Genomic DNA, 57671 nt, shown 5'->3' on the forward strand with positions numbered 1-57671 from the left:
GCCAGCTCCTTGATGTCGTCCCCGTGGTAGCCGTCCTCGGGGAAGGGATAGTTCTCCTCACCCAGCACGATCTGGAGGTACCGGGCGTCGATGGACATGGCGAACTTGTGGATCTGGTTGCCGGCGTCGTTGACGTAGAACTCACGCCACACGTCGTATCCGGCCCGGGTGAGAACGCTGGCCAGGGCGTCGCCCAGCACACCGCCGCGGGCGTTGCCGATGTGCATGGGGCCGGTGGGGTTGGCGGAGACGAACTCCACCATTACCTTCTCGCCGTGGCCCTCATCCACCGCGCCGTAGGTGCTGCCTTCGGCCTGGATGTCGGTGAGTACCTCGCCGTACCACTTGCTGCCCAGGGTGAAGTTGAGGAAGCCGGGGCCGGCGATCTCCACCTTATCAAAGAAGGTGCCCTCCAGCTCCAGGTTGTCCACGATGGTCTGGGCGATCTGGCGGGGGGCCTTGTGGAGGGCCTTGGCGCCCGCCATAGCAAAGGAGGAGGCGTAGTCGCCGTGGGTGGGGTCCTTGGGGATCTCGATGGTAGCCTTGACCTCCGCCCCGGCGGGCAGCAGGCCCTGGGCCGCGGCCTTCTCATAGGCCGCCTGGGTCAGCTGGGCGACCTGCTCCCGGGCCGCCTGGATCATATTGGACATATCTATCACCTTTTCTTCTGAATTACAATATTAAAATAGGAAGGGCTCTTACTGGCGGATGCCGTTGCCCTTCTGCCGCACCTGGATGTGGAAGAGGTTCTCCCCCGCCACCGCGTGGTCGATCTCCAGCGCGTAATTGATCTCAATACTGCCGCCGTCGGGGCTGAGCTGGGTGCGCATCTTCTTGGTGCTGATCCCCACCGCCAGGGCGCCGTAGGGGGTGTTGTACATGGACAGGTGTCGTCGCCCCTCCTCAAAGACCATCTGGGAGTTGACCTCTCCCATCCGCAGCAGAGTCACCCGCTCCGGCTCGATCTGGAAGGTGGTCAGGGTGCCCTCCAGTCCGGTGAGCTCACTCTCCTGATAGCTGAGGGTGTAACCGTCCTCCCCGTCCCGGGACAGCCGGCCCTCGGTCACCAGCTCGATGACCTCCGGCTCCTGGTCCTCAAAGGACTGCTTGCCCTGAATGGATATGATAACATTGTTCTCCATGGTTCTATGTTCCCTCTTTATCGGCCCTTCCGGCCGCAAATTGCACCATATTATATCCAATTCCCGCCCCAATGTAAAGAGGGCAGGGCCTTAATAACAGCTGATATCCACCTGTCCCACGGTACCGGTGACGTCCCAGCCCAGGAAAACGGAGGCCAGGCGGGAAAAGTCCTCCTGCCGGTCGCTGACAAAGTAGCGGCAGCTTCCGCCCTCTGTCTTTCCGGACAGGGCATCGTCCGCTGCCAGCCGGGCGGCTGCCGCCCGGGCGCCCTCCGCCCCGGCGTTGATCAGCCGGACGTCCGGTCCCATCTGGGCGGAAATGACATCTTCCAGCAGAGGATAGTGGGTACAGCCCATCACCAGGGTATCCACCCCCGCCTCCTTCAGCGGGGCCAGATACTCCCCCGCCACCGTCTCAATGACGATGTCCCCGGGCTTGAACCGTCCGTTCTCCACCAGGGGCACAAAGAGGGGGCAGGGCTGGGCGGTCACCTGGGCCGCCGGGTCGGCCTTGCGGATCAGGTTCTCATAGGCCCCGCTGCGGATGGAGGCCTGGGTGCCGATGAGGCCGATCTTGCCGTTGCGGGTGGCCTGAGCTGCGGCAGCGGCGGCGGGGGCCACCACACCCAGCACTGGAATGGGGTTCTCATTGGCCAGAATCTCCAGCGCCGTGGTGGACACGGTGCCGCAGGCAATGACAATCAGTTTCAAATCAAAGGTACGCAGAAAGGCCACGTCCTGGCGGGCGTACCGGATGATGGTCTCCTTGGAGCGGCTGCCGTAGGGCACCCGTCCGGTATCGCCGAAGTATACGATATCCTCCCCCGGCAGCAGGCGGCACAGCTCCCGCACCGTGGTCAGCCCTCCCAGGCCGGAATCAAAAACGCCGATGGGTCGTCTGTCCAAGACGCTCCCTCCTTGTAATACTGTGGTTCTTTTAATGATAGGGGAAACGGGTCAGGAAAACAAGGGGTTATTTTCACATTTTTCCCTCCCCGGTTTGACATTTCTTCGGGGGTGACTATAATATGAGAGTGGGGGATGGTCCTCCGTGCCCCAACGTCACGACAGCAAGGAGGTCTCATTGGTATGAAGCTGGAACTGACGACCAAGCAGTTTCGCCGTCTGCTGGATATGGCCTATATCGGCAACTGGATCCTGAACTCCACCCGTGGGGACGACCGATTCCGGGACTATGACGAAGTGGAGAGCCTGCTCTTTGCCAAGGCCCGTGCCGAGGGCATGCCTACCCTGGCGGAGGACTGGCAGGGCGAAGTGGTCCCCTCCCGTGCTTTTGCCGAGGGCGGCATCCACGAGGCCATCATGGAATACGAAAATAACGTCTTCTTTGATATTCTGGCGGAGGACCTGGCCCGCCGGGATATGGACGACGCTCCCATTGACGAGAGCAACTACGATGAGCTGGCCAGCCGGATCGATGCCTATATCGCCGAGTTTGAGGAACACGGCACCGACAACATCCTGGTGGACAGCGACCACCTGTAAGACGGCTCAAAGCCCCTGCCCAATGCGGCAGGGGCTCTTTTTATGCCTGGGTCTCCTTCCGCAGGTCCTCCACGGTGAGGGCCATCAGCTCCTCCTTACTGGGAGCCTCCAGGGCGGCCACCCGGTCGGACTGGCGGGCCACTGCCCGCTCGAACAAGTTGCGCACGTCCCGGGCGTTGCCGAAGTTCTCATCCCGGTTCTCATACAGTTCTTTCAAATACTGCTCGGCATATGCTCTGCTGTCATCACTGAGCGTATACCCATTTTTCTCACACATGGAGCAGAAGATCTCCATCAGCTGGGCTCCGTTGTAGTCCTCAAAATAGAAATACTTGTTGAAGCGGCTCTCCAGGCCGGGGTTGGCGTGGAGAAACCGGCCCATCAGCTCGGTGTATCCCGCCACAATGACCACCAGGTCCGCCCGGTGGTCCTCCATCCCCTTCAGCAAGGTCTCAATGGCCTCCTTGCCGAAGTCGTTGGGGTTATCCTGCCCCGCCAGGGCGTAGGCCTCGTCGATGAAGAGCACGCCCCCCAGGGCCTTCTGAATGACCTCGCCGGTCTTGAGGGCGGTCTGCCCCACAAACCCGGCCACCAGACCGGAGCGGTCCACCTCCACCAACTGCCCCTTGGACAGTACGCCGATGGCCTTGTACAGCTGGGCCAGCAGCCGGGCCACCGTGGTCTTGCCGGTGCCCGGATTGCCCATGAACACCAGATGAAGAGACAGGGGCGGCACCGGCAGATCGTGCTCCTGCCGCAGCTTGCGCACCTTCACCAGGTTGACCAGGCTCTTCACATCGGCCTTTACCTTCTCCAGGCCGCACAGCCCGTCCAGCTGGGCCATCAGTTCCTCCAGGGTGGGCTCCGGTTCCTCCGGCTTGCTTGCCTCCTGAGGCTCCGCCGCCGGGGCGGCGGCGGGGCACTGCGGTTCCGGACGGCGGGTCACAAAGTCCCCCACATCCAGAGGCGACTTCTCCCCCTTCAGTCCGTCCTGGTCGCACAGGGCGGAGAGGGTATCGGCGCACTGGTTGACAAACCCGGCCTCCTCCTCGCTGACCTGGTCGTCCACCGCCGCGAAGAGCAGCAGCATCAGAGTGGTCAGATCCACAAACCGCCGGGCCAGATCGGTGCCCGCCACCTTGTCGCAGGCCCGCATTCGGTTGAAAAACTCCGGCGGCCGAAACCCGGGATATCGGGCCACCCCGGAGGACAGCTCCCAGAACAGCACTGAGGGCACCGGATTGCCCTTGGTGTAGATGGCGTTATAAAATTCCACATGTCTCGGGCTGAGGGAGGCCCCGTCCCGCTGCCACAGGCCCAGGGCGCAGCCCCGGAAGAAGATATCAGCCTCCCGGGCAAAACGGTCCCGCAGGGCCTGGTCGGCGATCTGCCGCCGAAAGGCGGTCATCCCCTCGCTGTATTGTCGGTGGGCCTCGGCGGCACTGATGGATCCCTTCATAACTGGGCTGCCTCCCCTGCACTTTTTTCGTAAATTTTCGCAAATTTTATTATAGCCAATTCCCGGTACCCGTGCAAGCCCTCCCCATAGTTGACATAATTGTTAAAAAACTTTTACATTTCCCGAAGTACCGTTGACGGCCTGCCGTCTGCCGTTGTAAAATATCATTAAGAATGTCGATTGGAGGGATTTCCCATGGCATCCAGGCGAAACCGGGACGACCGTCCCACCATGATCCACTGCGAATACTGCGGCGAAGACTACGCCTCTACTTATAAGCACTGCCCCTTCTGTGATGAAATGCCGTTGGACGACGAGGACTACGACGGGGATGAGGACGCCCCCCGCCGTCCCCGTGGCGGCAAGCGGCTGGTGACCAATACCCGGGGCGGCGGCTACGGCCGGGGCCCCTCGCCCCTGCGGCTCATCGGTATCATCATCTCTCTGGCCGTTATTATTGCGGCCATCATCATCGTGATCTCGGTTATCATTCCCCTGGTCACCAAGGGCAACTCAGCCAACGATCCGGGCACAGTCGAAAGCGTCATGCCCACCGACTCCGCCCAGCCCAGCGCCGATCCCGATCCCACCGAATCTCCCGATCCGGTGGAGACCATCCCTGCTGACCAGACGGCCACCGACTTCAGCCTGAGCCTGACGGAGTTCTCCCTGAGCGACCGCTATCCTGACCCCGTCACCCTGAAGGTGACCTTTATCCCCGAGGGCTCCACCGGCACCATCACCTGGACCAGCAGCGACCCCGACATCGTGTCCGTGGATGAGACCGGCAAGGTGAGCCCCGGTTCCAAGACCGGCAACGCCACCATCACCGCCACCATGCCCGGCGGCGTGACCCACACCTGCCTGGTCCACAACTCCGTGACCACCGGCGGCTCCACCGGCAGCACCACCTCCGGCGGATCCACCACCACGACCACCTCTCTGTCCCTCAACCGGACAGACTTCACCCTGAGCAAGACCTACCCCTCCTTCCAGGTGAAGGTAAGCGGCACCTCCTCCACCCCCGTGTGGAGCATCGGCAACAGCGGTGTGGCCACCGTCTCCAGCAACGGCACCGTGACCTATGTGAGCAAGGGCCAGACCACCCTGACCTGTTCGGTGGATGGCAAGACCTTGACCTGCACCGTGCGCTGCACCTGATCATTCAAAAAGGCCCCGGACCAAAAGTCCGGGGCCTTTTCCTGTCTGCTGCAAAGAGCGGCGCCCCGGACCAACGTCCGGGGCGCCTTTTCTGCTTTTTTAAGGGAGGGATTCCTATCTTTATCTCATCACGCGGCAGGGCCGGTGTTGCTTTTGGTCTGCCCCCACAGCCGGGGGGCAGTCACAAGGGCGGGCCGGTTTGTTGAACGCGCTCCGGATGGCATTTGTCCTCCGCACGCTCCCGGCGCGGCGCCCTTGCCTTTTCTCTTGGCTGTGCTTATAAGATACCACAGCCGCCCTGTCGAGTGTTGGATAAATTTTGGACCTTATGTAAACGATTTATGAAGTTCCCTTCTGGCCGAAATCCATACCGCCGGACAGGCCGTCCTTCTCCAGCATCCGCTCCAGCACCTCCACATCGGCGGTGATGTCCATAGTGTCCACCTCGAAGAGGCGATCCAACTGCTTCTCGAAGCCGTCCACCACCTTATCCATCATGCCCTCAATACGGGCCTTGGCCGTGCGGATGTTCTCTCCCTCCACGCCCTGGTCCTCCATGCGGGCATAGGCCTTGAGGATCTTCAGGGTGGTGGGCAGATAGTAGTTGAGGAAGGAGCGCAGCTGGTCCTCCTTGCCCGGGTTCTGCTTGACGTAACCGTAGATCTTGCTGGTGATCTCCCCGATGCGGTCGATCTTGCGGCTCATGGCCGGGTCGTCAATATCGTCGTTGAGGCGGCGGATCTCCCGCAACACCGCGTCGTCATCCCGGATGTCCAGAGGTTCTTCCTCCTCCTGACCGGGCTCCTCCGCCGGCTCCGGCTCATCCTTCAGGCCCTCGTCACTGAGGATCAGCTCATGGGTGGACATATCCAGATATCCGGTGGGCAGAATGCCCTCATCCAGCATCTCCTGCAAATCTCTGCACGCCTTGCGCACCGACACCGGCATAGCGTGGGCCAGCTGCACCACCGACACGCTCTCCCGCCGCCCGATGAGGGCCAGATACTTCCGGAAGCGCTTCATCTTGCGGGTGCTCATGCTGCCCGCCGCCATCAGGGCCAATCCGCCGGCAAACAGGCCGATCACCGGCGACATCATGGCCAGAGACAGGGGAAAGCCCCAGATGCTGCTCACCACCGGCAGTCCGGACACCGTGGCGATGCCGAAGAGGACGGCCATAATGGCGCCGCCGATGGTCATGGCCTTGCCCTTGTTGAGGCTGGGCTTCTTCCCCGCCGCGTTGGGGGGCGGGGTACGGAAGCCCTGGGTTCCGGGGCTGGGCCCCAGGTAGGGGAACTGGGGTCTGCGTCCCAGGCCGATCAGCTTACGTACCAGCAGGAAGAGTCCTACAGGCCACACGGTAACCAGCAGAATCAGGATCATGATCCAGGAAAACAGTTCGTTGCTGTTATCTGGACGCCGGTTGCGATAATAGGACATGGAATACCGCTCCTTTGGATAAAAGGCTAAAAAACGCTGCCATTCAATCACAAAAGTGACAAAGTTTCGATGGATACGATTGACCTCGCGGGCTCATGCTGAATAGGCGGCGGGCATCGTTCCATTCCGATTCATACAGCTTTTTCTATCATCATACACTGATTCTCTGTGACTGTAAAGCGATTTCCGCCTGCCGTTCATGTAACCATTCTGTAATTGCATTTTCCCTAGGCAACACCTATAATATGGGTTACTGAATCAATTTTGTTGCGGCTCCCGCAAATGAGCAGATCTTGCTTCTGCCGGGACCGTGGGATTCTCTGCCCGGCCTTCGGCCGAGGCCACAATAGAAGTTGGAGTGATCAATATGGCACAAGCAGCGGGTAAACGTACCGCGCAGGCCAAAAAGCCCCAGGGCGGCAAGGTTGCCCTGGTGATAGCGCTCATCGTGATAGCGGCGCTGATCGCCGGCTATCTGATTCTGTGCGCCGTGGCTGGCAGCGGCACCTTCCTGCCCAATACCACCATCGGCGGCGTCAACGTGGGCGGCCGCACCCAGGAGGAGGCGCTCTCCCTGCTGGAGGAGCAGCTGCCCCAGCGTCTGTCTAAACTTTCCGCCACCTTTACCTGCGAGGATAAGGAATATACCGTTACCGGCGAGGGCGCCTCTGTGGACGCCCAGGCCGCCGTGCAGTCCGCTATGGACAGCCAGTCCGGTTCCTTTTTCACCCGGGGCGGCCAGTATCTGACCGCTCTGACCGGGGGCAGCCAGTACCCGGTCCAGGTCTCGCTGGACGGTACCCCCGATGTGATCGACCAGGCCATTGAGGAGTGCGCCGACCCTGAGTCCCAGACCACCTGGGAGGTCAAGGACGACCAGCTGGTCTTCCATAAGGGCGTCACCGGCCGCACCATCGACACCGCCGCCCTCACCACCGCCCTGGAGACCCGGCTCAGCGAGCTGCTTTCCAATGACGCCGGAGCGGAATCCGAGCCCATTACCGCCCAGGTCACCACTGCGCCCCCCGCCGATCCCGATTTCGACGCCATCCAGAAGGAAGTGTGCGTGGAAGCCACCGACGCCTACTTAGACAAGGAGACCAAGAAGATCGTCCCCTCGGTCACCGGCGTTGATCTGGATGTGGAGGCCGCCAAGTCCGCTCTGGACAGTGCGGAGGAGGGGGAGCAGGTCACCGTTCCCCTGACCAAAACCGAACCCAAAATGACCACCGCCAATCTGGAGGCCAACCTCTTCAAGGACGTGCTGGGCACCGGCACCACCAGCTGCGCCGGTCCCTCCAATCGCTGGTACAACATTGATCTGGCCGCCAGCCGCATCAACGGCACCATCCTGCTGCCCGGCGAGGTGTTCTCCTACAACGCCCTGGCCGGTCCCTACACCAAGGCCAGCGGCTACCGGGATGCCGGCACCTATCAGAACGGACAGAGCATCGACGCCACCGCCGGCGGCATCTGCCAGCTGTCCTCCACCCTGTACTGGGTGACCCTGAAGGCTAATCTGGAAACCGTGGAGCGCTCCAAGCACGCCTTCAACGGCGGCTATATGCCCGTCATCGGCACCGACGCCACTGTGTGGAGCAACCAGATCGACTTCAAGTTCAAGAACGATACCGAATACCCCATCAAGATCTCTGCCTATCAGGACAGCAGCCACAAGCTGCACGTCACCATCTACGGTACCGATACCACCGGCATCCACGGTGAGCCCTACAGCGTCACCGTCTCCACCACGCCCTATAAGAACATCTACAAGCCTGATTCCTCCATTCCCCAGGGCACTCAGCCTCAGCGGGACCCCAACTACTCCCGCTACAACGGCGTTACGGTGGACGTGTATCAGAAGCTGGTGGACAAGAACGGCAACACCGTGAAAACCATCTTCCTGTACCGCAACAGCTACAAGTCCTCCGACGCGGTATACTATTACAACCCCGCCGACGCGGCCCGTTGGGGCATTGATCCCTCCACCGGTCTGAAGACTCTGACTCCGGTGGAGCCCACCCCCACGCCCACGGCTACACCGTCGGCTACCCCCAGCGCCACCCCGTCGGCCACTCCTTCCACGGAGCCTACACCGACGCCCACCCCTGAGGCAACTCCCACCCCGGCCGCCACGCCGTCCTCTTCTGTGGGGCCCGGCATGGAACCCACTGACAACACTCCGGTGCCGGAAGCGGAGTCTCCGGCTGTCTGAGCACAACGCTACTGCAAGGCCCCCCGCCCGGCGGGGGGCCTTGCTTGCCCAAATACCAAACTGGAAAGGAACCCGTTATGTTTGAAGGATTTTCCGGCGCCACCGTGGACTTCATGTGGGGCATCCGCTTCAACAATGAAAAGTCCTGGTTTGAGGCCCATAAGGAGGAATACCTCACCCACTTCCAGCGCCCCATGAAGGCGCTGGCCAATGAGGTCTATGACCGTTTTCTGGACAAGCACCCCGACCTGGATCTGGTGTGCAAGGTCTCCCGCATCTACCGGGACGCCCGTCGGCTCTTTGGCCGGGGCCCGTACAAGGACCACCTGTGGATGAGTCTGGTCCGCCCCCACGTGGAGCCCGGCTCCGAGCCGGTGTTCTGGTTTGAGCTGGAGCCGGAGGGCTGGTCCTGCGGCATGGGCTTCTGGATGGCCCCCGCCGTGACCATGGCCAAGCTCCGTGCCCGGATGGACCGGGATCCCAAGCCCATGGAGCAGCTGGCCCGCCGCCTGAACAAGCAGGATCAGTTCATTCTGGAGGGTGAGGACTATAAGCGGCCCAAGACCGCCCCCTCTCCCCTGCTGCAGCCCTGGTACAGCAAAAAAAGCTTTGCCCTCTCCCACAGCGCCCCCCATCAGGATCTGCTCTGGAGCCACGATCTTGCCGACACGCTGGTGGATTCCTTTGAGTTTTTGCTCCCCTACTATCAGTATATCCTCTCCCTCAGCGGCGATCCCGATCCCCGCCAGGCCTGAATTAACAGATTTTGCGTGGTAAGTCTGCCGCCCCGCCGCACATACTAAGCCAGGCAACTGGTGAAATGGGGGGCGAGGAATATGAAGCGGCATACCGGGCGGCGCTGGGCCGTCCTTCTGCTGGCATTGCTGCTGGCCGTTCTTCCGCCCTCGGCCCTGCTGGGGTATGAGGCGCTGCAGGCGGACGCTCCCGTGGACCTTCCGGAGCAAAAGCTCATCGCCCTCACCTTTGACGACGGTCCCCGCCGCTCCACCACCACCCGCCTGCTGGATGGTTTGGCGGAGCGGGGTGTGAAGGCCACCTTTTTCCTCATCGGCTGCCAGATCGCCGACAACGAGGATGTGGTGCGCCGGATGGACCGGGAGGGCCACCAGATCGGCATCCACACCTTTGACCATGTGCAGCTCACCGAGCTGAACCAGGCCGACTTTGACGCCCAGGTGGGTACCACCCGCACCCTGCTGAAGGACCTGCTGGGCCACAACGACTTTCTGCTCCGCCCGCCCTTCGGTAAATGGGACGAGGGGGTGCGCACCCGGGCAGGCTGTCCCATCATCCTCTGGTCCATCGATCCAGAGGACTGGGACGATAAGAACACCGCCCGGGTGGTGGAAGAGGTGGTGTCCCAGGCTAAGGACGGCAGTATTATTCTGCTCCACGACATCTACGCCCAGTCGGTAGACGCGGCCCTCCAGATCGTAGACCGCCTCCATGCCGAGGGCTACTACTTCTGTACCATAGACCAGCTCTTTGCCGCCCGGGGGCTCTCCCTGAAGGCTGGCCAGGTCTACTGGAACGCCTATCCTTAAATGAAAAAAGGACCTGCCGTTTGGCAGGTCCTTTTTGTTGGTCTCTTATGCGAATTTCTCGATGTAGCCCATGATAAAGATGATGAGGACGATGATGGGCACCACCACGGTGAAATACATCCGCAGCTTGGCGGGGAAGCGCACGCCCTTGCCCTGATCGGCCTCAGCCAGGAAGCCGTCGAAGCCCCAGGCGATCTTCTTGGACAGGCAGCAGAAGAGCAGGTAGATCACGGAGCCGATGGGCAGCAGGTTGTTGCTCACCAGGAAGTCCTCGAAGTCCATGATACCCATGCCCAGGATCTTGATGCCGCTCCAGAGGTTGTTGCCCAGCAGGCAGGGCAGGCTCAGCAGGAAGATGAGCACCAGGTTGACCGCCACCGCCTTGCGGCGGGACACCCCCCACTTGTCCATCCAGCAGGCCAGAATGTTCTCAAACACGGCGGTGATGGTGGACAGGGCGGCAAAGAAGAGGAACACGAAGAAGAGCGCGCCCCACAGCCGGCCGCCGGGCATGGCATTGAACACGTTAGGCAGGGTGATAAAGATCAGGTTGGAACCGGAGTCGGGATTGACGCCGAATGCAAAGGCAGAGGGGAAGATGATCAGGCCGGACACAAAGGCCACGCAGGTATCCAGGATACCCACGCTGATAGTCTCGCCGAACAGGCGGCGGTCCTTGCCGATGTAGCTGCCGAAGATGGCCATGGCGCCGATGCCCAGGCTCAGGGTAAAGAAGGCCTGGCCCATGGCGGCGTAGATGGCCTCGCCCAGACGGAAGTTGCCGTTGGCGTCGTACATCAGGTTGTCGAAGTTGGGCACCAGATAGAACTCCAGGCCCTTGATGGCGCCGGGCAGGGTGATGGCACGGATAGCCAGCACCACCAGCAGGAACAGCAGGCACAGCATCATGAACTTGTTGGCCTTCTCCACGCCGTTGCGCAGGCCGCGGCTGCAGATCACCATGCCCAGCACGATGACGATGGCCATAAAGAGCAGCTGCATCCCGGGCTGGGACACCATGGTGCCGAAGGACTGCTCCACACCGGCCTTATCCAGGCCGTCAAACTGACCGGCAGCGATCTTGAAGAAGTACATCAGCAGCCAGCCGGCGATGGTGGTATAGAACATCATGAGCAGGTAGTTGCCCGCCATACCGAACCAGCCGTACCAGTGCCACTTGGTGCCCTTGGGCTCCAGCTCCTGGAAGGACACGATGATGCTCTTGCGGCTGGCCCGGCCCACGGCGAACTCCATCGCCATGATGGGCAGACCCATGGCCACCAGAAACACCAGATAGATCAGCACAAAGGCGGCGCCGCCGTACTGCCCCACGATGTAGGGGAAACGCCAGACGTTGCCCAGGCCGATGGCGCACCCGGCAGAGATGAGCACGAAGCCCAGCCGGGACGCAAAGGTCTCTCTCTCTTTCACGATCTTTCCTCCTTGGCTTGGCCGCCTGCGGCGGCCTTTTGGGCGGGGTCTCTGTCCCCTGCCCTGCCCCAAATTCCTCCCGACAGACACACCGCCGCCTAAGAGAATTCCCGCGGCTTTAACCGCGGGAACGATCGGCATACGGAACGGCACCAACAAACACCCTCTGGCCGGCCCCACTCCGTTGCGTGGTCGATTCAGCAGACATTATCATAGCCGATTTTATCTGCGCTGTCAATCGTCAGCCGTACATAATAGTGTATTTTTATCCACTTTTCTTATAACCAGTCCTCGATTACATCCCGCAGGGTCACCGGGGACACCTGATTGCGGCGGATCAGATCCACCAGCTCGTCAATGCGCCCGGTGCTCACCGTGATATTGGGCACCGCCTCGCAGTCTCCATCCGGCCCGGTCACCTTGACACCATAGCTCTCACAACTCAGACCGCCCACCGCCATCTCATCCACCAGAATGGCATAGCGGTAGGCGCACCCCTGCGGGCTCTCCAGCAGCAGCTCTCGCATGGATTTCTCCCCCTTTGTACGTTCTATGACTCAATTATACATCTTTACCACAAATTGTAAAGTTTTACCGTTCGTATTTTTTCGTCACAAAACGCCAGCAGGGAATCCATCCCCAGGTCATTTACGCTCCGCCCAGGTATAGAGCAGCACCGCTCCCAGGATGATAACCGCCCCCAGCAGCTGCACCGGAGTAGGGATCTCTCCAAACAAAGGGACCGCCAGTGCGCCCGAGAACACCGGCTCGCACAGCTTGACCGCTGACACATAGGCAGGCGAGAGAAATTTCAGGCACCAGCTGAACAGACTATGCCCCATCAGGGTACACAGCACCGCCAGACCCAGACCGATGAGCCACTCCCGGGCCCCGTAACCCACCAGGGGCGTACCGCTGGCCAGGGCCATGATGAGCAGGGTAAGGAAGCAGGCCAGGTAGGTCAAAAAGGTATAAATGGTGGTAGAAAGGTATCCTCTCTGTATTCTTCCAATCAAAGTATACAGAGCGACAAAGAATGCGGCAGCCAGCGCCAGGAGATTTCCATACAAAACGCTGTCCTGTCCGCCTCCCGCCAAAGCCAGTACCGCACTGCCGCCAAAGGCCATGACAATGGCCACCACCCCCAGCGGCGGGATCTTGCCCTTCAGGAAGAGAGCAAAACCCAGGGCGGTAAAGATGACCTCGGTGCTCACCAGCACGGTGGACACTGCCACGCCAGTCCACTTCAGCGACTCAAACCAGGTGAGAAAATGGAGGGCCAGGCAGATGCCGCTGAGGGTACACATCAGCACATCCCTGCCCCGCACCTGGAGCAGTTCCTTGCGGAACTTAAACAGCACCACCGGCAGCAGCAGGACCACCGTCCAGCCCAGGCGATACACCGCCGTGATCACCGATGGGGCCTGGGAGTAGCGCACCAGGATGGCGGATATGGAAATGCCCAGTACGCCCAGCAGCAGTACGCCGTTGGGATGACGCTCCAGCATGGTGTTTCCCTCCTCTCTACGGTCTTTCAGTATACCCTATTTCCCCCAGCCGTGCAATCAATCTCTGCATAAAAAAACACCGGCCAGATGATCTGGCCGGTGTTTTATGCGGTAAGGATTCCTTACTTCTCAGCCTTAGCGGCGCGGATAGCCTCGATGAGCATGGGAGTGACCTTGTACAGGTCGCCCACGATGCCGTAGGAGGCCACGTCGAAGATGGGAGCGGAATCGTTCTTGTTCACAGCGATGATGCACTCGGAGTCCTGCATGCCAGCCAGGTGCTGGATGGCGCCGGAGATGCCCAGAGCAACATAGATGCGGGGGTGAACGGTCTTGCCGGTCTGGCCAACCTGATGGTCGGCAGTGATCCAGCCAGCGTCCACGCAGGCACGGGAGGAGCCCACAACGCCGCCCAGGACGCCAGCCAGCTCCTCAGCCAGCTTCAGGCCGCCCTCGACGTCCTTGCTGATGCCGCGGCCCACGGAGACCACCACGTCAGCGCCGATCAGGTCAACCAGCTTCTTAGCAGCCTTCTTGACCTCCAGCACCTCAACATGGATGTCGGACTTGTCCAGCTTGACGTCCACATTCTCGATGACGGTCTTGGCAGCGCCGGCCTCGTCGTAGGGCTGGGTCTGCATAACGCCGGGACGAACGGTGGACATCTGGGGACGGAAGCGGGGGCAGATGATGGTAGCCATCAGGTGACCGCCGAAAGCAGGACGGGTCATCTTCAGGTTGGTGTTCTCCTCGAACACGGTGTTGTCCACGTCAATGGTAGAGGTGGTCTTCAGGAACTCCTTGTACTTGGCCACGTCCACGTCGAGGTGGGTACAGTCGGCGGTCAGGCCGGTGTGCAGCCGGGCAGCGCAGCGGGGGCCCAGGTCACGACCGATGTTGGTGGCGCCGATGAGGAAGATCTCGGGCTTCTTGTCCTCCACCAGGTCGCAGATGACCTTGGTGTAGGCGTCGGTGGTGTAAACGTCCAGCAGCTCATGGTTGCAGTAGTACACCTTGTCGGCGCCGTAGCCGCCCAGAGCCTTCAGGTACTCTTCCTTGATGTCCTTGCCCAGGACCACGCCGCAGAGCTCAACGCCCAGGTCGTTGGCCAGCTTACGGCCCTCGGAGAGGAGCTGGTAGCTGGTGGACATGATAACGCCCTCGCGCTGCTCACAGAAAACCCATACGCCCTTGAAGGCGGCGGTATCGCTACTATTGAAAGCCATTCTATTGCTCTCCTTTCAATCAGATAATGTGCTTGTCGTTGAGGATGGAGACCAGCTTCTCGACAGTCGCCTTGTCGGCGCCCTCCATCATCATACCGGCGCCCTTCACCGGGGGAGAGAAGGACTTGTACACATTCGTGGGAGAGCCCTTCAGGCCGATGGTAGTAACATCAATCAGGGGATCGTCCTTCAGAGTCTCATAGTTGTAGACTTCCAGAGGCTTCTGGTAGCACTCCATGATGCCGCCCACGCTCATGTAGCGGGCGTCGTTGAGCTCCTTCACGCAGGTCAGCAGGCAGGGGGTCTGGACCTTGATGGTCATGTAGCCGTCCTCCAGCAGACGCTTGACGGTGACGTCCTTGCCCTCCACGTTGATCTCGGCAACGTAGGAGACCTGGGGCAGGTTCAGCTTCTCAGCGATCTGGGGACCGACCTGGGCGGTATCGCCGTCGATGGCCTGACGGCCGCAGAACACGATGTCGCCGTCCTCAACGCCGATCTTCTTGATGGCAGCAGCCAGGATCTGAGAAGTGGCGTAAGTATCGGAACCACCGAACTCACGGGCGGAAACCAGAACGGCCTCGTCGCAGCCCATGGCCAGCAGCTCACGCAGCATGCCCTCGGCGGGCGGGGGGCCCATGGAGACCACAACCACCTTGCAGCCGGTGGCGTCCTTGATCCGCAGGGCGGCCTCAACAGCAGCCAGGTCGTCGTGGTTGGTGATGGTAGCCATGGCGGCACGGTCCATGGTGCCGTCTTCCTTCACCGCCACCACACCGGAGGTATCCGGGACCTGCTTAACACAAACGATGCATTTCATATCGTAACTTCCCTCCAGTTCCTTTAGTTGACGCCCAGGTTGGCAGAAATGACCATCCGCTGGACCTCGCTGGTGCCCTCGTAGATCTCAGTGATCTTGGCGTCGCGCATCATGCGCTCCACGGGGTACTCACGGGTGTAGCCGTAGCCGCCGAACAGCTGCACGCAGCGGCGGGTCACGTCGCTGGCGGTCTCAGCAGCAACCAGCTTAGCCATGGCAGCGTCCATGGTGTAGGGCTCATGGTTCTGCTTCTTCATGGCAGCGGAGTAGACCAGCCACTTGGCAGCCTCAGTCTTGGCGTGCATGTCAGCCAGCTGGAACTGGGTGTTCTGGAACTGGGAAATGCGCTTACCGAACTGGACGCGCTCCTTGGTGTACTTGATGGTCTCCTCGATGGCGCCCTCAGCCAGGCCCAGAGCCTGAGAGGCGATGCCGATACGGCCGCCGTCCAGGGTCTTCATGGCGATGCCGAAGCCCTTGCCCTGCTTGCCCAGCAGACGGTCAGCGGGGATGACGCAGTCCTCCATGATCAGCTCACAGGTGGAGGAGCCCTTGATGCCCATCTTCTTCTCGTGCTTGCCCACGGAGAAGCCGGGATCGGTGCGCTCCACGATGAAGGCGGAGATCTCCTTCTTCTTGCGGCCGCGCTTGTCGGTGGACACGCCGGTGATGGCGAAGATCACGAACACATTGGCGTAGCCAGCGTTGGTGATGAAGATCTTGGAGCCGTTGAGCACCCAGTTGCCGTTCTCGTCCTTCACGGCGGTGGTCTGCTGACCCTGGGCGTCGGTGCCGGCGCCGGGCTCGGTCAGACCGAAAGCGCCGATCCACTCGCCGGAGCACAGCTTGGGCAGATACTTCATCTTCTGCTCCTCGGTGCCGTTCTCATAGATGGGAGCGCAGCACAGGGAGGTGTGAGCGGAGATGATAACGCCGGTGGTACCACAGACCTTGCTCATCTCCTCGACGGCCATGACGTAGGACAGAACGTCCGCGCCGGCGCCGCCGTACTCCTTGGGGAAATAGATGCCCATCATGCCCAGCTTGGCCATCTTCTTGACGGTCTCCTCAGGGAACGCCTCGTTCTCGTCCACCCACTCAGCCAGGGGCTTGACTTCGTTTTCGGCAAAGTCACGGTACATCTTGCGGAGCATTTCCTGCTCTTTGGAAAGGTGCAGATCCATTTGTTGCCTTCCTCCTAGATATGTATTTCACAACGGCGGGCGGGAGTTTTTGGGCTCCCGCCCGTCGTTTTGCGCAGTATGAATGAGGCTCTTACTTCTTGGTGTAGTCGTAGAAGCCGATACCGGTCTTGCGGCCCAGCTTGCCGGCGCGGACCATCTTCCGCAGCAGCAGGGAGGCACGGTACTTGGGATCGTGAGTCTCGTTGTACAGGGTGTCCATGATGGCCAGGCACACGTCCAGGCCCACCAGATCGCCCAGAGCCAGGGGGCCCATGGGGTGGTTGGCGCCCAGCTTCATAGCGGTGTCAACGCCCTCAACGGTGGCCACGCCGGTGTACACCAGGTCGATGCCCTCGTTGATCATGGGGATCAGGATCTTGTTGACCACGAAGCCGGGGGCCTCATTGACCTCGACGGGCTCCTTGCCGATCTCCACGGACAGATCGCGGATGGTGTTGAAGGTCTCGTCGGAAGTGTGAGCGCCGCGGATAACCTCCACCAGCTTCATGACGGTGGCGGGGTTGAAGAAGTGCATGCCGATGAACTTGTCGGCGCGCTTGGTAGCGGCGGCGATGGCGGTGATGGAGATAGAAGAGGTGTTGGAGGCCAGGATGGTCTCGGGCTTGCAGATGCTGTCCAGCTCGGCAAAGATGCTCTTCTTGATGTCCAGGTTCTCGATGGCGGCCTCGACGACCAGGTCGGCGTCGGCAGCAGCAGCCAGATCGGTGGTGAAGCTCATGTGAGACAGGATGGCAGCCTTCTTATCCTCGTCCATCTTGCCCTTGGCAACCAGCTTATCCAGGCTCTTGTTCAGGCGGGCCTCGGAAGCCTTGATGATGTCGTCGTTGATGTCGCGGACAACAACGTCAAAGTCCTTCTTGGCAAAGACCTGAGCAATGTCCAGGCCCATGGTGCCGCCACCGATGACAACAATCTTCTTCATAGCAGAAAACCTCTTTTCAATCTTTTTGATGAAAACGTTCCAAATCTGGTCAGACGGATTTGCTATTACAGGTGTCATAAGGAATGTACACCGGAAAATCTCCGGTCAGCTTACTTGTTCTGGAAGTGCTTCTCAGCGCGCTTCTCCAGGAAGGCGCCCATGCCCTCGTCCTTGTCGGCAGTGCCGCAGCAGACGCCGAAGGCCTCAGCCTCGAAGGCGGAGCCGGTGGCGATGTCGGTCTGCATGCCCATGCGGATGCAGCGCTTGGACTCCTGCACGGCGATCTGAGCGTTGGCGCAGATGGCGTTGGCCAGCTCCATGGCCTTATCCATCAGCTCCTCGGCGGGATAGACCTCGCTGACCAGGCCGATGGCCTTGGCCTCGTCGGCCTTGATGACCTTGGCGGTGAGGATCAGCTCCATAGCCTTGGAGACGCCCACGATACGGGGCAGCCGCTGAGTGCCGGCGAAGCCGGGGGTGATGCCCAGGCCCACCTCGGGCTGACCAAACTTGGCCTTCTCGCTGGCCAGACGGATATCACAAGCCATGCTCAGCTCGCAGCCGCCGCCCAGGGCAAAGCCGTTGATGGCAGCGATGACAGGCTTGGCCATATTCTCCAGCTTCAGGAACACACCGCCGCCGTGCACGCCGAACTTCTTGCCGTCGATGGAAGAGAAGTTCTTCATCTCGCCGATATCAGCGCCCGCCACAAAAGAGCGGCCCGCGCCGGTAAGGATCATAACATAGATCTCGTCGTCCGCGGCCACCTGATCGATGACAGCGTCCAGATCGCTCAGAACCTGGCTGTTCAGCGCGTTCAGCGCCTCCTGCCGGTCAATGGTGACCACGCCGACGTGGCCCTGCTTTTCCAGCTTCACAAAACCCATTTGTTCTGCCTCCTTGTCCTGTTACCTATCTAGAATTGTTATAATTTTAACAAGTTCTCACCTAATAAGTATACCGCACCCCCGCCAAACAGGCAAGTAAAATGCAAGAGAATTTCGTTATTTTTTTATCAATGATTATAGACAATGTGCACAATTCGCTTTCGGAATGCCGCCGCAACTATGGGGCGAATCGGCAAACCATCCGGTTTTCCGCCCTTTTCGTCCCATTTTCCCCACGTGCCGAAGAGTGGCTGTTTGGTTAATATGTACAACCGGGGTCTGGAACCCCGGCCGCCGGTCAGCCGTCCACGCGGATTTGCTGGGTGGTGATCAGAGGGCGGCAGATCAGCTCTCTGCCCGCTCGCTTCTCCTCGTCCATGGGGACCGCCGTGATCTGGCTGTTCCCGTAGGTCTTATAATAATAGGTGCCCGTTCTGCCGTTGATGCAGCAGCTGTAATCGGTGATGTCCCATTTGCCCTCCGGGGTACGCACCGCTCCCCGGGGCATGGCCACCGCGTCCAGGATGTGAAAGACCTGCCCCACACTGGAGGCCTCGTCGGGCTCACAGGCGCTGTTGCACTTCAAAAAGGCCGCCCGGATATAGCGGGAGGCGGGAGACCAGTCCCCCGGCAGGCCCAGGCTTCCCATTCCCTGTCCAAAGGGGTGCAGCTCCGGCCCACCGAAGCGATTCTCCGGCTGGGCGGCCGAGAGGCCCAGGTACTGATTGAGATTGGTCAGGTGGAAATCAAAGGTGGGGTTGTTGGTGAGCACCCCCACCGGGTCCTCAAACAGGCGAAGCCCGTCCGCCATGGGCTCGATCACCATAGACCGCTTGCCATCGGACAGGTGCCAGTGGAGGGGGGCCGAGGGCATGCTGGGCAGGAAGGGCTCCGCCAGCAGCCGAGTGCGGCGCAGCTGCTCCGCCGCCTGCTCCACGCTCTCGCAGGTACCCAGCAGCCAGGGGATCAGCTCATAGGGGCCCGCAGGGGTACCGTCCTCCGGGCCACAGGGATAGCAGGCGTTGCCCGGAAAGTTGAGCCCTGCCAGATAGAGCCCCTTCTCGTTGACCGCCTCGGCGTAAAGAGGATAGCCCTCCGCCACGGTAGCCATGCCGATGATGGCATAATGCCCCTCCAGCGTAGGCATTTGTTTAAAGGTAAGGGGAAAATTCCGGGGAGTAATGACCACCTGCTGGCCGAAGTGATACTCCAGATCCAGGTTCCGGCCAAAATAGGGATCACCGGTGGTCAAGGTAAGACTGGTACACATGGTTGACGCCTCCTGTTTCCATGGCTGCGCCCTGGGGCGCGCTCCTTAGTTTGGCGGCTCCCGACGGACGCTATCCTGCTTCTGTAGAAAAAGGGCCTGCCGCGGGGAAACGCGACAGGCCCTTAGACCTTTTTAGCCGCACTTGGAGTAGCCGCAGTCACGACAAGTGACGCAGCCGCCCTCGTGCTCCAATTTGGCCCCGCACTCGGGGCAGAACTTGGCCAGCTTGGCCTCGGCGGGGGTCATGCCCGGCCGGGGGATGGAATCTGCCTTGACAGCGGCGCTGATGGGCGCGGGAGCCGGCTCGTGGGTGTTCTTGGACACCTTGAGCACCTTCTCCAGCGCCTTGGCAATGGCGTCGGGGCAGGAGGTCACCGGCACGCCGGACTGCCGCAGGCAGGAGGGGCAGCGGATGCCCTTGAGCTGCTGGATGATCTCCTTGGGGTCCATGCCGGAGCGGATGCCCACGCTGACCAGCCGGGCGGTCGCCTCGCTCTGGCTGGGGCAGCCGCCGGCCCGTCCGGTGTTGGTGAACACCTCGCAGATGCCGTTCTCGTCATAGTTGACGGTGATATACAGGTTGCCGCAGCCGATGCGCACCTTCTCGGTGAAGCCGGTGGTCACCGCAGGACGGGGCCGGGGCTGGATGTGGCCGTAGGCCTCCTGAGGCACCTGGCACTCCTCGCACACCCGGCCGGTAGAGGCGGGAGCGCTCTCCTTGCCATCGTTGACCTTGCCGATGTTGAGCACCTGCTCGTTGCGGCTGCCGTCCCGGTAGATGGTGGTGCCCTTGCAACCCAGGGTGTAGGCCAGGCGGTAGACCTCGGCCACCTCGGCCTTGGTGGCGGAGTTGGGGAAGTTCACCGTCTTGCTGACAGCGTTGTCGGTGTACTGCTGGAAGGCGGCCTGCATCTTCACGTGCCAGATGGGGGACACGTCGTGGGCGCACACAAAGACCCGCTTGATCTCCTCGGGAATGCCGTCCACGTGGGCCAGGGAGCCCTGCTCCACGATCTGCTTCATCAGCTCCTCGGAGTAGATCCCCGCCTCCACCAGCTTGTCCTTCAGGATCTGGTTGGTCTCAATGAGGTGGGTATTGTCCATGACGTTGCGGATGTAGGCGTAGGCAAACACCGGCTCCACACCGGAGGACACACCGGCAATGATGGACAGGGTGCCGGTGGGGGCGATGGTGGTTACGGTGGCGTTGCGGATGGGCTTGCCGTCCTTATAGATGCTCTGGTCAAAGAGGGGGAAGGCACCCCGGCTCTCCGCCAGCTTCTCGCTCTCCTGGTGGCCGATGGTGTTGATGGTGTCCATAATCTCGGCGGCCAGAGCCACGCCCTCTTCACTGTTGTAGGGCACGCCCATGTAGAGGAGCATGTCCGCAAAGCCCATGACGCCCAGGCCGATCTTGCGGGTGGAACGGGTCATCTTGTCGATCTCGGGCAGGGGGTACTGGTTGACCTCGATGACGTTGTCCAGGAAGTGGACAGCGGTGCGGATGGTCTTCTCCAGCTTGGCCCGGTCCAGCACCCAGCCCGCCACGGTCTTGGTGATGTGGTTAACCAGATTGATGGAGCCCAGGTTGCAGCTCTCGTAGGGCAGCAGGGGCTGCTCGCCGCAGGGGTTGGTGGACTCGATCTCGCCCTGGCTGGGCACGGCGTTGTCCCGGTTGAGCCGGTCCAGGAAGATGATGCCGGGCTCGCCGGTCTGCCAGGCGGAGGTAACGATGGTATCAAAGACCTCCCGGGCCTTCAGCTGGCCCGCCACCCGGCCGGTGGCCGGGTCCACCAGATCGTACATCCCGTCGGCGCTCACCGCCTCCATAAAGGCCTCGGTGATGCCCACAGAGATGTTGAAGTTGGTGATCTCGGAGGTGTCGTTCTTGCAGGTGATAAAGTCCATGATGTCGGGGTGATCCACCCGGAGGATGCCCATGTTGGCGCCCCGGCGGGTACCGCCCTGCTTCACCGCCTCGGTGGCGGCGTTGAACACCTTCATAAAGGAGATGGGGCCGCTGGCCACACCGCCGGTGGAGTTGACGGTGGAACCCTTGGGACGCAGCCGGGAGAAGGAGAATCCGGTGCCGCCGCCGCTCTTGTGGATGAGGGCAGCGTTCTTGATGGCGTCAAAGATGTCCTCCATGGAGTCGGCCACCGGCAGCACAAAGCAGGCAGACAGCTGCCCCAGGGGGCGGCCGGCGTTCATCAGGGTGGGGGAATTGGGCAGGAAGTCCAGATTGGTCATCATCTCATAGAACTCCGCCGCCGTGGCCACCACGTCAGCCTTGGGATCAAAGTGGCGGTCGCCCTCGGCCACTGCGTTGGCTACCCGGCGGAAGAGCCCGTCCACCGTCTCGGTGGGATTCCCCTGCTCGTCCCGGGCCAGGTAGCGCCGCTCCAGCACTGCCTTGGCGTTTTCAGAAATGGGCATATCTTATCTCTCCTCTGAGTCAGTCTTATGTTTAAGCACAAGATATTGTATCATAGAAAACCAACCTGTCAATATGTCCGATTTCTTGCCCTTCTCACCCATTCTTGTTATAATGAATCCCTGGAACCCTTGCGCCCGAAGCGGGCGCGAATTCCCGGCCCCCTCCCGGCGGCCGGAAAGTGGAAATTTTCGATTTATTTTTGTGCGAGGTGACGGAATGTACCACCATCCCGATCAGGGCGCCCTGCTGCGCCCCCACTGCCAATGGTTCTCCCGGCTGGGCTGGGCCCTGTTCGCCCAGATGGCCGCTACGCTGGTGCTCCAGCTGCTGGTCAGCCTTGTGGTCCGTATCCTGCGCCCGGAGCTGCTGACCCAGCCGGTCTTTCTCTGGCTGCTGTCGGTGGGCTCGGCCTATGCCGTGGGCGTCCCCGCCGCCTGTCTGGTGCTGCGGGGTACCGCCGCCCCCCAGCGCCCCGCCCCCCGTTCTATGGGCCCCATCTCCTTCTGTAAGGCTCTGATCACCACCCTGGGCCTGATCTACCTGGCCAACCTCCTCACCCTCATGCTCACCCAGCTCATCGGCGCACTGCGGGGGGAGGCGGTGACCAATCCGGTGGACAGCCTGGCCACCTATCCCATGGCCCTGCAGCTGCTGTTGGGCTGTGTCATCGCCCCCCTCTCGGAGGAATACCTCTTCCGCCGCCTGCTGCTGGAGCGGCTGCGGCCCTACGGCGACCGGTTTGCCATTCTGACCTCCGCCCTGTGCTTCGGCCTGTTCCACGGCAATCTGAACCAGTATTTCTATGCCTTCGCCGTGGGCGCACTTTTCTCCTACATCGTCCTGCGCACCGGCCGTCTGCGGTACACCATTTTGATCCACGCCCTGACCAACGGCACCTCGGTGGCCCTGGTACCCCTGCTGGAGAAGCTGGGCACCTTTGGGGAACAGCTCACCTCCCTGCTGGTACTGGGCGCCATCGTGGTGGGCCTCACCTTCCTCATTACCAGCTGGCGGGATATTCAGCTGGAGCCCGGCACGGTGTCCCTGTCCGAGGGATGGAAATGGCGGCTCTTCTTTGAAAATCCCGGCGTCCTCTTCTTCTGTCTGCTGTCCCTCCTGCTGACGGCCAGCTATTTTCTCTGAGCTCAGCCCAGCCGGAACAGGCGGGTCAGCCGTACCCCCTGGGCCTGGAGAGCAGCGAGGTAGAGCACGCAGCCAAACAGGGCGCAGCCGCCCATGGCGGTCACCTCTCCCACCCCTGCGTCCAGCAGCACGTGGAAGAGCAAATTGCAGGTCAGCCCCATCAGCAGGGCGGCCAGCCCCGGCGCCACCACCCAGTCAAAGAGTTTGAGCCGTAACCCTGCCGCCCAGCGCACCTGAATCCAGTTGAGCAAGGCCCCCAGAGCGGAGGAGAGCACCACCCCCACTGGATAGCCGCCGATGCCCACCCCGGGCAGGCCCAGCAGTACATAGGTGCACACCAGCTGCACCGCCCCCGCCAGAATGGAGCTGCGGGCGGCCCCCTGCTGCTTTCCCAGGCCGTTGAGGGCGCAGCCCAGCACCGCCTGCCAGCAGGAGAGGAGCACCCCCACCGACAGGGGGAGCAGGTGCCGCCCCACCGTGTCCTCCTGGAAGAGCAGCTTCCCCAGGGTGGGCCCCAGCACCACCAGCAGGGCCAGGGCCGGGAACATGAGCACCGAGGTGGCCAGCAGGGAGCGGTCAATGCGCCGGCGCACCAGGGCTCCATTGCCCAGGGCCATGCCCTGGGCCAGCTTGGGCATGAGCACCAGCCCCAGCGCCCCGATAAAGGCGGTGGGCAGGCAGAGCATGGGCATGGTCATGCCGCACAGCACGCCGAACTCCTCCATGGCCCGGCTCACCTCCGCCCCGGCGGCCACCAGCCGCTGGGGGATGAGCACCGCGTTGGCCGAGCCCATCAGGTTGCCCAGCAGGCTGGTGAGCCCCACGGGCAGGGCAATGGCCAGAATCTGCCGGTTCATCCGCCGGGAGGCCCCCGGCTCGTGGAGCACCTCCCCCGCCAGACGGCGGCGGGCCAGCAGCATCAGGGTCACCGAGGAGAAGAGCTCGCAGATGATCATGCCCACCACGATGAGGGCCACCGTGCGCTCCGGATTCTGGGGCAGGAAGAGCACCAGCAGTCCCAGCACCGCCGCCGCCCGGATCACCTGTTCACACAGCTCCACCACCGCCGGGGGCCGGACGGCCCCGGTGCCGTAGAAGAAGTGCTTGTGGAGGTTCTCCACCCCGGTGAGGAGGATGCAGGGCAGCAGCAGGAGCAGCCCGGTCTGAGTGCGGGCGTCCCCCAGCAGGTAGACCGAGATGGGGTCATACAGCAGGACGGTCAGCACCGCCAGCACGGTGAAGAGGGCAAAAAAGCACAGCAGACACCGGCGGAGCACCTGCCGCACCGCCCCCCGCTGTCCCCGGGCAAAGTACCCGGCGGACAGGTTGGAGACCGCCGCGGTCAGCCCCACCGCCGTCAGCGACAGCAGCACCGAATATACCGGCATAATCAGCTGGTACAGCCCCATGATCTCCGCCCCGATGAGACGGGAGAGCAGGATGCGGTATACAAAGCCCAAAAACTGTCCCGCGATGCCGGTGCCCGTAAGCACCAGCGTCCCGTAGAGCATGGATGTCCGGTCGAGCTTCAACAGGCTCTCCCCCTTTCTGTGGTCCACTTCCACTCTATTCCCCAGGGGTTGTCCGGCATACGTCCAGAAACTCTTTGACAAATTTCCCGAATTGTCCTATCATAGAACTACGTGTTTAGCGAATTGCAGTATAAAAGCGAGGAATCCCTATGATTGCCACCATCATCAATGTGGTCCTGATCCTGCTGGGCAGTTTTCTGGGCCTTGTGTTCAAAAACCGGATCAGCGCCCGCTTTGCCTCGGGCATCACCTTCGCCCTGGGTCTGTGTACCATGGGCATCGGCATCACCGGCATGATCAGCACGGCGGATACCCTGTGCGTGATCGTATGCATGGTTATCGGTACCCTGATCGGCGAGGCCATCAACATCGAGGGCCGGATGGACGGCGTGGGGGAGCTGCTTCACCGCAAGCTGCTGCGCAAGAATGAAAACAGCCGTTTTGTGGAGGGTTTTGTCACCGCGTCCGTCCTCTTCTGCGTGGGTGCCATGGCCATCAACGGCGCCATGGAGGCCGGCATGAACGGCAATTATGATATTCTGATCTCCAAATCCGTGATGGACGGCGTCACCGCCATCACCTTCTCTGCCGCCATGGGCGTGGGCGTGGCCTTCTCCGCCCTGCCCATTCTGGTGTATGAGGGCGGCATGACGATCATCTTCGGTCTGGTGGGCCAGCAGATCGACCCCGCCATCGTCAACGAGATGAGCGCCGTGGGCGGCACCATCATCGTGGGCATGGGCATCAACATGCTGGGCCTGCCCAAGGAGAAGCTGCGGGTGGGCAACATGCTGCCCGCCATCTTCCTGCCCCTGGCCTACCTGCCCATCCGGGACTGGCTGACCGCCCTGATGGCCTGACAATGTCATAAAAGCAAAAAAGGTGTGCTGCCTCAGGCAGCACACCTTTTTTCATGCTCAGTTGAACTTGTAGATCTTGCGGGCCAGCCGGTAAAGCTTGACGGACAGCTTGCGGCCCTGGTAGCCGGGGATGTTGCCCACAAAGGACAGAGAGCGGTACTTGAACTTGTGGTACAGCCCCACATCCTTGCTGCGCAGGTACTCCCACAGCTCGGTCTTCTTGCCCAGGGCCTCGGGGGACCCGTCCAGGATGAGGAAGATGGAGGAGATGGTCATCATCATGGACAGATAGCCGCTCATGTACCGGGCCAGCTTGGGCTGCTCCTGGTGGAGCCGGTGCAAATCGTGGCTCTCGATCATCTGCCGGGTGACCCGCAGCTGCTGGTCCACCCGGGTGACCATGACCTGCTCGTTGACGCTCTGATCGGCCCGGCCGATGAAGTAGCGGTACAGGTCGATGTCCATGTAGTAGATGCGCTTGACGTAGGGCAGGGGCTGGTAGACAAAGATGTTGTCCACATAGAAGGTGTGCTTGGGCAGCTCCAGGCCGCAGTCCCGCAGCAGTTGGGTGCGGTAGATCACGCTGTGCATCAGCAGGAACTGGGAGGGACGGAAGCGGCCCATCCGGCTCCAGGAGAAGATCTTCTCCTCGGGGAAGACGTTGGTGTACCGCACCACCTTCTGGGTGTTGTCCTCCACGTGCTCATAGACGTAGTTGGCGATGAAGAGGTCCACCGGCTTTTCCATCTTGGCAAACTTGCGCAGCTTGGCCAGGGCCTTCTGGAGGGCGGCCTCATCCAGCCAGTCGTCGGAATCCACCACCTTGAAATAGAAGCCGGTGGCATTGCGGATGCCCTGGTTGACGCCCTCACCGTGGCCGCCGTTTTCCTGGTGGATGGCCTTGATGATATTGGGGTACTGGGCCGCGTAGCGGTCACAGATGGCGGGGGTGTCGTCTTTGGTGGAACCGTCGTCCACCAGAATGATCTCGATATCCTCTCCGCCGGTGAGCAGGGTCTCCACGCAGTGCTCCATGTAGGCCGCGGAGTTGTAGCAGGGTACCGCGAATGTGATCAGCTTAGACATAATACGTACCTTTCCTCACTTCAGCAGATCGTCACACAGCGCCAGCGCCCGGGCGGCGATGGCATCCATGTTGTAATACTTGTATTCCGCCAGTCGGCCCAGCAGGTGGAACCGGGGATAGCGGTCGGCCTCCGCCTTGTATTGGGCGTAGAGGGCATTGTTGGCCTCATTGATGATGGCGTAATAGGGGACCTCCCCTTCCCCGCCGGTGTAGGCGGCGGAGTACTCCTTCATAATGGTGGTCACGCCGGGCAGCTCCTGGCCGGTGAGATACTTGAACTCGGTGATCCGGGTGTAGTCCTGGTCCACGGTGTAATTCACCGTGCCGTGGCTCTGCCAGAAGTCCACCGGGTGGGTCTCAAAGCGGAAATTCAGGGTGCGGTAGGGCAGGCGTCCGTACCGGCAGCCGAAGAGCTCGTCCACCGCGCCGGTGTAGATCACCGTACCGGTGAAGGGCATCCCGTCCAGCAGCACCGTGCCATCGGCCAGGGTCAGGCGGTCCCCGGCGTCGGCGCCCAGCGCCACGGTGATATCGGGATGGTCCAGCATCCGCTCGAACATGGGGGTGTAACCCTCCATGGGCATGCCCTGATGGGCGTCCTGGAAGTAGCGGCAGTCCTCGGACAGGAAGACCGGCACCCGGGCGGTGGTGTTGGGGTCGATTTCCTCCGGGCGCTGTCCCCACTGCTTCATGGTGTAGTGGACAAAGACATGCTCGTAGACATAGTCGGCCAGAGCGGCGATCTCCGGATCGGCATTCTTCCGCAGCTCCAGAATGGTGACCTTCTTCTCCGCGCCGTACTCCGCGATGAGCCGCTTGGCCAGGCTGTCGGCCTTCTCCTTGCCGAAGGCCGTCCGCATGGAGATCAGGTTGAAGGGAACCGGCATCTCCTGCCGCCCCTCCCCCGCCGGGATGTTGGCCACCACCTGATGTTCGTAGTTCCGCCAGGCGGTGAACCGGGACAGATACTCAAACACCCGTCTGTCGTTGGTGTGGAAGATATGGGGGCCGTACCGGTGGATGAGCACGCCGGCCTCGTCGAAGCAGTCATAGGCGTTGCCGCCCACATGGTCCCGGCGCTCCAGCACCAGCACCTTCTTCCCGCCCCGCTCGGCCAGCTCCCGGGCGCAGATGGCGCCCGCCATGCCGGCACCGATGACCAGGCAGTCAAATGGATGGTCCATGGGATCCGTCCTCTCTTACTTTCATAGTTGGGCCAGATGGGCCCGCTGTGTGCCGGTCCCTGCCGGACCGGCCAGTACACATTAGCCCAATTTTATCACAAACCGTGGAAAAAGGAAGCAAAAAATCAATTAAGATTTCCTTAACACCGTTATCGATCCGAGGCCCGGTGGTCCACCCGGGGCGCGGCTCCGCCCAGGAAGCACTCGGCATAGTGGTCCATGGCACGCTGAATGACCTGGATGGCAGCCTTGCGGTCATTGACGTCACCGGCCACAGCCTCCTTGCCCTCCAGGGCCTTGTAGACGGTAAAGAAGTGGGCCATCTCATCAAAGATATGAGCGGGCAGATCCATCAGGTCCTGATAGGTATTATAGGTGGGATCGGAGAAGGGGATGGCGATGATCTTCTCGTCGTTCTTGCCGCCGTCCAGCATGGAGATAAAGCCCACCGGATAGCAGCGCACCAGGGTCAGGGGGTCCATGGCCTCGGAGCACAGGACCAGCACGTCCAGGGGGTCACCGTCGTCGCCGTAGGTGCGGGGGATGAAGCCGTAGTTGGCGGGATAGTGGGTGGAGGTGTGGAGCACCCGGTCCAGAATGATGAGGCCGGTCTCCTTGTCCAGCTCATACTTCTTCTTGCTTCCCTTGGGGATCTCGATGACCGCCACAAAGTCCTCGGGCTGGATGCGGCTGGGGTTAATATCATGCCAAATATTAGACATCCTTATATCTCCTTCTGTTTTACAAATCAGTTATCATCGGCTCCGGATCTCAGCCGAAAAAAGCTGACGGGCCGTTTCAGTGTTCATTATTATAGCTTTTCTTCCAATGGAATACAATATATTGTCCCCCGCATTTTTCCACGTTTTGTATTTTTCACAGCTTTGTGCCGTTGACCCTGGTATTCCTTTTGTAAAATGGGACATCCTACAATGTAAAGTCCGCAATCCACTGGGAGAGAGTGACTTTACCCATTCTTTACAAAGTGATGAAGGACAACTTTACAATCGGCCGATATACTGTAGCTTGTTCCGAGACACCAAGAATACATTGCATGATTGGAGATTGAACAGAATGAAAAAGAGAACCCTTGCTCTGATGCTTTCCGCCGCCCTGTGCGTGGGCCTGCTGGCCGGCTGCGGCGGCAGCAATACCGGCAGCGCCAACACTCCCGCCGGCAACAGCCCCGCTGTGACCGAGTCCGAGACTCCCGACAACACCACCGAGCTGTCCGGCACCGTCAACACCAACGGCTCCACCTCCATGGAGAGCGTGATGGGCTACCTGACCGAGGGCTTTAAGGAAGTCCAGCCCGGCATCACCGTGAACTACACCGGTTCCGGTTCCGGCGCCGGCGTCACCGGCGCTCAGGACGGCACCTGCGACATCGGCCTGGCCTCCCGTGACCTGAAGGACGACGAGACCGGCGTGAAGCAGATCACCGTTGCTAAGGACGGCATCGCCATCATCGTCAACCCTCAGAACCCCGTGGCTGACCTGAGCGTGGAGCAGATCGCTGCTCTGGCTACCGGCGAGATCACCAACTGGTCCGAGGTGGGCGGCAACGACGGCGAGGTCGTGTTCATCGGTCGTGAGGCTGGTTCCGGTACCCGCGACGGCTTCGAGTCCATCACCGGCACCGAGGATGCCTGCAAGTATCAGAACGAGCTGACCTCCACCGGCGAAGTCATCGCCAACGTCGCTTCCAACCCCAACGCCATCGGCTACGCTTCCCTGTCCGCTGTGGATGAGACCGTGAAGGCCATCACCGTGGGCGGTGTGGCTCCCACCGAGGAGACCGTCCTGGACGGCAGCTACGCCATTCAGCGTAACTTCAACTTCATCGTCAACGAGAGCACCGAGCTCTCCGATGCGGCTCAGGCCTTCATCGACTGGGCTACCTCCGCTGAGGCCGCTGACCTGATCGCCAGCGCCGGTGCGGTGCCCGTGGCCGAGTAAACAAGTCCCTTTCCCAAGATTGCCCCCTCGGTCTCGAGGGGGCAATCTCCATGATTATAACTCTTTACGAAAGGCCGGTCATTTGCCATGAAACAAAAGCTCCGACCGCTGGAAGTCATTATGAACGTCCTGTTCTTCCTGTGCGGCTTCATCGCGGTCGTCTTCGTGCTGTTTATCAGCGTCTATCTGATCATTTCGGGACTGCCTGCCATTCAAGAGATCGGGCTGGTAGATTTCCTGTTCGGCACCACCTGGGCCTCCACCGCTTCGGAGCCCTCCTTCGGCATCCTTCCCTTTATCCTGACCTCCATCTACGGCACCGCCGGCGCCATCGTGCTGGGCGTGCCCGTGGGCTTCATGACGGCAGTCTTCCTGGCCAAGGTGGCTCCTCCCAAGCTGGCCGCCGTGGTGCGTCCCGCCGTGGACCTGCTGGCCGGCATTCCCTCCGTGGTGTACGGCCTCATTGGTATGATGGTGCTGGTCCCCGCCGTGCGTGAGTTCTTCAACCTGCCCGACGGCGCCAGCCTGTTCTGCGCCATCATCGTTCTGGCGGTCATGATCCTGCCCTCCATCATCAGCGTGTCGGAAAACGCCCTGAAGGCGGTGCCCCGCGAATATGAGGAGGCCTCCCTGGCCCTGGGCGCCACCCACATCGAAACCGTGTTCCGGGTGAGCGTGCCCGCCGCCTCCAGCGGCATCGCCGCTTCCGTGGTGCTGGGCATCGGCCGCGCCATCGGCGAGGCCATGGCTATCATCATGGTGGCCGGCAACGTGGCCAACATGCCCGGGCTCTTCAAGTCCGTCCGCTTCCTCACCACCGCCGTGGCCAGTGAGATGGCCTACGCCTCCGGCCTCCAGCGCCAGGCTCTGTTCTCCATTGCGCTGGTACTCTTTCTCTTCATCATGCTCATCAATGTGGTCCTTAATACGCTTCTCAAACGGAAGAAGGGGTGATATACTTTGGTTACGATTAAAATGCAGCCTCTCTCCGGGAAGCGGAAGGCTTATGACCGGATACTCCGCTTTCTGCTCTATTTCTGCGCAGCCCTGACCTGCGCCCTGCTGATCTTCATCATCGGCTATATCTTTGTCAAAGGTCTGCCCCACATCACCTGGGAGTTCCTCAGCACGGAGCCCAGCTTTATCCGGGACAGCATCGGCATCCTGCCCAACATCCTTAACACGGTCTATCTGGTGGTGGTCACCCTGATCATCATCCTGCCTCTGGGTGTGGGCGCCGCCATCTACCTCACCGAGTACGCCACCAACCGCCGGCTGGTGTCCATTCTGGAATTTGCCACTGAGACCCTGACCGGTATCCCCTCCATCATCTTCGGTCTGGTGGGCATGCTGTTCTTCTGTCAGTTCCTGGGCCTCCAGGCCTCCCTGCTGGCCGGTTCTCTCACCCTGGTCATCATGACCATCCCCACCATCATCTGCACCACCCAGGAGTCCCTCAAGACGGTACCTCAGTCCTACCGGGAAGCTGCCCTGGGTCTGGGCGCCGGCAAGTGGCATATGATCCGCACCGTGGTGCTCCCCTCCTCGGTGGACGGCATCGTCACCGGCTGTATCCTGTCCATCGGCCGTATCGTGGGTGAATCCGCCGCTCTGCTGTTCACCGCCGGCATGGGCATGAGCATGAACAGCTTCTTCTCCTCCTTCGACAACTTTATCCACTCCTCCGGCGCCTCCCTCACCGTGGCCCTGTATGTGTACGCCCGTGAGCGCGCCGAGTTCGACGTGGCCTTTGCCATTGCGGCCATTCTGATGATCCTCACTCTGCTCATCAACCTCACCGCCAAGCTGGTGGGCCGGAAATTAAAGAAGAAATAAGGAGCTCCTATCATGGATGAAAATACGATCCTGTCCGTAAAGGGTCTGGACCTCTGGTATGGCCAGACCCAGGCACTGAAAGACGTCAGCGTGGACATTCCCGAAAAGCAGGTCACCGCCCTCATCGGCCCCTCCGGCTGCGGCAAGTCCACCTTCCTCAAGACCCTGGACCGCATGAACGACCTGGTCCCCGGCATCAAGATCACCGGCTCCATCCAGTACCGGGGCCAGGAGATCTACGACTCCAAGGTGGACGTGACCTGGCTGCGCAAGCAGATCGGCATGGTATTCCAGAAGCCCAACCCCTTCCCCATGTCCATCTATGACAACGTGGCCTACGGCCCCCGCACCCACGGCATCCGCAACAAGAGCCGCCTGGACGACATCGTGGAGAAGTCCCTGCAGGGCGCCGCCATCTGGGACGAAGTAAAGGACCGGCTGAAGAAGTCCGCCCTGGGCCTGTCCGGCGGCCAGCAGCAGCGTCTGTGCATTGCCCGCGCCCTGGCCGTGGAGCCCGACATCCTGCTGATGGATGAGGCCACCTCCGCTCTGGACCCCATCTCCACCTCCAAGATCGAGGATCTGATCGCCGATCTGAAGAACCAGTACACCATCATCATCGTTACCCACAACATGCAGCAGGCCACCCGTATATCCGATAAGTGCGCCTTCTTCCTGCTGGGCCAGCTCATCGAGTTCGGCGATACCACCCAGCTCTTCTCCGTCCCCAAGGACAAGCGCACCGAGGATTACATCACCGGCCGCTTCGGTTAACAGGAGGTTCTCATGAGAAAAACCTTTGATGCCGAGCTCCAGGAGCTCAACTATGAAATGATCGACATGGCGGCCGCCGCTGAGGACGCCATTGACGTGGTGGTGGAGTCCCTGGCCTCCAGCGACGACGCCGCCGCCAAGTCCGCCATGGAGATGACCAAGCACATGGACGAGATGGAGCGGGACATTGAGAACCGCTGCCTGCGGCTGCTGCTCCAGCAGCAGCCCGTGGCCCGGGACCTGCGCACCATCTCTGCCGCCCTGAAGATGGTCACCGACTTACAGCGTATCGGCGACCAGTGCGCCAACATCGCCGAGATCTCCCTGCTGCTCCAGGAGCAGAAGCAGACCGGCACCCTGACTGACATCCGCACCATGAGCCAGAAGGCGGGCGTCATGGTCAAGCGCTCCATCTTCGCCTACGTCAACCGGGATACCGACGCCGCCGCCGCGGTGGTGAGCCTGGACGACGAGATCGATCAGCTCTTCCGCACCATCAAGAGCGAGCTGGTGGAGCTCATTGTGGAAAACCGGGAGGAGGCCGACCAGGCCATCGACCTGATCATCATTGCCAAGTACCTGGAGCGTATCGCCGACCACGCGGTCAACATCGCCCAGTGGGCCATTTTCTGCGTCACCGGCGAGATCCAGCCCCAGGCCTGACGCACCCCAATACGAAACGGAAGGTGATCCCATGTCCAGAGCCATCGTAGTGGTGGAGGACGATGAGAGCATCCGCGAGATGCTCCGCTATTATTTTCAGTCGGTAGGCTATACCGTCCGGCCCTACGAATCCGGCGAAGCCATGTTCGAGGGCGAGGCGGACCAGAGCCCGCCGGTGCTGTTCATTCTGGACATCATGCTGCCCGGCATGGACGGTCTGGAGATCCTCCGCAGGCTGCGGGAGGGCCGCGGTACATCGGAATCGCCGGTGATCATGCTCACCGCCCGCTCCGCCGAGATGGACCGGGTATCCGGTCTGGAAAACGGCGCCGACGACTATGTGGTCAAACCCTTCGGCATTATGGAACTTCAGGCCCGGGTGAAGGCGGTGCTCCGCCGCACCGAGCGCCGTGGCGACCAGGTGCTCACCTGCGGGGACCTGGAGATCGACCCCGCCGCCCGGGAGGTCCGCAAGGGCGGCAAGCTGGTGGAGCTCACCTTCAAGGAGTTTGAGCTACTGCGTCTGCTGTGCGCCCGCCGGGGCGTAGCGCTCACCCGGGATGAGATCCTTCAGACCGTGTGGGACTATGATTATACCGGCGAGACCCGCACCGTGGATATGCACGTCAAGGCCCTGCGCCAGAAGCTGGGCGATGACGTGATCGCCACCGTCCGGGGCGTGGGATATAAAATGCCGTGACGGGTGGCCTGGTCCGCCCGTTTTCCCATTACCTGCCCGAGAGGAGAAACGTATGAAAAAACGAATCATCGGCGCAACCCTGCTTACCGTGGTGTTTGCCCTGCTGATCTCCAATGTAGTGGGGATTCTGATGTTCCGCAGCCGCGAGATGGACGCTGCCCGGAACACGCTGCAGGAGCTGCTGGTGCTGATGGACGCCCAGAGCGCCATCACCGAGCCGGAGGCTCTGGCCCAGCAATTCCACGCCGCCGCTCCCGACAAGCGGCTTACCATCATTGATACCGACGGCACCGTGCTGGCGGATACCGACGCGGATGCCTCCACCCTGGAGGACCACAACAGCCGTCCCGAGGTGGCCCAGGCTGAGGCCACCGGCTGGGGCGAGGCGGTGCGCCAGTCCGACACCATGGGCACCTCCATGCTCTACGTGGCCAAGCGCTTTGCCGACGGTATGATCGGCCGTGCCTCCATGCCCCTGTCCTCCATCGACACCTTGGTTATGAGCGGCGTGTGGGGCTTTGTGATCGCCTCTGTGGCCGCCCTCCTGCTGGCCTTCCTGCTGGCCCGCCGCACCGCCAACCGCATCGTCTCCCCCCTCAACTCGGTGGGCATCGCCCTCCAGGGTGTGCTGGATGGGAAAAAGACCCCCGGCCTGGAGGGGCTTCAGGCGGACGACGAGCTGCGTCCCATCCTGCGTTACATTGACAAGCTGATGGAGCAGCTGGGCGGCTATATCCAGTCCATCACCGATGAGCGGGATAAGGTCAGCCTGATCCTGGACTGCATGGACGAGGGCCTGATCCTGCTGGACACCGAAGGAAAGGTGCTGGCCATCAACCGGGCCGCCCGTACCCTGTTCGGCTTCTCCGAGGACGAGCAGGACGACGGCGCTCTGCTGGTCACCCGCAGCCGCCGGCTCCGGGAGGCCATCCACGACTGCCAGGAGAAGCATTCCTCCATCATGCTGGACGTGGACGCCCTCACCGAGGACGCCCGCTCCCTGCGGATGTTCGTCTCCCCCGTCTCCGGCCGCCAGTATGAGGGCCAGGCGGTGGGTACCTCCATCCTGATCTCCGACGTCACCAAGCTGAAGAAGGCCGAGGGTATCCGCAGCGAGTTCACAGCCAACGTATCCCACGAGCTGAAGACCCCCCTCACCAGCATCAAGGGCTTCACCGACATGCTATCCAGCGGCATGGTCACCTCCCCCGCCGACCAGAAGCGCTTCATCACCATGATCGGGGTGGAAGTGGACCGTCTCATCGACCTGATCAACGACATTCTCAAGCTGTCTGAGCTGGAGTCGGTGGCCATCGACCAGACCCAGGAGCGCTCCGACGTACTGGAGGCCGCCAAGGACACCGCCTCCCTGCTGGAGCCCTCTGCCAAGGCTGCCGGTGTGACCCTGGCTGTAGAGGGCGCCTCCGCCACCGTATCCGTGCCCATGAGCCGCCTGAAGGAGCTGCTCTTCAATCTGATGGGCAACGGCATCAAGTACAGCGAGAACGGCGGCACCGTGTCCACCAGCATCGCCATCCAGGACGGCAAAGCCGTGATCTCGGTGCAGGACAACGGCATCGGCATTCCCGAGGAGGACCAGAGCCGTGTGTTTGAGCGGTTCTACCGGGTGGAAAAGGGCCGGGCCCGCAAGAACGGCGGCACCGGCCTGGGGCTGGCCATTGTCAAGCACATCACCCAGCTCTACGGCGGCACCGTAGGCCTGGAAAGCCAGGTGGGCAAGGGTTCCACCTTCACCGTCACCCTGCCCCTCTCCCAGAACTAAAGCAAACGCCCCTGCCGGTGACCGGCAGGGGCGTTCTTATACCATAAAAAGTGCCCGCCCCGGAAGATCCGGGGCGGGCACTTAGCTTTGTTGTTTGGAGTTTGTTTGGATTACTGATGAATGGCAGTACCGGTCTTGCCGGCCACGCCGTCCTTGGCCTTCTCCAGCAGGGTGATGAGAGCGGAGCGGCCGGGAGCGCTCTCAGCGAACTCCACAGCGGCCTGTACCTTGGGCAGCATGGAGCCGGGAGCGAAGTGGCCCTCGCCGATGTACTTGCGGGCCTCGTCGGGAGTCAGCTCATCCAGCCACTTCTCGTCGGGCTTGCCGAAGTTGATGGCAACCTTCTCCACGGCGGTGAGGATGATGAGGGTGTCGGCCTCCACCTGCTGAGCCAGCACGCAGGAGGCAAAGTCCTTGTCGATGACGGCAGCGGCGCCCTTCAGGTGATGACCCTCGGTCTTGTAGACGGGGATACCGCCGCCACCGCAGGCCACAACCACCAGACCGGCGGCCACCATGTCGCGGATGGACTGGATCTCAATGATGGACTGGGGCTTGGGGGAAGCCACCACACGGCGATAGCCGCGGCCGGCGTCCTCGATGACGTTGTAGCCGCGCTCGGCCACCAGCTTGTCAGCCTCTTCCTTGGTCATGAAGGCGCCAATGGGCTTGGTGGGATTCTGGAAGGCCTTGTCCTCGGGGTCCACCTCGACCTGGGTCAGCACGGTGGCCACGCCCTTGTTGATGCCGCGGTCCAGCAGCTCCTCGCGCAGGGCGTTCTGCAGATCGTAACCGATGTAGCCCTGGCTCATAGCCACGCACACGGACAGGGGGCAGGGGATGTACTTCTCAGGCTCGGAGCGGGTCAGCTCGGCCATGGCCTTCTGGATCATGCCCACCTGGGGGCCGTTGCCGTGGGCGATGATGACCTCGTGGCCCTCCTCGATCAGGTCCACAATGGCCTTGGCGGTCTGCTTCACGGCGATCATCTGCTCGGGGAGGTTGTTACCCAGAGCGTTGCCGCCGAGAGCGATTACGATACGCTTACCCATGATAAACACCTCAATTTTTGTAATAATAGCGGCGCAAGTTACGCCAAGTATTAGAATCTTGAAATAACAGGGCCCGTCCGCACAGATACAGGCAGGTTGACCTATGCGGACGGGCCTTAAAAGGAAGGGAAGGAAAAAATGGAAGTCGCTTAGGAAATCAGATTACTTCTGGAACCAACGAGCCAGACCGCGCTCCTCCAGGGCCTTCAGAGTGGCCTGAGGATCCTTGACCTTAGCCAGGAAGATCATAGCAGCGATGATGTAGGGCTTGTAGGAAGCCTCCTTGTACAGAGGATCACGATAGCGATCGAACACGGAAGCCTCAACCTCGCCGTCCTTGCAGGACACGTCGTTGATGTCGGCGGGCAGGCAGTGCATGTACAGAGCCTTGCCGTCCTTAGTGGTGGCCATCAGCTCCTCGGTGCAGCACCAATCCTTGTGGTTGGCGTTCTGAGCCAGCAGCTCCTTCTCCAGAGCCTTGATGCCGTCGGTGTCGCCCTCAGCATACAGGTTGGTACGCTTCTCCATGGCGGCGAAGGGAGCCCAGCTCTTGGGATACACGATGTCGGCATCCTTGAAGGCCTCGGCCATGCTGTTGGTCTTGGTGAAGGTGCCGCCGGACTTCTCGGCGTTCTTCTTGGCAACCTCCTCGACCTCGGGCATAACCTCGTATCCCTCGGGGTGAGCCAGGACAACGTCCATGCCGAAGCGGCTCATCAGGCCGATGATGCCCTGGGGCACGGAGAGGGGCTTGCCGTAGGAGGGGCTGTAGGCCCAAGTCATGGCGATCTTCTTGCCCTTCAGGTTCTCAACACCGCCGAAGTGGTGGATGATGTGCAGCATGTCGGCCATGGCCTGAGTGGGGTGGTCGATGTCGCACTGCAGGTTGACCAGAGTGGGCTTCTGCTCCAGGACGCCGTCCTTGTGGCCCTGGGTCACGGCCTCAACCACTTCCTTCTGATAGGTGTGGCCCTTGCCGATGTACATGTCGTCGCGGATGCCGATAACGTCGGCCATGAAGGAGATCATGTTAGCGGTCTCGCGGACGGTCTCGCCGTGAGCGATCTGGCTCTTGCCCTCGTCCAGGTCCTGAACCTCCAGGCCCAGCAGGTTACAAGCGGAAGCGAAGGAGAAACGGGTACGGGTGGAGTTGTCGCGGAACAGGGAGATGCCCAGGCCGGACTCGAAGATCTTGGTGGAGATGTTGTTCTCACGCATGTAGCGCAGAGCGTCGGCCACGGTGAAGACGGCCTCGATCTCGTCGTCGGTCTTGTCCCAGGTCAGGAAGAAGTCGCCCTCGTACATCTCCTTGAAGTTCAGGGCATTCAGCTTGTCGATATACATCTGCAGAGTCTTGTCCATTGCAATCGATCTCCTTTTCAAATATGGTGGTTGAGGTGGATGGAAAGCGCGGTGGGTGTTATCTGGAGGGGCGGCCGGGGGGCCGCCCCTTTCAAACGTCTCAGCGCTTCTTACTTAATGTCGTTGTTGGTCTTGCCGGCGCGGAACTGGGACACGTCGTCGGTCTTGTTCTCCTCCTTGTACAGGCCGGGCACGGCGGCGTACAGGGCGGCGCAGGTGACCAGGTCCTGCTTCCAGGTGATCTCGTTGGGGGCGTGAGCCTGAGACTCAGCACCGGGGCCGAAGCCCACGCAGGGGATGCCGTAGCGGCCCTGGATGGCAACGCCGTTGGTGGAGAAGGTCCACTTGTCGGTCAGAGGACGGTTACGCAGGTGCATGGCGCCGTCGGGCCCGATGCGCTTGCCGCCGAACAGGGCGTGGTGGGCGTCCACCAGAGCCTGCACGTGAGCGGCGCTCTCCTTGTTGATCCAGGTGGGGAAGTAAGCCTCGGTCTCGTACACCTCGCCGGTCCAGGAGGGACGGTCGTACATGTACATGGAAACCTTCACGTCGTCGCCGTACTTCTTCACGCTGGGCAGGTTGCGGATCTCCTCCAGGCAGGAATCCCAGGTCTCGCCGGCGGTCATGCGGCGGTCGATGGAGATGGAGCAGGAGTCAGCCACAGCGCAGCGGCTGGGAGAGGTGTAGAAGATCTGGGAGGTGGTGCAGGTGCCGCGGCCCAGGAAGCGCGCATCCTCGTAGTGATCGGGGTTGTACTTGGGGTTGAGCATCTTCACGAGGCCCTTGATCTCGGTGGAGTCGGCGTCGTCGTTCTCGTTGAGGGCGCGCACGTCCTGGAGAATGTCGGCCATCTTGTAGATGGCGTTGTCGCCGCGCTCGGGAGCGGAACCGTGGCAGGAAACGCCCTTCACGTCCACGCGGATCTCCATACGGCCGCGGTGACCGCGGTAGATGCCGCCGTCGGTGGGCTCGGTGGAGATAACGAACTCAACCTGCTCCTTCTTCACGCCGATGGCGGGGAAGAACTTGTTGACGATGTACTGCCAGCACATACCGTCGCAGTCCTCTTCCTGGACGGAGCCGACGACCATGATCTTGTAGCTGGCGGGGATCAGGCCCAGATCCTTCATGATCTTGGCGCCGTACACGGCGGAAGCCATGCCGCCCTCCTGGTCGGAACCGCCGCGGCCGTAGATGACCTCGTCGTCCTCATAGCCCTCGTAGGGGTCGTGGGTCCAGTTGTTGATGTTGCCGATGCCCACGGTGTCGATGTGGGAGTCGATGGCGATGATCTTGTCGCCCTCGCCCATCCAGCCGATAACGTTGCCCAGGCCGTCGAACTCAGCCTTGTCGAAGCCCAGCTTCTCCATCTCAGCCTTGATGCACTCGCAAACGCCCTTCTCCTCGCAGCTCTCGCTGGGGATGCGGATCATGTCCCGCAGGAAGCGGGTCATGTCGGCCTTATAACCTTCGGCAGCAGCTTTGATCTTCTCAAAATCCATGGTAATGACCTCCATTTTTCAAATTTTCACGGTTTTATCGGGAAAATCTCCCGTTCAGCACAACCTTAGTAGGGCTTCTGGGGGGTCTCGGTGGTGGGATACTCGCCGTCCCAGATCACGCGGCGGAACTTCAGGGGATCGGTGTTGCCCTCGGTGGAGAACATGAGCACCTGGCTGAAGCGGTTGAGCTCCAGAGCGTCACGCAGCTCCTTGTAGGTGTCGTCGCACATGATGGCATCCAGGCAGCCCATGCCCACAGCGCCGGACTCGCCGGAGATCACGGTGGGATCGCCCTTCACGGGCACGCCCAGCATACGCATGCCCTTGGCGGAAACCCAGTCAGGGCAGGAAATGAAGGCGGACACGTGGTTGCGCAGGATGTCCCAGGAGATGGTGTTGGGCTCGCCGCAGGCGAGGCCGGCCATGATGGTCTGCAGGTCGCCGGTCACGATGCGGGGCTTGCCGTCGTTGGCCAGAGCGCCCTGATACAGGCAGTCAGCAGCACGGGCCTCCATGACCACGAACTTGGGAGTATCGTTGGGGAACAGGTTGGTGAAGTAGCCCACCACAGCGCCGGCCAGAGAGCCGACACCGGCCTGCACGAACACGTGGGTCGGACGGTTGATGCCGATCTGGCGGAGCTGATCGGCGGCCTCGTTGGCCATGGTGCCGTAGCCCTGCATGATCCAGGAGGGGATCTCCTCGTAGCCGTCCCAAGCGGTGTCCTGCACGATGACGCCGTGCTCGGTCTGCTCAGCCTCAGCGGCGGCCATGCGCACGCAGTCGTCGTAGTTGACTTCCTCGATGGTGACCTTGGCGCCCTCCTTGGCGATGTTGTCAAAGCGGGACTTGGCGCTGCCCTTGGGCATATGTACCACTGCCTTCTGGCCCAGCTTGTTGGCAGCCCAGGCCACGCCGCGGCCGTGGTTGCCGTCGGTGGCGGTGAAGAAGGTGGCCTGGCCGAAGTCCTTGCGGAAGGACTCGCTGGTCAGGTAGTCGTAAGTCATCTCGGACACATCCCGGCCCATCTCGCTGGCGATGTACTTAGCCATGGCGAAGGAGCCGCCCAGCACCTTAAAGGCGTTGAGGCCGAAGCGGTAGGATTCGTCCTTCACATACACGCCGCCCAGACCCAGGTACTTGGCCATGCCCTCCAGCTGAGCCAGAGGAGTGATGGAGTACTGGGGGAAGGAGCTGTGGAAGAAGCGGGCCTTGGCAACGTTGGACAGGGACATTACGTCCAGCTGCTTGTCGTCGCTCTTCGGCATTTTGTTGAGGACCCATTTGAGCTGGTCTTTCATCGAACACTCGCCTCCAAAATTTCTTTGCCCATTGGCAAACTTTCTTTTATTTTCTGAGACCATCATACCACTTGTTTTCCAGATGTCAAGAGAAAATCTGAAAAAAATATTGAGAAGCTAAAAATTTTTTTGGTGGCATTTTTGGCTGCCAAATTTGACCGGTTTTTCCACCGATTTTTCCACCCAATTTTCACAAAAAAGGGGCCTCAGAGCGGAGCGATTTGCTCCGCTGTTCTGAGGCCCCCGGAAGGTCCTGGATTGGCCTCCATACTCGGGTGGACGGGGCCTTACTTTTTGTAGAAGGTCCCCTTCATGGGCAGGGTGGTGCGCAGAATGTGGTCCCGGGCGTAATAGGCCCCCTGGACCGCCGGCGCGGTGGGGATGGTGGCGATCTCGCCGATGCCCTTGGCACCGTACGCGAAGGGCAGCAGCTCGTCCTTCTCCACATAGATGGCGTGGATATCAGGGATCTGGTTGGACCGCATCAGGCCCAGAGTGCCGTACTTGGCCTGGGGCACACAGTCCTTCAGGGGGAAGTCCTCGGTGAGGGCATAGCCCAGGCCCATGAGCACGCCGCCCTCAATCTGACCCTGGATGGAGGTGGGGTTGACCACCTTGCCGGAGTCGTGGGCCGCGTACACTTCCTTCACCTTGCCGTCGTCGTCCAGGATGACCACATGGGTGGCGAAGCCGTAGGCCACGTGGCTCTTGGGGTTGGGCTTGTCGGAGCCCAGCTTGTCGGTGGGGTCGAAGAACTCGGCAAAGTACTCCTTGCCCTCCAGCTTGCTGAGGTCGCCGTTCACCCGGTCCATATCGGCCTTCAGGTCCACGGCGGCCATGCGCACGGCCTCGCCGGTGATGAGGGTCTGGCGGGAGCCGGAGGTGGTGCCCGAGTCGGGGGCCACCTCGGAGTTGGCGCCCATGTTCCGCAGCAGCAGCCGGGGCAGACCGGTGGTCTGGGACAGGACCTGGAGGAACACGGTGGCGCAGCCCTGGCCGATGTCGGAGGCGGCGGCGTACAGCTCCACCATGCCGTCCCGCACCACCAGCTTGGCCCGGCCCTTATCGGGCAGGCCCACGCCCACGCCGGCGTTCTTCATGGCGCAGGCGATGCCCGCGTGGTCCATCTTGGCCTCGTACACGTCCTTGACCGCCAGCAGGGTCTCCTTCAGCGCGGTGGAGCAGTCGGCGATCTGGCCGTTGGGCAGCACCTTGCCCGGCTCGATGGCGTTGCGGTAGCGGATCTCCCAGGGGGAGATGCCCACCTTCTCGGCCAGCAGGTTGATGTTGGACTCCAGGGCGAACTCGCTCTGGCACACGCCGAAGCCCCGGAAGGCGCCGGCGGGGGGGTTGTTGGTGTAGTACCCGTAGCCCCGGATGTCGGTGTTCTGATAGCAGTAGGGGCCCACGGAGTGGGTGCAGGCCCGCTCCAGCACAGGGCCGCAGAGCGAGGCGTAGGCGCCGGTGTCGAAGTAGATCTCGCAGTCCAGGCCGGTGAAGATGCCGTTCTCGTCGCAGCCCAGGGTGAAGGTGCCCTCCATATAGTGGCGCTTGGGGTGGAAGTTGATGGACTCCTGGCGGGTGAACTTGACCTTCACGGGCTTGTTCACCTTCAGGGCCGCCAGCACCGCCAGGTGCTGCACGGACACGTCCTCCTTGCCGCCGAAGCCGCCGCCCACGAACTTGTTCTCCACCACGATGCGGTCGGGCTCCCAGCCCAGCATGATGGATATCTCCTTCCGGGTGTCGTACACGCCCTGGTCGGAGGTGTAGACCTTCACGCCGTCCTTGTAGGGGAAGGCCACGGCACACTCAGGCTCCAGGAAGGCGTGCTCGGTGAAGGGGGTCTTGTAGCTCTGGGTCACCACATACTTGGAGTTGGCCAGGGCGGTCTTGGCGTCGCCGCGGGTCACGTGGCGCTGCTGGCACAGGTTGCCGTTGGGGTGGAGCTTGGGGGCGTCCTCCGCCATGGCCTCCTGGATGGAGCGCACCGGCTCCAGAGGCTCGTAGCTGATCTTGACCAGCTTCTTAGCCTGGGCCAGGGTCTTCTCATCCTCGGCAACCACCAGGCAGATGGCGTCGCCCACGCAGCGGGTGATGTCGCCCTTGGCGATGAACACGTCCCAGTCCTGCTGGATGTGGCCCACCTTGTTGTTGGGCACGTCTTCAGCGGTGAGGACGGCCAGCACACCGGCCAGCTCCAGGGCCTTGGAGGCGTCGATATCCAGCACCTTCGCTCTGGGGTACTGGGAGCGGACGGCGGAGGCGTGGACCATGCCCTCCATCTCAATGTCGTCGCAGTAGGCGCCGTTGCCCAGCACCTTGCCCCGCACGTCGGTGCGGAAGGCCCGGTCGCCCACGCCGTATACGTCGCCCTTCTCCAGCTCGGGGTCGATCTTCTCGTCCCCCCGGAGGATGGCAGCGGTGAGGGAAATACCCTCGATGATCTTCTTGTAGCCAGTGCAGCGGCAGATGTTGCCCCGGATGGCCTTCTTGATGTCCTCCTCGGAGGGGTTGGGATTCTGGTCGATAAGGGCCTTGCCCGCCATCACCATGCCGGGGATGCAGAAGCCGCACTGGACGGCGCCCACCTTGCCGAAGGCATACACAAAGGCCTCCTGCTCGTCGTGAGACAGGCCCTCCACGGTGAGGATGGTCTTCCCTACCGCCTTCTTGGTGGTGAGGACGCAGGACTTGATGGCCTTGCCATCCACCACGATGGTGCAGGTGCCGCAGGCACCCTCGCTGCATCCGTCCTTGACGGAATAGAGGTGCAGATCGTCGCGCAGATAGCGCAGCAGAGGCTTATCCTCCTCAGTGGTGCGGAGGACGCCGTTAACGGTAAAAGAATAGCTCATCTGTGGTTCCTCTTTTCTGTGCGCGGAGCGGATGTTCTGTCCCCGGCCGCGCCGCGTTTTTTACCCGCTCCGCCCACGCGCACGCAAAGCCCCAGCAGAGTGCTGAGGCGATGCGCGCTGCCGCGGGCGGCAGTGGGTCCGATGTGAACTTTTACTTCAGCAGATAGCTGTAGCTGTCGTACACCGCGCAGATCAGCTTGCGCAGAGGATCGTACAGGCCGCAGCCGGCGTCGGCCACGTCGTAGTCCTTGACCTGGCCGCCCAGGCGGACGCGGGTCTTGGTGCCCTCCAGCTGCAGGAAGCCCTCGTTCTCGCTGTTGACGAAGTCCTCCTCGCTCCAGAACAGGGTGAACTTATCCTTGTAGGGACGGCTGTCGTAGGGGCAGAAGGTGCCGCAGTTGCCGCACTCGTTGCACATGCCGTCCACGTGGATGATCTGGCGCATCCGCATGCCGGGCACGGCGATGGCCACGTTGGCGCGGTTGGGGCACACCTCGGTACAGGTCTCACACACGGTGGCACAGCCCAGGCAGCGGACGTCGTCGCAGCTGCTGCAGTCAGTGCACACGTCGCCGCGCTTGGCCAGAGGCTTCTGGTAGTCGGCGTTGACGTTCTTCTCCACATAGGTATCCACGTCGAAGTCCTGGATGGCACGGGCAGCCTTGGTAGCGCCGGCAATGGCCTCCACCACGGTGCCGGGGCCCTTCTGGCCGTCGCCGATGACGTAGACGTTCTTGACGGAGGACTCCAGGGTGTTGGCGTTGGCCACGGCCTTGCCGCGGTTATCCACTTCCAGACCGTTGGCGGTGTACAGCTCGGTGTCCACCTTCTCGCCCACGGCGGTGATGACGGTGTCGGCGTCCACGGTGACCACCTTGCCAGTGTCCACGGGGGAACGGCGACCGGAGGCATCGGGAGCGCCCAGCTCCATCTGGTGGCAGGTGAGCACGCCGTCCTTCACGCCCACGGGAGCCAGCAGCTCACAGAACTCCACGCCGTCCTCCAGAGCCAGCTCCAGCTCCTCCTGATCGGCGGGCATGTAGCGCTTGGTGCGGCGGTAGACCAGGGAGACCTTCTCCACGCCGGGGATGCGCTTGGCAGCCCGGGCGGCGTCCATGGCGGTGTTGCCGCCGCCGATGACCACCACGTTCTTGCCCAGCTTCAGGCTCTCGGGGGCCTTCTTGGCGGCCTCCAGGAACTCGATGACGTTCATCTCCTCGCCGTACTCCATGCCGGCGCTGCCCTTGTGCCAAGCGCCGGTGGCCAGGATGACCTGGGTATATCCCTTATCGAAGAGCTCCTGCACGCTCTTGACCTCGGTGTTCAGCTCCACCTTCACACCCATGGCGTTCATCAGCTTAACGTCGTTGTCGATGGCGGCGTCGCTGATACGGAAGGCGGGGATCACGTGACGGACGATGCCGCCCAGAGCGTCCTTGCGCTCAAAGATGGTCACGTCCACACCGGCGCGGCCCAGGAAGTAGGCGGCGGACATACCGGCCGGGCCGCCGCCGATGACGGCAACCTTCTTGCCGGCCACGGGAGCGGCGGGCTTCAGCTTGGGCAGCAGGGCCTCAAAGCCGCCCTCGGCAGCCTTCAGCTTCTGGGTGCGGATATACACGCTCTCGTCATAGGCGTTGCGCATGCACTTGTCCTGGCAGCGGTGAGAGCAGATGGTACCGGTGATGAAGGGCAGGGCGTTGCGGTGGGTGATGATCTGGAGGGCCTCCTCGTACTTGCCCTCGCTGACCTTCATCAGGTAGGCGGGGATGTCCTGCTCGATGGGGCAGCCGTTGCGGCAGGGAGCCTCGAAGCAGTCGATGAGGGGCACCTTCTTGTCCATCTTGCGGCTGGGGATGGGCTTCATGGGCTTCTGGTAGTGAACGTCGGTGACGAACTCCTTCACCAGAGCGTCGGCCTTGGCCACGTCCACGCCGGTCCAGGGCTCATAGCTGATGTCCATCAGCTCCTTGCCGATCTGGCTGAAGCGCTGATAGCCGCCGGGCTTCAGGACGGTGGTAGCCATGGTGATGGGCCAGATACCGGCCTCGTACAGCTTCTTGATGGAGTGGATGTCGGCGCCGCCGGAGTAGGAAATGCGCAGCTTGCCCTTGAACTCCTTGGACAGCATGCCGGCCAGGGACAGGGACAGGGGGTACAGGGAGCGGCCGGACATGTACATCTCCTCGCTGGGCAGCTCGCCGGCCTTCACGTCCACGGGGAAGGTGTTGGTGATCTTCACGCCGAACTCCAGGCCCCGCTCGCCGGTGAGCTTCATCAGGCGGTGGAACATGGGGATGGCGTCCTCCCACTGCAGGTCCTCCACAAAGTGGTGGTCGTCAAAGGCGATGTAGTCGAAGCCCAGGCCGTCCAGGGTCTTGCGGGCGAACTCATAGCCCAGCAGAGTGGGGTTGCACTTAATGTAGGTGTTCAGGTTCTTCTCGGTGATGAGGTAGGTGGCGATGCGCTCGATCTCATCGGGGGGGCAGCCGTGGAGGGTGGACTCGGTGATGGAGTCGGACACCTTGGGGGAGATGGCCTTCACATAGGTCTCGTCCACGTTCTGGAACTTGTCCAGGTTGGCCAGGGCCCAGTCCATGCACTCCTTCCAAACCTCGGTCTGAGAGGCATCCATCATGCCGTTGATGTACTTGTCCACCTTCTCGCTCTTGATGCCGGCCAGGTCGTAGCCCACGCTCATGTTGAACACGAAGCCGTTGGGATCGCCCAGCTCCAGCTCCTTGGCCAGCAGCTTGCAGGCGAACCAGGCCTTGACGTACTCGGCAAAGGCCTGAGGCACGTACAGCTCGGTGGACCACTCGCAGTTGTAGCACTCGTCAGCGGCGGTGATGCAGGGCTTGTTGACGCACTTGCTCAGCTCGTCGCCGTCCATGACCTGAACGGTCTTGACCTCGAAGAAGCGGCTGCCAGCGGCGTAGGCGGCGATGATGTTCTGGGCCAGCTGGGTGTGGGGGCCGGCGGCGGGGCCGTAGGGAGACTCAATCTTCTCCTCAAAGATGGGCAGGGCCTTGCCGTTGGTGTGCTTGACCAGCTTGGACACGCCGAAAATGGAGCCCTGGCTCTTGTACTCGCTCAGGATCCAGTTCATCAGGTGGGCAAAAGGCATGGGACGCATGATATCGCTCATAATCAAAACCTCCAGTTATCGTTATAACTCGGAATTACATTTCGTTTTCGTTTTTTGGGGGAAATTACTTAGTAAGTGCAGTGGTTCAGCTCGCCCCACAGCTTCTTGGACTGCTCCATGCACCAGGCGTTGATCTTGTCCCCCACCCGGCAAAGCCGGGCGGGGACCCCGATTTCTTTCATCTGCTCGGGGCGAATGAATCGCCCCGGCATCAAGGTTTTGCCTGCGGCAAAACGCTTGGCGAGGACAAGCTCAACTTGCGTTGTTCTCAGTATGTGCAGTGGTTCAGCTCGCCCCACAGCTTCTTGGACTGCTCCATGCACCAGGCGTTGATCTTGTCCTCGTCAATGCCCACGAACTCGCGGTCCTTGTACAGAACCTTGCCGTTGATAATGGTGGTGCGGCAGTTCTTGCCCATCATGCCGAAGAGCATGTGGCCGTCGATGTTGGCGTCGGAGAAGGGAGTGAAGGGCTTGTAGTCCATCACGATGACGTCGGCGGCGGCGCCGGGCTTCAGCACGCCCAGAGGCTTCTTGAAGTAGCGGGAGCAGATCTTGGCGTTGTTCTGGAAGAGCATGCCGGTGGCCTCGCACCAGCCCACGTTGGGCATGCAGACGTTGTGGCGCTGCATGGGCAGCAGGACCTTCAGGCTCTCCAGCATGTCGTGGGTGTAGGCGTCGGTGCCCAGGCCGATGAGGATGCCCCGGTTGTACAGCTGCAGCACGGGGGAGCAGCCCACGGCGTTGCCCATGTTGGACTCGGGGTTGTGGCAGACCATGGTATTGGTCTCCTTGATGATATCCATCTCGGCGGGAGAGACGTGGATGCAGTGGCCCAGCATGGTCTTCTCGCCCAGGATACCGTTGTACAGCAGACGGTTGATGGGGCGGCAACCGTAGTTCTGCAGGGAATCGTACACGTCGTTCATGCCCTCAGCCACGTGGATGTGGAAGCCGGCCATGCCGTCGTTGGCCTTGACCATCTTCTCAAAGGTCTTGTCGGAGATGGTGAACAGGGCGTGGCCGCCGAACATGGCCTTGATCATGTCGTCGTCCTGCTCCTTGGCCCACTTGGCGAAGTCGGCGTTCTCCTGGATGGACTGATCGCACTTCTCCTGGCCATCGCGCTCGGACACCTCGTAGCAGAGGTTGGCGCGCATGCCCAGCTCCTTGCACACGTCCTTGATGGCGAAGAGGGAGCCGGGGATCTCGCAGAAGGAGGCGTGGTGATCGAAGATGGTGGTCACGCCGTCCCGGATGCAGTCCAGAACGGTGGCGTAAGCGCAGGCGCGGGTACCATCCAGGGTCAGGTGACGGTCGATGTACCACCACTGGCCGTCCAGCACCTCAAAGAAGTTGGTGGGGTTGAAACCGTTGATGGACAGGCCACGGGCCAGTCCGGAATAGATGTGGGTGTGGACGTTGATGAGACCGGGCATGATGACGCCGCCCTTGGCGTCCACAAACTCGGCGTCGGGGTACTTGGCCTTCATGTCAGCCAGGGAGCCGACCTCCTTGACCACCTCGCCGTCCAGAACGACGGCGCCGTCCTCCAGATAAGGGAGCTCCTCGCTCCGGGTAATCAGTCTGCCATTACCGACCAGCAGCATAATAAAGTCCTCCTTTTCGAAATTCGTTTCTCCGTAAAAAAATTGCCCATTCCTGGTGGAATGGACAGTGAAGTTCTGGCTTATGAGAGGTTGCGACCGCAACCTCAGTAGAACCCAAGGTCCATCCAGCCCGTGCGCGAAAGCACTCCGTTGCAGCCACAACTTTTTATATGGAAATTTGTAAATATTGACTATACTTCAAACCATTTGATGGCTTTATCTTACCACAATTCGCACGGAGATGCAACACTTTTGTTTGAAAAACAAAAAATTTTTTAGGCATCTAAAATTAGTTGAATCTTGCGCCAAATATGGTAAAATAGAACCGATTATAAATCGGTGTCTGACGCTGGGGCGGCTGCGTTCCAACGAGTGGAAACCCCCGCGTTTTATATGGCGCATCCCCGCGCGGACCCACGGAAGGAGGGAATCAATATGCCAGAGCCATCTACCCTGCAATTTCTGCTGAAGCTGGCAAAAGGCATTGCCAGGCAGTTTGGTCCCAATTGCGAAGTGGTGGTCCACGATCTGGCCACCAACGATCCGGAGAGCTCCATTGTCGCCATCGAGAACGGCCAGGTCACCGGCCGTAAGGTGGGTGACGGCCCGTCTCACGTGGTGCTGGAGGCCCTGCGGGCGGGCCAGGCCCAGCTGCAGGATCACCTGTGCTACCTGACCCGCACCAAGGACGGCAAGATCCTCAAGTCCACCACCATCTACATCCGGGATGACGACGGCACCCCCATCGGGATCTTCGGCATCAACTACGACATCACCCTGATGCTGGCCATGGAGACCGCGCTCAAGCAGTTCACCGCCACTGAGCGGGAGGAAAAGGAGCCCGAGCCCATCTCCCGCAACGTCTCCGATCTGCTGGATGAGCTGATGGAGCAGAGCGTGAAGATCGTGGGCAAGCCGGTGGCGCTGATGAACAAGGAAGACAAGGTAAAGGCCATTCAGTTCCTGAATGACACCGGCGCCTTCCTCATCACCAAGAGCGGCGATAAGGTGTGCAAGTTCTTCGGTATCTCCAAGTATACCCTGTACAGCTACATCGACGAAGCCAAAGAGTAAGTTTCCGGTTGGGCGGGCCGTGGGAACCACGGCCCGCTCTTTTTCGCTGTCTTAAAAAGTTACGACCCGGCTCCCACGGGAGCCGGGTCGCGCTGTTTCTTACTTGCTCTCCTTCTCCTTAGGAAGGGTCAGGTTCAGGATGATGGCCACGATGGTGGCAACCACCACGGAAGAGGAGCCGAACACGGTGTTCACCCACTCGGGGAAGCCTTCGCCGGCCAGGCAGCCGGACACCTGAGTGATGCCCACGCCCAGGGCCACGGACAGGCCAACCACGGAGCTCTTGCGGGGGGTGAAGCCACCCTCGGTGATCATGCGGATACCGGTCATGGTGATGGTGGCGAACACAGAGATGGTGGCGCCGCCGATGACACACTGAGGAATGGTGGTGAGCAGAGAAGCAAACTTGGGCATCAGGCCAGCCACCAGCAGGATGCCGGCAGCCAGGGTGAAGACGGCCCGGTTGATGACCTTGTTGACGGTGACGATACCCACGTTCTGGCTGTAGGAAGCGGTGGGCAGGCCACCGAAGAAAGCGCCCAGAATGCTCATGATGCCCTGGCCGATGATACCGCCGGACAGCTCCTTATCGGTGGGCATACGATCCATACCGCCCATAGTGGTGGAGGACAGGTCGCCGATGGTCTGCACCGCGTTGACCACATACACAATGGCCAGGGACACGCAGGCAGAGGGAACGAACTTGATCTCAAAGGGCATGACCTCGGGCAGAGCGAACCAGGCGGAGGTGCCCACGCTGGAGAAGTCCACCATACCGGCAAAGTAGGCCACGATGTAACCCACGATCATGCCGATGAGGATGGCGCCCAGCTTGAAGATACCCTTGGTGAAGTTGGACAGGATGACCACCACCACCAGAGTGATGAGGGCCACGACCCAGCTCTTCACATTGCCGAACCACTCGGTGCCGGCGCCGCCGGCCATGTACTTGACCGCGGTGGGATAGAGGGACAGGCCGATGGTGAAGATAACGGTACCGGTGACCAGGGGCGGGAACAGAGGACGGATCCACTTGACGAACACGCCGAAGACGATGGCCACGATGCCGCCGATGATCTCAGCGCCCAGGATCGTCGCAATGTCAAACTGCGCGCCGATGGCCTGGAGCGTGGGGATGTACGCAAAGCTGATGCCCATGATGACGGGCAGACCGGAGCCGATGCGCTGGAAGATGGGGAACAACTGGAGCAGAGTGGCAAGGGCGGTCAGGATCAGGGAGACCTGAATCATCAGGGTCTTTTCTGCTTCGCTCAGACCACAGGTGTTGGCAACCAGAATAGCAGGCGTAATGATACCCACTACCGCGGCCACCACGTGCTGGAGGCCCAGGGGGATCAGCTGACCCGGCTGGGGGATACCGTTCCATTGAAATACGGTATCAGAGTTCTTTGTTTTTGGTGTACCCATTCCAATCACCTCACAAAAAATTTTTTGCCCAAATATTTTTTTTGCTCACCCAAACTATAACCCATTTAAACTGGAGATGCAAGTGGAAATTGAGGTATGGGGGCCAAAATTCGCTCTCTGTTTTTGTGCAATCTGGAAAATTTTTTCCTGGATAAAAGGCCAGAGAATAAAATTTTAGTTTCTTAATTAAATTAAATAGTTTTATTTTTCTCGCTTTCTTTCGCTGAAGTGCACATTGTCTTTCCGGGGTGGACTTTCCAAAACAGATATGCTAGAATAGCTCTGCCGCGCTTATGCGGGATTTTGAGAGTTTTGATTGGAAAGGATCGATGGATATGGATACCACCCTCAGCACTCTGAGCAACCTGGCCATCTATATCGCACTGGTCGTTGTGGGCGCGCTGATCGGCTCCCGACCCGGCGTACGCAGCCGCCCCCTGGTGTGGGTCAGCAAGCTGCAGTTTGTGGCTCTGATGATCCTCATTGTCACCCTGGGCGTCAATCTGGGCGCCAATGACGAGGTCATCGCCTCTCTGGGGCAGATTGGCCTGGCGGCGCTTTTGATCACCGTACTGGCCATGTTCGGCTCCATACTCTTCCTCACCCTGCTGCGGCGGTTCGTCCTCAAGTTGGACCATGTGGGTCTGCCCCGGGGCACCAAGCAGTCCACCCAGGAGGAGCGCCACACCGCCGGCAAGGCAGACAACTCCCTGACCAAATGGATCGTCATTGCGGTGGTGCTGGGCATGCTGGCAGGCCGCTTTGTCCTCCCTGCTGCCGTCACCGCCCGCTGCGGTACCGTCATCAACTTCGGCCTCTACCTGCTCCTCTTTATGGTGGGCATGGACATGGGCAAGCAGGGTACCTTTCTCAGTGATATCAAGACCGCCGGTTTCCAGGTGCTGCTGGTACCGGTAGCGGTGTGCCTGGGCACCCTGGTCTTTGCCGCCCTGGCCGGTCTCTTCCTTCCCCTGGGCATCAAGGACTCGGTTGCCGCCTCCGCCGGTATGGGCTGGTACTCCCTGGCCCCCACCCTGCTGGCCCCCTATTCCCTGTCGGTGTCGGCGGTATCCTTCCTGTCCAATGTGATGCGTGAGATCTTCTCCATCCTGGCCATCCCCTTTGTGGCCCGCTATGTGGGCTATGTGGAGTGTGCCGCCCTGCCCGGCGCCGCCGCTATGGACACGGTTCTTCCCGTTGTAGTGGGCGCCACCCATGAGCGTATCACCATCTACTCCTTTACATCCGGCGTGGTGCTCTCCCTGGCGGTACCCATTCTGGTGCCCGCCATCATTGCCCTGCCCTTCTAAGGAGGTTTTCCCATGGAAATCGAACGCCGCTGGCTGGTGGATGGCTGGCCTGATCTGCCCCCCGATTCCGTCCTGGAAATGGATCAGGGCTATTTCGCGGTCCGTCCCGCCATCCGCATCCGCCGGGAAGCGGTAGTAGGCGGCTCCACCGCCTACGTCCTGTGCTTCAAAGGCAAGGGCGACCTGGTGCGGGAGGAGATCGAGCTGGAGCTCACCCCGGACCACTACCACCGGCTGAAAGCCATGCTGAACAAGCCCATGATCCAGAAGGAGCAGCGCCGCTATTCCCTGCCCGGCGGCCTCACTCTGGAGGTCAACTCGGTGGACCCCCAGCTGGACACCGGCTTCTTCTACGCCGAGGTGGAGTTCTCCAGCGAGGAGGATGCCCACGCCTGGACACCCACCGGAGCCCTGACCGCCTACCTCTCCCATGAGGTCACCGGCCAGCCCGGCGAGAGCATGGCCGCCTACTGGGAGCGCACCCGGGAATAATTCAAACGCAAAACGCCCTGCGGCAATGCCGCAGGGCGTTTTTTAAATCAATGTTTGAAAAAGAGCGCAGGCTGTCTCCAGCAGAGGATCGGGAAAATCAAAATCCACGCTGTGAAGAGGCGGATAATCTACACCGTCCCCCAGCAGGAACATGGCGCCCTCCGCTTCACGCAGGTACCAGCCGAAATCCTCCGAGCCCCGCATGGGCTCGTCCATTTCCACCACGGACAGCCCCAGCTGACCGGCGGCCGCCCTCACCTTTTCCACCGCAGCGGGGTGGTTGGCGGTCTCAGGGAATACGTCCTGTTCCTCCATGGTCAGCTTCAGGCCATCCCGTTCCGCCGCCTGGCGGGCCAGGTCGGTAAGCCGCGCCTGCAGGGTGTCCAATTCCTCCTGGTACTGGGCCCGCAGGGTGAGCAGCAGGGCGCCCCGATAGGCCGAGATACCGAAGGCGGGCTCTCCTACGTCCATCTGGACCACGGTGGCCATCACCAGTCCCTTGTGGTCCTCCCGCTGGGTCAGGCCGGGCAGAGCGGTCACAAGGCCCGCCACCGCCTGGGCGGGGTCGCGGCCCAGCTCCGGGGTGCTGGCGTGGGTGGATACCCCTTCAAACCGGAAGGTCACGCCCTTGGAGGCACAGTTCATGGTGCCTTTCCGCAGGGCCACCGTATGCAGGGGATAGCCGGGCATATTGTGGAAGGCATATACCTCCCCAATGCCCTTCTCTTTCAGCAGGGCGGCGCAGGCCTCTCCCCCGCCGCCCACCTCTTCGGCGGGCTGGAAAATAAGATATACGTCCCGGTCTGCCCCCGTCTCCTCCAGGGTCAGGCCCAGCAGAGCCAGGGCGGCGCTGTGGCCGTCGTGGCCGCACTTGTGGGATACCCCGGGACATTGGGAGCAATAGGGCAGGTCACCGCTCTCCTGGATGGGCAGGGCGTCAAAGTCCGCCCGGAAGGCGATCTCCCCCTCTCCCCTGCCCCGGCACAGGGCATAGAACCAGCTGCCCCGGTCCACAAGCTCCAGGTGAGTATGTTCCTTCAAAAACTCCATCAGATGGGCCTTGGTCCAGGTCTCCTGCCCCGACAGCTCCGGATGGGCGTGGAGCTGATGGCGGAGCTCTGCGGCCAAGGTCAGATTAGTTTGCTTCACTGGTCTTTCGCCTTCTCTTTCTTGTCGTCCTCCGGCTCAGGGAGTACCTCCACCCGGATCTCCAGCACCCGGCGGTGGTCCACCTTGGTGACAGTAACGTCAAGGCCGTCGGACTGGAAGCGGTCCCCCTCCTCGGGGATGCGTCCGATCTGCTCCATGACCCAGCCGGAGATGGTGTTGGCGTCGCACTCGCCCTTGATGGAGAACAGGTCGAACAGATCGGTCAGGTCGGCGGAGCAGGAGATCAGGTAGCTGCCGTCCTCCTGCTTCTTGAACTCCTCAATGACCTCATCGTGTTCGTCCCAGATCTCGCCCACCAACTCCTCCACAATGTCCTCCAGGGTCACCAGGCCCTCGGTGCCGCCGTATTCGTCCACAACGATGACCATGTGGGCCTTCTCCCGTTGCAGGATGCGCAGCAACTCGGAGATCTTGGTGTTGCCGGTGGTGTACAGCATGGGGCCGGTGATGGCCTTCACGTCGGTCTGACCGCGATAACGGGCGGCGTGAAAGTCCTTTTCATGGATGACGCCGATGATGTCGTCAATGTCCTCGTGGTACACCGGCAGGCGGGAGTAGCCGCTCTCAGCAAAGGCCTGGGCAATCTCATCCATGGAGTCGGTGTCCTCCACCGCCACGATGTCCACACGGGGGGTGAGGATCTCATCCACCTCCATGTCGTTGAACTCGATGGCGGAACGGATGAGCTTGCTCTCGTGCTGGTCCAGTCCGCCCTCGCTCTCGGCCTGGTCCACCATGGTCACCAGCTCCTCCTCGGTGATGCCGCTGTCGCCCTGCTTGTGGAACACCTTGGACAGCAGCTTCTTCAGCAGGCTGAACAGGAAGTTCACCGGGGTGAGGATCACCATCAGGATCCGCATCATGGGGGCAGAGAACATGGCAAAGCTCTCGGGATACTCCTTGGCCAGGCTCTTGGGGGAGACCTCGCCAAAGACCAGCACCACGATGGTGATGACGGCGGTGGAGATCACCGCGCCGTTCTGTAGGCGCAGGCCCTCAGTAAAGAACACGGTGGCCAGAGAGGAGGCGGACAGGTTGACGATGTTGTTGCCCACCAGAATGGTGGAGAGCAGCTTGTCGTACTGATCCACCAGCTTGAGGGCCAGAGCCGCCCGGCGGTTGCCGGCGTCTGCCTTGCTCTTCAGGCGGATACGGTTGAGGGAGGTAAAGGCGGTCTCCGTAGCGGAGAAGTAGGCGGACAGGATCACGAGGATCACTAGAATCACAACCATGCTTAAACTGGAACTGTCAGGCATAAGAAAACAATCACTCCAACTTTAAAGTTTGTTTGGAACGCGCAAAAGGACAACCCTATCTCTCTTCTCTGAGAGTAAGGCTGTCCCGTTCCAATGATTCGGTCATGCAGTTGTTACTGGGCGGAGGTTCGTCCACGAGGGCTCACCGTCTCCTTTATGGTTTAGTGGTGTTAAGTATACCATAGCATTTCCTGGAATGCAAGCAAAAAGAAAAGCGACCTGCCTGAGGCAGGTCGCTTGATTGCTGATCTTACACCAGCTGGATGATGGCCATCTCGGCGGCGTCGCCGCGACGGGGGCCGATCTTCACAACGCGGGTGTAACCGCCGTTACGGTCGGCATACTTGGGGCCCAGCTCGTCAAAGGTCTTCTTGGCCACGTCCTCCTTGGTCAGGAAAGACAGAGCCTTACGATAATTGGCCAGGTTGGGCTTCTTGGCTAGAGTGATCATCTTCTCGGCCATGGGAGCAACTTCCTTGGCACGGGCATAGGTGGTCTTGATCTGACCATTCTCCAGCAGGTAGGTGGTCATGGCGCGGAGCATGGCGATACGCTGATCAGTGGGCTTGCCCAGCTTACGGTTGTGAGACATGAAATCCAACTCCTATCGGATGTTCGCCAAGGCGAACTCCACAATTTAAATTCGTCCGGGGGGATCTCTCCCCTGAAAGGAGCAGCCTGCGGCCCTGGGGTCCGGGAGGGGACGTTACATGCCCCCGGACCGCTCCTCTCGCTGGCCTCAGTTTTCCTCGTCGGCCAGGTGCAGGCCCATCATGGCCAGCTTGTTGATAACCTCTTCCAGGGACTTGCGGCCCAGGTTGCGCACCTTCATCATTTCGTCCTCGGTCTTGGAGATCAGATCCTCCACCGTGTTGATGTTGGCGCGCTTGAGGCAGTTGAAGGAACGGACGGACAGGTCCAGCTCCTCGATGGTCAGCTCCAGCACCTTATCCCGCTGGGCCTCGGCCTTCTCCACCACCGTGGACTTGGAGCCCATGGTCTCAGAGAGATCGGTGAAGAGGACGAAGTGGTCGCACAGGATGCGGGCACCCAGGCTGACGGCGTCCCGGGCGGTGATGGTACCGTTGGTCCACACCTCCAGGGTCAGCTTGTCAAAGTCGGTCTGGTCACCCACGCGGGTGGGCTCCACCGTATAATTGACTTTCCGCACCGGCGTGTAGATGGAATCCACCGGGATCAGGCCGATGATGGTCTGAGCCGGCTTGTTCCGGTCGGCGGGGACATAGCCCCGGCCATGGGACAGAGTCAGCTCCATGTTGAGGCTGGCATCCGGACCCAGGGTAGCGATGTGCAGATCCGGGTTGAGGACCTCCACCTCGCCGTCGGCCTTGATGTCACCAGCGGTGACCTCACACTCGCCGCTGGCCTCAATATAGACCGTCTTCACGCCCTCGGAGTGAAGCTTGGCAATGATGCTCTTGACGTTGAGGACGATCTGAGTCACGTCCTCCTTCACACCGGGAATGGTGGAAAACTCGTGCTGCACGCCGGCGATCTTAATGGAGGTAACCGCCGTGCCGGGCAGGGACGAGAGCAGGATGCGGCGCAGGGAGTTGCCCAGCGTGGTTCCGTAGCCACGCTCCAGCGGCTCCACGACATACTTGCCGTAAGAGCCGTCGCCGGGGTTCTCCACACATTCAATGCGGGGCTTCTCGATTTCTACCATGTGTTACCCTCCTTTTCGCGGCGGCGGACCTCCGTCCGCCGCCTTATACAGCTCACCAATAATCGAGGGTACAAGCACGATTACTTGGAGTACAGCTCGACGATCAGGTGCTCCTCGATGGGCAGGTCCACGTCCGCGCGGGCGGGGAGCGCAACCACCTTGGCCACCAGGTTGTTCTGGTCAAAGTCCAGCCACTTGGGGGCGGGACGAGAGCCGTTGGCCTCCAGAGAAGCCTTGAACTTCTCCTTGCTCCGGCTGGTCTCCTTCAGGGCGATAACCTCGCCGGGCTTGACCAGGTAGGAGGGGATGTCCACGCGGTGGCCGTTGATGGTGAAGTGGCCGTGACGGACCAGCTGACGAGCCTCAGGACGGCTCATGGCGAAGCCCAGACGATAGATCACGTTGTCCAGGCGGGTCTCCAGGATGGACAGCAGGTTGTCACCGGTCACGCCCTTGCGGGCAGCGGCCATCTCATAATACTTGCGGAACTGGCTCTCCAGCACGCCGTAGTAACGGCGGGCCTTCTGCTTCTCACGCAGCTGCATGCCGTACTCGGACAGCTTCTTGCTGCGGCCCTGGTTGTGCATGCCGGGGGCAAAGGGACGGCGCTCCATAGCGCACTTGTCGGTGTAGCAGCGGTCGCCCTTCAGGAAGAGCTTCTGGCCCTCTCTGCGGCACTGGCGGCAGACTGCTCCGGTATATCTAGC

The 57671-nt window shown here is 61.2% G+C and carries 50 protein-coding genes (2 of these 50 only partly in view); 17 read left to right on the forward strand and 33 right to left on the reverse strand.

Going from position 1 to position 57671, the window contains the following annotated elements; genetic code table 11:
- The 3 genes from argS to murI all read right to left on the reverse strand — a co-directional run.
- A protein-coding gene (argS, locus tag J9789_RS07515) for an arginine--tRNA ligase (protein ID WP_209344150.1) crosses the window boundary here: on the reverse strand, window positions 1-650 show its 5' portion. It extends 1099 nt beyond the left edge of the window; 650 of the gene's 1749 nt are visible here — the first part of the coding sequence; the start codon lies at window positions 648-650; its stop codon lies beyond the left edge, outside the window.
- 48 nt (window positions 651-698) lie between these two features.
- Entirely contained in the window at window positions 699-1142 is a 444-nt protein-coding gene (locus J9789_RS07520; protein ID WP_209344152.1) for a DUF1934 domain-containing protein, read from the reverse strand.
- Between the two features lie 90 nt (window positions 1143-1232).
- Window positions 1233-2048: a glutamate racemase gene (gene murI / locus J9789_RS07525; protein ID WP_209344154.1), complete on the reverse strand. Its 816-nt coding sequence runs from the start codon at window positions 2046-2048 to the stop codon at window positions 1233-1235.
- A 183-nt stretch (window positions 2049-2231) separates the two neighbouring features.
- Between murI and J9789_RS07530 the strand changes: the two genes are divergently transcribed.
- Entirely contained in the window at window positions 2232-2648 is a 417-nt protein-coding gene (locus tag J9789_RS07530; RefSeq protein ID WP_087187848.1) for a hypothetical protein, read from the forward strand.
- A 40-nt stretch (window positions 2649-2688) separates the two neighbouring features.
- On the opposite strand, the gene J9789_RS07535 is transcribed toward J9789_RS07530, so the two are convergent.
- Complete coding sequence (locus J9789_RS07535) at window positions 2689-4107, reverse strand: AAA family ATPase (RefSeq protein ID WP_209344155.1); 1419 nt, start codon at window positions 4105-4107, stop codon at window positions 2689-2691.
- Window positions 4108-4302: 195 nt separating this feature from the next.
- Here J9789_RS07535 and J9789_RS07540 point away from each other — a divergent pair, with 195 nt between their 5' ends.
- Window positions 4303-5268 (forward strand): Ig-like domain-containing protein, encoded by a 966-nt coding sequence (locus J9789_RS07540; protein ID WP_209344157.1) that lies wholly within the window; start codon window positions 4303-4305, stop codon window positions 5266-5268.
- A 339-nt stretch (window positions 5269-5607) separates the two neighbouring features.
- On the opposite strand, the gene J9789_RS07545 is transcribed toward J9789_RS07540, so the two are convergent.
- Window positions 5608-6708, reverse strand: coding sequence for a 5-bromo-4-chloroindolyl phosphate hydrolysis family protein (locus tag J9789_RS07545; protein WP_209344160.1), 1101 nt, complete (start codon window positions 6706-6708; stop codon window positions 5608-5610).
- 367 nt (window positions 6709-7075) lie between these two features.
- Here J9789_RS07545 and J9789_RS07550 point away from each other — a divergent pair, with 367 nt between their 5' ends.
- From J9789_RS07550 to J9789_RS07560, 3 genes are all read left to right on the forward strand, one after another.
- Entirely contained in the window at window positions 7076-8923 is a 1848-nt protein-coding gene (locus J9789_RS07550) for a VanW family protein (protein WP_209344162.1), read from the forward strand.
- Window positions 8924-9000: 77 nt separating this feature from the next.
- The gene (locus tag J9789_RS07555) at window positions 9001-9678 is read left to right on the forward strand and encodes a DUF2461 domain-containing protein (protein ID WP_209344164.1); all 678 of its coding nucleotides are present in this window, start codon (window positions 9001-9003) and stop codon (window positions 9676-9678) included.
- A gap of 81 nt (window positions 9679-9759) precedes the next feature.
- A complete protein-coding gene (locus J9789_RS07560) occupies window positions 9760-10488 on the forward strand; it encodes a polysaccharide deacetylase family protein (protein WP_209344166.1) in 729 nt (242 codons plus the stop codon).
- A gap of 45 nt (window positions 10489-10533) precedes the next feature.
- On the opposite strand, the gene J9789_RS07565 is transcribed toward J9789_RS07560, so the two are convergent.
- The 10 genes from J9789_RS07565 to J9789_RS07610 all read right to left on the reverse strand — a co-directional run bounded on the left by J9789_RS07565 (window position 10534) and on the right by J9789_RS07610 (window position 22193).
- Window positions 10534-11919, reverse strand: a complete 1386-nt coding sequence (locus tag J9789_RS07565; RefSeq protein WP_209344168.1) for a sodium-dependent transporter — start codon at window positions 11917-11919, stop codon at window positions 10534-10536.
- Between the two features lie 278 nt (window positions 11920-12197).
- Window positions 12198-12446 carry a DUF6514 family protein gene (locus tag J9789_RS07570; protein WP_209344170.1) on the reverse strand — a complete coding sequence of 83 codons (249 nt, stop codon included), beginning with the start codon at window positions 12444-12446 and terminating at the stop codon, window positions 12198-12200.
- A 117-nt stretch (window positions 12447-12563) separates the two neighbouring features.
- Window positions 12564-13427: a DMT family transporter gene (locus J9789_RS07575; protein WP_209344172.1), complete on the reverse strand. Its 864-nt coding sequence runs from the start codon at window positions 13425-13427 to the stop codon at window positions 12564-12566.
- 122 nt (window positions 13428-13549) lie between these two features.
- Window positions 13550-14653 (reverse strand): acryloyl-CoA reductase electron transfer subunit beta, encoded by a 1104-nt coding sequence (acrA, locus tag J9789_RS07580; protein ID WP_209344174.1) that lies wholly within the window; start codon window positions 14651-14653, stop codon window positions 13550-13552.
- Window positions 14654-14672: 19 nt separating this feature from the next.
- Window positions 14673-15473, reverse strand: coding sequence for an acryloyl-CoA reductase electron transfer subunit gamma (acrB, locus tag J9789_RS07585; RefSeq protein WP_209344176.1), 801 nt, complete (start codon window positions 15471-15473; stop codon window positions 14673-14675).
- Between the two features lie 23 nt (window positions 15474-15496).
- Window positions 15497-16657, reverse strand: a complete 1161-nt coding sequence (locus J9789_RS07590; protein ID WP_087398402.1) for an acyl-CoA dehydrogenase — start codon at window positions 16655-16657, stop codon at window positions 15497-15499.
- Between the two features lie 91 nt (window positions 16658-16748).
- Entirely contained in the window at window positions 16749-17600 is an 852-nt protein-coding gene (locus tag J9789_RS07595) for a 3-hydroxybutyryl-CoA dehydrogenase (RefSeq protein WP_209344179.1), read from the reverse strand.
- Between the two features lie 110 nt (window positions 17601-17710).
- On the reverse strand, window positions 17711-18487 hold the full coding sequence (locus J9789_RS07600) for an enoyl-CoA hydratase-related protein (RefSeq protein WP_087398400.1): 777 nt from the start codon (window positions 18485-18487) through the stop codon (window positions 17711-17713).
- Window positions 18488-18785: 298 nt separating this feature from the next.
- A complete protein-coding gene (bsh, locus tag J9789_RS07605) occupies window positions 18786-19757 on the reverse strand; it encodes a choloylglycine hydrolase (RefSeq protein ID WP_209344181.1) in 972 nt (323 codons plus the stop codon).
- A gap of 132 nt (window positions 19758-19889) precedes the next feature.
- Entirely contained in the window at window positions 19890-22193 is a 2304-nt protein-coding gene (locus J9789_RS07610) for a vitamin B12-dependent ribonucleotide reductase (protein ID WP_209344182.1), read from the reverse strand.
- A 217-nt stretch (window positions 22194-22410) separates the two neighbouring features.
- Between J9789_RS07610 and J9789_RS07615 the strand changes: the two genes are divergently transcribed.
- Window positions 22411-23337, forward strand: coding sequence for a type II CAAX endopeptidase family protein (locus tag J9789_RS07615; RefSeq protein WP_209344184.1), 927 nt, complete (start codon window positions 22411-22413; stop codon window positions 23335-23337).
- Window positions 23338-23339: 2 nt separating this feature from the next.
- On the opposite strand, the gene J9789_RS07620 is transcribed toward J9789_RS07615, so the two are convergent.
- The gene (locus tag J9789_RS07620) at window positions 23340-24869 is read right to left on the reverse strand and encodes an oligosaccharide flippase family protein (RefSeq protein WP_245185146.1); all 1530 of its coding nucleotides are present in this window, start codon (window positions 24867-24869) and stop codon (window positions 23340-23342) included.
- Window positions 24870-25018: 149 nt separating this feature from the next.
- Here J9789_RS07620 and J9789_RS07625 point away from each other — a divergent pair, with 149 nt between their 5' ends.
- Window positions 25019-25729 carry a DUF554 domain-containing protein gene (locus tag J9789_RS07625; protein ID WP_209344186.1) on the forward strand — a complete coding sequence of 237 codons (711 nt, stop codon included), beginning with the start codon at window positions 25019-25021 and terminating at the stop codon, window positions 25727-25729.
- Between the two features lie 57 nt (window positions 25730-25786).
- On the opposite strand, the gene J9789_RS07630 is transcribed toward J9789_RS07625, so the two are convergent.
- The 3 genes from J9789_RS07630 to J9789_RS07640 all read right to left on the reverse strand — a co-directional run bounded on the left by J9789_RS07630 (window position 25787) and on the right by J9789_RS07640 (window position 28722).
- Entirely contained in the window at window positions 25787-26815 is a 1029-nt protein-coding gene (locus J9789_RS07630) for a glycosyltransferase family 2 protein (RefSeq protein WP_209344188.1), read from the reverse strand.
- 15 nt (window positions 26816-26830) lie between these two features.
- Window positions 26831-28000, reverse strand: a complete 1170-nt coding sequence (gene glf, locus J9789_RS07635) for a UDP-galactopyranose mutase (RefSeq protein ID WP_209344190.1) — start codon at window positions 27998-28000, stop codon at window positions 26831-26833.
- 149 nt (window positions 28001-28149) lie between these two features.
- Complete coding sequence (locus tag J9789_RS07640; protein ID WP_209344192.1) at window positions 28150-28722, reverse strand: inorganic diphosphatase; 573 nt, start codon at window positions 28720-28722, stop codon at window positions 28150-28152.
- A 352-nt stretch (window positions 28723-29074) separates the two neighbouring features.
- On the opposite strand from J9789_RS07640, the gene J9789_RS07645 reads away from it, so the two are divergent.
- The 7 genes from J9789_RS07645 (at window position 29075) to J9789_RS07675 (ending at window position 35715) form a co-directional block, all read left to right on the forward strand.
- Window positions 29075-29959, forward strand: coding sequence for a phosphate ABC transporter substrate-binding protein (locus J9789_RS07645; RefSeq protein ID WP_209344194.1), 885 nt, complete (start codon window positions 29075-29077; stop codon window positions 29957-29959).
- 87 nt (window positions 29960-30046) lie between these two features.
- Window positions 30047-30913, forward strand: coding sequence for a phosphate ABC transporter permease subunit PstC (pstC, locus tag J9789_RS07650; RefSeq protein ID WP_209344196.1), 867 nt, complete (start codon window positions 30047-30049; stop codon window positions 30911-30913).
- Window positions 30914-30928: 15 nt separating this feature from the next.
- On the forward strand, window positions 30929-31795 hold the full coding sequence (gene pstA, locus J9789_RS07655) for a phosphate ABC transporter permease PstA (protein WP_209344641.1): 867 nt from the start codon (window positions 30929-30931) through the stop codon (window positions 31793-31795).
- A 12-nt stretch (window positions 31796-31807) separates the two neighbouring features.
- Complete coding sequence (pstB, locus tag J9789_RS07660) at window positions 31808-32569, forward strand: phosphate ABC transporter ATP-binding protein PstB (RefSeq protein WP_209344198.1); 762 nt, start codon at window positions 31808-31810, stop codon at window positions 32567-32569.
- Window positions 32570-32581: 12 nt separating this feature from the next.
- Entirely contained in the window at window positions 32582-33232 is a 651-nt protein-coding gene (gene phoU / locus J9789_RS07665) for a phosphate signaling complex protein PhoU (RefSeq protein WP_209344200.1), read from the forward strand.
- Window positions 33233-33263: 31 nt separating this feature from the next.
- Entirely contained in the window at window positions 33264-33932 is a 669-nt protein-coding gene (locus tag J9789_RS07670; RefSeq protein WP_209344202.1) for a response regulator transcription factor, read from the forward strand.
- A gap of 52 nt (window positions 33933-33984) precedes the next feature.
- A complete protein-coding gene (locus J9789_RS07675) occupies window positions 33985-35715 on the forward strand; it encodes an ATP-binding protein (RefSeq protein WP_209344204.1) in 1731 nt (576 codons plus the stop codon).
- Window positions 35716-35825: 110 nt separating this feature from the next.
- Here J9789_RS07675 and arcC read toward each other — a convergent pair whose 3' ends face one another.
- The 8 genes from arcC to ssnA all read right to left on the reverse strand — a co-directional run bounded on the left by arcC (window position 35826) and on the right by ssnA (window position 48547).
- The gene (arcC, locus tag J9789_RS07680; protein WP_209344206.1) at window positions 35826-36767 is read right to left on the reverse strand and encodes a carbamate kinase; all 942 of its coding nucleotides are present in this window, start codon (window positions 36765-36767) and stop codon (window positions 35826-35828) included.
- 162 nt (window positions 36768-36929) lie between these two features.
- Complete coding sequence (gene ygeW / locus J9789_RS07685; RefSeq protein ID WP_209344208.1) at window positions 36930-38129, reverse strand: knotted carbamoyltransferase YgeW; 1200 nt, start codon at window positions 38127-38129, stop codon at window positions 36930-36932.
- A 110-nt stretch (window positions 38130-38239) separates the two neighbouring features.
- Window positions 38240-39631 (reverse strand): YgeY family selenium metabolism-linked hydrolase, encoded by a 1392-nt coding sequence (locus J9789_RS07690; RefSeq protein WP_209344210.1) that lies wholly within the window; start codon window positions 39629-39631, stop codon window positions 38240-38242.
- 65 nt (window positions 39632-39696) lie between these two features.
- The gene (gene dpaL / locus J9789_RS07695) at window positions 39697-40932 is read right to left on the reverse strand and encodes a diaminopropionate ammonia-lyase (protein ID WP_209344212.1); all 1236 of its coding nucleotides are present in this window, start codon (window positions 40930-40932) and stop codon (window positions 39697-39699) included.
- Window positions 40933-41219: 287 nt separating this feature from the next.
- Window positions 41220-43790 (reverse strand): selenium-dependent xanthine dehydrogenase, encoded by a 2571-nt coding sequence (gene xdh, locus J9789_RS07700; protein WP_209344214.1) that lies wholly within the window; start codon window positions 43788-43790, stop codon window positions 41220-41222.
- Window positions 43791-43941: 151 nt separating this feature from the next.
- The gene (gene ygfK, locus J9789_RS07705; protein ID WP_209344216.1) at window positions 43942-46938 is read right to left on the reverse strand and encodes a putative selenate reductase subunit YgfK; all 2997 of its coding nucleotides are present in this window, start codon (window positions 46936-46938) and stop codon (window positions 43942-43944) included.
- A 68-nt stretch (window positions 46939-47006) separates the two neighbouring features.
- Window positions 47007-47150, reverse strand: coding sequence for a hypothetical protein (locus tag J9789_RS07710; protein ID WP_209344218.1), 144 nt, complete (start codon window positions 47148-47150; stop codon window positions 47007-47009).
- Window positions 47151-47206: 56 nt separating this feature from the next.
- A complete protein-coding gene (gene ssnA / locus J9789_RS07715) occupies window positions 47207-48547 on the reverse strand; it encodes a putative aminohydrolase SsnA (RefSeq protein WP_209344220.1) in 1341 nt (446 codons plus the stop codon).
- Between the two features lie 435 nt (window positions 48548-48982).
- On the opposite strand from ssnA, the gene J9789_RS07720 reads away from it, so the two are divergent.
- Window positions 48983-49621 carry a helix-turn-helix transcriptional regulator gene (locus tag J9789_RS07720; RefSeq protein WP_209344221.1) on the forward strand — a complete coding sequence of 213 codons (639 nt, stop codon included), beginning with the start codon at window positions 48983-48985 and terminating at the stop codon, window positions 49619-49621.
- 99 nt (window positions 49622-49720) lie between these two features.
- On the opposite strand, the gene J9789_RS07725 is transcribed toward J9789_RS07720, so the two are convergent.
- Entirely contained in the window at window positions 49721-51049 is a 1329-nt protein-coding gene (locus J9789_RS07725) for a solute carrier family 23 protein (RefSeq protein WP_209344223.1), read from the reverse strand.
- A gap of 335 nt (window positions 51050-51384) precedes the next feature.
- On the opposite strand from J9789_RS07725, the gene J9789_RS07730 reads away from it, so the two are divergent.
- Together J9789_RS07730 and J9789_RS07735 are read left to right on the forward strand one after the other, a co-directional pair.
- Window positions 51385-52359, forward strand: coding sequence for a lysine exporter LysO family protein (locus tag J9789_RS07730; RefSeq protein WP_209344224.1), 975 nt, complete (start codon window positions 51385-51387; stop codon window positions 52357-52359).
- Window positions 52360-52371: 12 nt separating this feature from the next.
- Complete coding sequence (locus J9789_RS07735) at window positions 52372-52851, forward strand: hypothetical protein (RefSeq protein WP_209344226.1); 480 nt, start codon at window positions 52372-52374, stop codon at window positions 52849-52851.
- Between the two features lie 42 nt (window positions 52852-52893).
- On the opposite strand, the gene J9789_RS07740 is transcribed toward J9789_RS07735, so the two are convergent.
- From J9789_RS07740 to rpsD, 5 genes are all read right to left on the reverse strand, one after another.
- Entirely contained in the window at window positions 52894-54000 is a 1107-nt protein-coding gene (locus J9789_RS07740; RefSeq protein ID WP_209344228.1) for an amidohydrolase, read from the reverse strand.
- Complete coding sequence (locus J9789_RS07745) at window positions 53997-55277, reverse strand: hemolysin family protein (protein ID WP_209344230.1); 1281 nt, start codon at window positions 55275-55277, stop codon at window positions 53997-53999. The genes J9789_RS07740 and J9789_RS07745 overlap by 4 nt, the downstream gene beginning before the upstream one ends.
- A gap of 250 nt (window positions 55278-55527) precedes the next feature.
- Window positions 55528-55869, reverse strand: coding sequence for a 50S ribosomal protein L17 (gene rplQ / locus J9789_RS07750; protein WP_087335597.1), 342 nt, complete (start codon window positions 55867-55869; stop codon window positions 55528-55530).
- Between the two features lie 147 nt (window positions 55870-56016).
- Window positions 56017-56964 (reverse strand): DNA-directed RNA polymerase subunit alpha, encoded by a 948-nt coding sequence (locus tag J9789_RS07755; protein ID WP_209344232.1) that lies wholly within the window; start codon window positions 56962-56964, stop codon window positions 56017-56019.
- Between the two features lie 80 nt (window positions 56965-57044).
- A protein-coding gene (rpsD, locus tag J9789_RS07760; RefSeq protein ID WP_209344235.1) for a 30S ribosomal protein S4 crosses the window boundary here: on the reverse strand, window positions 57045-57671 show its 3' portion. The gene runs 3 nt beyond the window's last position; 627 of the gene's 630 nt are visible here — the last part of the coding sequence; its start codon lies off the right edge, out of view; it ends in the stop codon at window positions 57045-57047.

It is taken from the genome of Flavonifractor sp. AGMB03687, from assembly GCF_017811815.1.
Taxonomy (GTDB): Bacteria; Bacillota; Clostridia; order Oscillospirales; family Oscillospiraceae; genus Flavonifractor.

Excerpts from the sequence above, each read along its gene's own strand:
- J9789_RS07520 (WP_209344152.1), bottom strand. The coding sequence starts at position 1,142 with ATGGAGAACAATGTTATCATATCCATTCAGGGCAAGCAGTCCTTTGAG.
- J9789_RS07530 (WP_087187848.1), top strand. The coding sequence starts at position 2,232 with ATGAAGCTGGAACTGACGACCAAGCAGTTTCGCCGTCTGCTGGATATG.
- J9789_RS07535 (WP_209344155.1), bottom strand. The coding sequence starts at position 4,107 with ATGAAGGGATCCATCAGTGCCGCCGAGGCCCACCGACAATACAGCGAG.
- J9789_RS07540 (WP_209344157.1), top strand. The coding sequence starts at position 4,303 with ATGGCATCCAGGCGAAACCGGGACGACCGTCCCACCATGATCCACTGC.
- J9789_RS07545 (WP_209344160.1), bottom strand. The coding sequence starts at position 6,708 with ATGTCCTATTATCGCAACCGGCGTCCAGATAACAGCAACGAACTGTTT.
- J9789_RS07550 (WP_209344162.1), top strand. The coding sequence starts at position 7,076 with ATGGCACAAGCAGCGGGTAAACGTACCGCGCAGGCCAAAAAGCCCCAG.
- J9789_RS07555 (WP_209344164.1), top strand. The coding sequence starts at position 9,001 with ATGTTTGAAGGATTTTCCGGCGCCACCGTGGACTTCATGTGGGGCATC.
- J9789_RS07560 (WP_209344166.1), top strand. The coding sequence starts at position 9,760 with ATGAAGCGGCATACCGGGCGGCGCTGGGCCGTCCTTCTGCTGGCATTG.
- J9789_RS07570 (WP_209344170.1), bottom strand. The coding sequence starts at position 12,446 with ATGCGAGAGCTGCTGCTGGAGAGCCCGCAGGGGTGCGCCTACCGCTAT.
- J9789_RS07575 (WP_209344172.1), bottom strand. The coding sequence starts at position 13,427 with ATGCTGGAGCGTCATCCCAACGGCGTACTGCTGCTGGGCGTACTGGGC.
- acrA (WP_209344174.1), bottom strand. The coding sequence starts at position 14,653 with ATGGCTTTCAATAGTAGCGATACCGCCGCCTTCAAGGGCGTATGGGTT.
- acrB (WP_209344176.1), bottom strand. The coding sequence starts at position 15,473 with ATGAAATGCATCGTTTGTGTTAAGCAGGTCCCGGATACCTCCGGTGTG.
- J9789_RS07590 (WP_087398402.1), bottom strand. The coding sequence starts at position 16,657 with ATGGATCTGCACCTTTCCAAAGAGCAGGAAATGCTCCGCAAGATGTAC.
- J9789_RS07595 (WP_209344179.1), bottom strand. The coding sequence starts at position 17,600 with ATGAAGAAGATTGTTGTCATCGGTGGCGGCACCATGGGCCTGGACATT.
- J9789_RS07600 (WP_087398400.1), bottom strand. The coding sequence starts at position 18,487 with ATGGGTTTTGTGAAGCTGGAAAAGCAGGGCCACGTCGGCGTGGTCACC.
- bsh (WP_209344181.1), bottom strand. The coding sequence starts at position 19,757 with ATGTGTACCAGTCTTACCTTGACCACCGGTGATCCCTATTTTGGCCGG.
- J9789_RS07610 (WP_209344182.1), bottom strand. The coding sequence starts at position 22,193 with ATGCCCATTTCTGAAAACGCCAAGGCAGTGCTGGAGCGGCGCTACCTG.
- J9789_RS07615 (WP_209344184.1), top strand. The coding sequence starts at position 22,411 with ATGTACCACCATCCCGATCAGGGCGCCCTGCTGCGCCCCCACTGCCAA.
- J9789_RS07625 (WP_209344186.1), top strand. The coding sequence starts at position 25,019 with ATGATTGCCACCATCATCAATGTGGTCCTGATCCTGCTGGGCAGTTTT.
- J9789_RS07630 (WP_209344188.1), bottom strand. The coding sequence starts at position 26,815 with ATGTCTAAGCTGATCACATTCGCGGTACCCTGCTACAACTCCGCGGCC.
- glf (WP_209344190.1), bottom strand. The coding sequence starts at position 28,000 with ATGGACCATCCATTTGACTGCCTGGTCATCGGTGCCGGCATGGCGGGC.
- J9789_RS07640 (WP_209344192.1), bottom strand. The coding sequence starts at position 28,722 with ATGTCTAATATTTGGCATGATATTAACCCCAGCCGCATCCAGCCCGAG.
- J9789_RS07645 (WP_209344194.1), top strand. The coding sequence starts at position 29,075 with ATGAAAAAGAGAACCCTTGCTCTGATGCTTTCCGCCGCCCTGTGCGTG.
- pstC (WP_209344196.1), top strand. The coding sequence starts at position 30,047 with ATGAAACAAAAGCTCCGACCGCTGGAAGTCATTATGAACGTCCTGTTC.
- pstB (WP_209344198.1), top strand. The coding sequence starts at position 31,808 with ATGGATGAAAATACGATCCTGTCCGTAAAGGGTCTGGACCTCTGGTAT.
- phoU (WP_209344200.1), top strand. The coding sequence starts at position 32,582 with ATGAGAAAAACCTTTGATGCCGAGCTCCAGGAGCTCAACTATGAAATG.
- J9789_RS07670 (WP_209344202.1), top strand. The coding sequence starts at position 33,264 with ATGTCCAGAGCCATCGTAGTGGTGGAGGACGATGAGAGCATCCGCGAG.
- J9789_RS07675 (WP_209344204.1), top strand. The coding sequence starts at position 33,985 with ATGAAAAAACGAATCATCGGCGCAACCCTGCTTACCGTGGTGTTTGCC.
- arcC (WP_209344206.1), bottom strand. The coding sequence starts at position 36,767 with ATGGGTAAGCGTATCGTAATCGCTCTCGGCGGCAACGCTCTGGGTAAC.
- ygeW (WP_209344208.1), bottom strand. The coding sequence starts at position 38,129 with ATGGACAAGACTCTGCAGATGTATATCGACAAGCTGAATGCCCTGAAC.
- J9789_RS07690 (WP_209344210.1), bottom strand. The coding sequence starts at position 39,631 with ATGGATTTTGAGAAGATCAAAGCTGCTGCCGAAGGTTATAAGGCCGAC.
- dpaL (WP_209344212.1), bottom strand. The coding sequence starts at position 40,932 with ATGAAAGACCAGCTCAAATGGGTCCTCAACAAAATGCCGAAGAGCGAC.
- xdh (WP_209344214.1), bottom strand. The coding sequence starts at position 43,790 with ATGAGCTATTCTTTTACCGTTAACGGCGTCCTCCGCACCACTGAGGAG.
- ygfK (WP_209344216.1), bottom strand. The coding sequence starts at position 46,938 with ATGAGCGATATCATGCGTCCCATGCCTTTTGCCCACCTGATGAACTGG.
- J9789_RS07710 (WP_209344218.1), bottom strand. The coding sequence starts at position 47,150 with ATGCCGGGGCGATTCATTCGCCCCGAGCAGATGAAAGAAATCGGGGTC.
- ssnA (WP_209344220.1), bottom strand. The coding sequence starts at position 48,547 with ATGCTGCTGGTCGGTAATGGCAGACTGATTACCCGGAGCGAGGAGCTC.
- J9789_RS07720 (WP_209344221.1), top strand. The coding sequence starts at position 48,983 with ATGCCAGAGCCATCTACCCTGCAATTTCTGCTGAAGCTGGCAAAAGGC.
- J9789_RS07725 (WP_209344223.1), bottom strand. The coding sequence starts at position 51,049 with ATGGGTACACCAAAAACAAAGAACTCTGATACCGTATTTCAATGGAAC.
- J9789_RS07730 (WP_209344224.1), top strand. The coding sequence starts at position 51,385 with ATGGATACCACCCTCAGCACTCTGAGCAACCTGGCCATCTATATCGCA.
- J9789_RS07735 (WP_209344226.1), top strand. The coding sequence starts at position 52,372 with ATGGAAATCGAACGCCGCTGGCTGGTGGATGGCTGGCCTGATCTGCCC.
- J9789_RS07745 (WP_209344230.1), bottom strand. The coding sequence starts at position 55,277 with ATGCCTGACAGTTCCAGTTTAAGCATGGTTGTGATTCTAGTGATCCTC.
- rplQ (WP_087335597.1), bottom strand. The coding sequence starts at position 55,869 with ATGTCTCACAACCGTAAGCTGGGCAAGCCCACTGATCAGCGTATCGCC.
- J9789_RS07755 (WP_209344232.1), bottom strand. The coding sequence starts at position 56,964 with ATGGTAGAAATCGAGAAGCCCCGCATTGAATGTGTGGAGAACCCCGGC.